Genomic DNA, 55,372 nt, shown 5'->3' with positions numbered 1-55,372 from the left:
CGCGCGGCCGACACCATCGCCGAGTTCGGCGCGGCCAACGGGCTCACCGACGCCTGGGTCCAGCTGATACGCGGCGGCAGCGCGCCGGCGAAGGGCAGCGACGCGCTGGTCTGCGACCAGACCGGGGCCACCGTCCCGAACACCTGCGAGGTCGTCGACAAGGTCCTCTACCGCAGCAGCAAGCTGGTCTCGCTGAACGCGACCTCGTACAACAACGAGCACGCCAAGTTCCTCACCGACGACGGCCTGATGCTCTCCGACCACGACCCGATCACGGTCGGCTTCTCCTGGTCGCGCAACTCCGCGTTCCAGCTGAGCGACCAGTTCGGCGGCCCGCACGGCGACTACTTCAACGACATCGACAGCGTGCCGGCCGCCGCCCGCGCCACCACCATCGCGCTGCGCTCGGGTTCACGGGTCGACCAGATGAGCGTCACTCTGGCCAACGGCACGACCCTGGCCCACGGCGGCACGGGCGGCACCGCGTCCTCGCTGACCCTCGGCAGCACGGAGTACGTCACCACCGCCTACCTCTGCCAGGGCGTGAAGGACGACCACACCCGCATCTTCTACGCCAAGTTCACGACCAACCTCGGCCGCACGCTGGCCGGCGGTACGACGACGTCGGACTGCGTGACCCGCACCGCGCCCTCCGGCTGGCAGATCGCCGGCTTCCACGGACGTACGGGCGACGAGGTCGACAAGATCGGCTTCATCTACACCCAGCGCTGAGCCGACCCCGGCCCGGGCACCTCACCTGTCGGAGAGCAGCCCCGTGACGAGATCGCGGGGCAGACCATGGGTGTCGTGGAGGTATCCGTAGTCCTCCTCGGTGAGGTGCCCCTGGAAGCGCGGCCGGCGGAGCACGCGTCGGCCGCGTTCGAGCAGACTCGTGAACCGCCGTTCCTCGTCGAGGAGTTGATCGCGCACCGGACCGGTTCCTACGGGCTGGTGGAAGTGGTCCAGGGTGTGCCGGACGAGTTCCTCCGGCAGGTCGGTCAGAGTACGGTCCGGGTCGTCACGCGTCAGCGTGGTGAGGAGACGGCGGATCAGGCGGCGCAGGACATAGCCGCGGCCCGTGTTGGACGGGCGTACCCCGTCACCGAGTACGACGAGGCTCGACCGCAGGTGGTCGCAGACCAGGCGGGTCGAGGGCTCGTCGTCCAGGTGCCAGAGGGAGGGCACGATCCGCGTCCAGGGCTCGAACAGGTCCGTCTCGTACACCGAGTTGCGGCCCTGGAGGACGGTGACGAGACGTTCCAGACCCATGCCCGTGTCGATGCCGGGCTGCCGCAGCGGTTCGAGGGTGCCGTCCTGGTGGCGGTGGTAGCGCATGTGAACGTGGTTCCAGATCTCCACCCAGCGCGGGTCCGTGGTGGGGGTGCCCTCGGGTGGGGTGTCGCCGGTCCAGACGAAGATCTCCGAGTCGGGGCCGCAGGGGCCGACCGGACCGTTGGACCACCAGTTGTCGTCGCGGGTGAGTTCCACCGGCAGTCCCGACTCCTCCCAGGTGCGCAGGGATTCGGTGTCCCGGCCCACCTGGTCGTCGCCGCCGAAGACCGTGACGTACAACCGGCTCTGCGGGATGCCGAAGCCGTCGCGCAGCAGCTCATGACCCCAGCGCAGGCTCTGTGAGTGGCCGTAGTCGCCGAGCGACCAGGAGCCGAGCATCTCGAAGACCGTGAGGTGGGTCGGATCGCCCACCTCTTCGAGGTCGGTGGTGCGCAGACAGCGCTGGACGTTGACCAAGCGCCGGCCCTGGGGATGCGGGCGGCCCAGGAGGTACGGCGTAAGGGGGTGCATGCCGGAGGTGGTGAACAGGACCGGGTCCGAGGGCGGCGGCAGGAGTGTGCTGCCGGTGATGAGGTGGTGGCCGCGGTCTCGGTAGAAGTCGGTGAAGGTGCGTACGGTCTCGTCGGTGTTCATGGCGGTGTCCCTTCGGGTCGTGGAAACCGGAGAGGACCGCGCGGTGGAGACGTCTGCGTGGGCGAGAAGAAGCCCCGGCGGTCCGTTCCGGCCGCCGGGGAATCGTGCTGAGGTCAGGCGTGGGCGGCCGGGGAGCTGGTCGCTCGCGCCGCCGCGCCGTGGGTTCGCCTCATGACCTCCATGAACTCGACGCTAACAGTCCTGGCACGGACCGTCCTGTGATTTTCCGGCGGCTCAGCAGCCGGTGGTCCAGATGTGGGAGTCGCCCCGGTCGTTGGCGTTGGCGTCGTAGCCGACCTCCTGGCCGGGCGCCAGGCAGATGGTGACGCCGCCGTTCTGCCAGGCACTGGCGTAGACCTTCACGTGGTCCTTGATGCCGGGGCCGGAGATCCCGTGGTTGGCCCACGAGCTGTCCTCGTCCGCGATGTTGCTCTCCCACCACCCATCGTCTCCCGTCCAACTCACCGACAGTCCTCCGAAGTTGGCGTCGGTGTAGGCGCAGAAACTCCCGGAGGCGCAGGTGGCGGCGGCCTGGGCGGTGCCCGGTACGGCGGCCACGGCGGTGCCGGCGGCGAGGAGGACTCCGGCGGCGGCGATGAATGACTTGCGCATGATGCTGTTCCTTTCGATGGGCATGGTTGTGCCGTGCGGTGGTGCGGGTGATGTGGTCCGAGTGGTGGCGGGGCGGCTCAGCGGCCGTGTCGGACTGCGTAGCGCAGGCCGTGGTCGCGCAGTCGGCGGTGCTCGTCGATCTGATCGGCGTACCGGGCACGCAGCTCGGCCGTGTGCCGCCGCTCCAGCTGGGTGCCGGTGGCCGCGAGGTCCGTGCTGCGGACGCACCGGGCCTCGGCGAGGGCGTAGCGCCGCTGAAGGGCGGTGGCCTGTCGTCGGCCCAGGTCACGGGCCTGGCGCTGCCAGGCGGCGCGCAGTTCGGCGGGGTCCTCGGCCTTGTGCACGGGTGCGACACAGCGCGACCAGCGGGCGAGGGCGGCCCGGTATGCCGGGTCCCGGGTGACGCGCTGGTGTGCGGCGGCCGCGAGGTTGTTGACGGTGACGTCGGTGCGGAACCAGGCCGCCTGGTCGCCGTAGAGGACGCGCTGCGCCTCGGCGAGGCAGCCGTCGCTGTTGGCCCTGACGACGAAGCCCGTGGCCGTACGGGTGGACAGCTCGCGGCGTCCGGTGCCGAACAGGGCGTCGGCCAGCCGCTGTTGCCGCGCGGCCGCGGTCCTGTCGAGCTTCGGCGTCGCGGGCCGACTCCGCCCCGTACCCACCGCGATGCCGAAGCCGTGCTCGGCCGCCCAGACGGGGTCGTCGATACCGTAAGGGAACTGCCGCTGCCCGTCCGCCGGTTGAGGCTCGGCTGAGGTAGGAGTCGGGATCTTACGATCCGTCAGGCACCGCTGCACGAGCTCGGTCTGGGCGCTCTTCAGCAGGTCGTCCTGGGCCTGTGCGGTCCGCGGCACGGACCGTACCGCGGCCCCCGACCCGGCACCGCCCGCGCAGCCGCCCACAAGGCCCGCCACGCACATCGACAGCGCCACCGTGGACACGATCCTGGAAGCCCGCACCGGGGCCACCCCCTGCCTTCAGCCGTCTTCCGACTCCCCCGTCGGCTCGTTCTCCATTAGAGGGGAGGGACAGGCGGTTGTGATCCTCTGAAGTCATAGGGCGGATCTTGCGCGGGCTTCACCCGACGCGGGCCTCAGGCCACCAACGCGGCGTGGGTCCAGTCGGGTTGGGGCGTGGCCCCGGGCTGGGCGGCCCGGGCGAGGGTGCGGCGGTCGGGGTGGGTGCCGGCCGGGATGACGGGCCGTACGTCCACCTCGGCCACCAGCCCCCGCACCGACACCACCCGCCACACCGAGGCGAGCAGCGAGTCGTCGCCGATGAAGGCGGGCGCCGTGCTGGCCGCGCCGCCGGTGAGGCGGTAGTGCAGACGTACGGGCTGGACAGGGACGTCGGCGTCCAGGGCGGCCTGGAAGACGGCGCGCCGGAAGTTGCCCTGGGCGCGGCCGCACCAGGTGCTGCCCTCGGGGAAGACCGCGACCGCGCTGCCGGCGCGCAGCGCGTCCGCGATGGCGGCGACCGTCTGCGGCAGCGCGCGCAGCCGCTCCCGGTCGATGAACAGGGCGCCGCTACCCGCGGTCAGGGTGCCCGCCACCGGCCAGCCCCGGATGTCCGACTTGGCGAGCATCCGGGCCGGCCGGACGGCCGCCATCAGCGCGATGTCCATCCAGGAGATGTGGTTGGCGACCAGCAGCAGACCGCCCTCACGCGGGGCGGCCCCGGTCATCCGGAGCCGCACACCCGCCGCCCGTACGATCCACCAGGCCCACCGCCGCACCAGCCCGGCCGGGATCCGCCCGCCGATCGGGAGGAGAGCAATCCCGGCGAGCAGCACCGTGATGACCGCGACCAGCCGCAGCACGGCGCGGGGTACGGCCGTGAGGGACCCGGTCGGCTCGATGCACGCCCTGGGGTTGCAGGGCGCGCTCGGCATCCAGACGCTCATCAGGCCGGCACGAGCGAGAGGAAGTGCCGCAGATAGCGCGGGTTGACCCGGCGCATCGACAGCAGCACGTACAGGTCGGCGACCCCGAAGTCCGGGTCGTGGGCGGGCTCGGCGCAGACCCAGGCGCCGAGTCGGAGGTAGCCGCGCAGGAGGGCCGGGAGTTCGGCCTTCGCGGCGGGGGCGGCGGCCGGGTCGGGGATCCACGGCAGCAGCGGACGTACCCGGTACTCCTCGGGGGCAAGGTACTTGGCCTGGACCCGGTCCCAGGTCGCGGAGGCGAGGGCGCCGCCGTCGGCCAGCGGGATGGAGCAGCAGCCGGCCAGCCACTCGTGGCCGTTGTCCACCATGTAGCGGGCGATGCCGGCCCAGATGAGGCCGATGACCGCGCCGTCGCGGTGGTCGGGGTGCACGCAGGAGCGGCCGACCTCGACCAGGCCCGGGCGGATCGGGGCGAGCGCGGAGAGGTCGAACTCGCCCTCGGAGTACAGCCGTCCGGCGACCGCGGCGCGCTCCGGGGGCAGCAGCCGGTAGGTCCCGACGACCTGCCCGGTCACCTCCTCGCGCACCAGCAGGTGGTCGCAGTACGCGTCGAAGGGGTCGATGTCGTAGCCCGGCTGGGGGGTGGCCAGCAGGGCGCCCATCTCGCCGGCGAACACGTCGTGCCGCAGCCGCTGCGCGGCACGCACGTCGGCCTCGTCGCGGGCGAGGGAGACGGTGTAGCGGGTGGGGGCGGCGGGCTTCGGGGGGCGGTCGAGGGTGGTTACGCCGGTCATGGCTCTCTCCTGGTCACCGGGGTCGGCGGAACTGCGAGCGGGGCCGGTGTCCGTGTGTCCGGCCGCAACAGTTCTTCCGATGCCGGTTGGCGAGCGCGTGACCTGTGCCAGGAGAGGGGATGTGCGGATGTTGAACGTCACACTCGCGGCCGGTGTACGGCGACTTCGAGGTGGAGATCGAAGCGTACGCCGTCGGGCTGTAAGGGCAGCGTCACGGCATGGAAAGGCTCGGTAATGGCGCATGTGACGGGCTGCCGGGGGCCGGGGCGGGTCTCGCGCGCCTCGACCCGGACGACGTCGTCCTCGCGGACCAGCCGAGTGATCTCGACGGAGTAGCCACCGGTGTTGCGGGTGCCGATGGCCACGAACAGCACCATGGAGGAGGCCCAGTCGACCGCGGGTGGTTCCGGCGGCGGGATGCGGTTGCCCGAGATGTTCCGCCACAGCACGTCCCAGCTCTCCTGGTCCTTCACGGCCTCGGCGAAGAACGTCCGCGCGGTGGAGTTGTGCTGCCGCACCAGGTCGCGGAACGGAATCTCGACGGGACCTCCCATGGCGCCTCCTCCGTGCCCGTACGGCGCTACCGCTTCGCCGCCTTCCGCGTCGCCCGCAGCCACTCCCTGTTCATGCTCGTGATGGACACCAGCGGGATGCCCTTCGGGCAGGCGGTCGCGCACTCGCCGGTGAGGGTGCAGCCGCCGAAACCTTCCTCGTCCATCCGGGCCACCATGTCAAGCACCCGCGTCTCCCGCTCGGGGGCTCCCTGCGGCAGCACGTTCAGGTGGTTGATCTTGGCCGAGGTGAACAGCATCGCCGCCCCGTTGGGGCAGGCCGCCACGCACGCCCCGCAGCCGATGCACTCGGCGTGCTCGAAGGCGAAGTCGGCGTCCGGCTTGGGCACGGGCGTCGCGTGGGCCTCGGGGGCGGCGCCGGTCGGCGCGGTGATGTAGCCGCCGGACTGGATGATCCGGTCGAAGGCCGACCGGTCGACCACCAGATCCTTGATCACCGGGAACGCGGCGGCCCGCCACGGCTCGATGTCGATCGTGTCGCCGTCCTCGAAGGCCCGCATGTGCAGCTGGCAGGTGGTGGTGCGCTCGGGCCCGTGCGCGTCGCCGTTGATGACGAGCGAACACGCGCCGCAGATGCCCTCGCGGCAGTCGTGGTCGAAGGCGACCGGGTCCTCGCCCCTGAGGATGAGCTCCTCGTTGAGGGTGTCGAGCATCTCCAGGAAGGACATGTCGGAGGAGATGCCGTCCACTTCGTACGTGGACATGGCGCCGTCGGCATCGGTGTTCCGCTGCCGCCAGACGCGCAGGGTGAGCTTCATGCGTAGCTCCGCTGGGTGGGGTGGACGTACTCGAAGACCAGGTCTTCCTTGTGCAGGGTGGGCGCCTCGCCGGTACCGGTGAACTCCCAGGCGGCCGCGTAGGTGAACTCCTCGTCCCGGCGGGCCGCTTCGCCGTCCGGCGTCTGGGACTCCTCGCGGAAGTGGCCGCCGCAGGACTCGGCGCGGTGCAGCGCGTCGAGGCACATCAGCTCGGCGAGCTCCAGGTAGTCGACGATCCGGTTCGCCTTCTCCAGGGACTGGTTGAACTCCTCGCCGGTGCCGGGCACCTTGATCCGCCGCCAGAACTCCTCGCGGATCTGCGGGATCCGCTCGAGCGCCTTGCGCAGACCGGAGTCGGTGCGGGCCATTCCGCAGAACTCCCACATGAGTTCGCCGACCTCGCGGTGGAAGGAGTCCGGGGTGCGGTCGCCGTCGACGGAGAGGAGCAGGTTGAGGCGGTCCTCGGTGTCGGCCAACACCTCCTGGACGGCCGGATGCTGGTCGGTCACCGGGTCCTGGTGCGGGTTGCGGGCGAGGTAGTCGTTGATGGTCGCGGGGAGGACGAAGTAGCCGTCGGCCAGCCCCTGCATCAGTGCGGATGCACCGAGTCGGTTCGCGCCGTGGTCGGAGAAGTTGGCCTCGCCGACCGCGAACAGACCGGGAACGGTGGTCTGGAGGTCGTAGTCGACCCAGAGTCCGCCCATCGTGTAGTGCACGGCGGGGTAGATCCGCATCGGGACGGTGTACGGGTCCTCGGCGGTGATCCGCGCGTACATGTCGAAGAGGTTGCCGTACTTCTCCTCGACGGCCTTTCGACCCATACGCTTGATGGCGTCGGCGAAGTCGAGGTACACGCCCTGCCCACCCGGCCCCACACCCCGGCCCTCGTCGCAGACGTTCTTCGCGGCGCGGGAGGCGATGTCGCGCGGGACGAGGTTGCCGAAGGACGGGTAGATGCGCTCGAGGTAGTAGTCGCGCTCGTCCTCGGGATCCTGTCGGCGGGACGGTCGTCGCCCTTGGCCTTCGGCACCCAGATCCGGCCGTCGTTGCGCAGCGACTCGCTCATCAGGGTGAGCTTGGACTGGTAGTCGCCGGTGCGCGGGATGCAGGTCGGATGGATCTGGGTGAAGCAGGGGTTGGCGAAGTACGCCCCGCGCCGGTGGGCCCGCCAGATGGCCGTCGCGTTGGAGTTCATGGCGTTCGTCGACAGGTAGAAGACGTTGCCGTAACCGCCGCTGGCGAGTACGACGGCGTCCGCGAAGTACGTGTCGATCTTCCCGGTGATCAGGTCCCGGGCCACGATCCCGCGCGCCCGCCCGTCGACGACGATCAGGTCGAGCATCTCGGTGCGCGGGTGCATCTCGATGTTCCCGGCGGCGATCTGCCGGCTGAGCGCCTGGTAGGCGCCCAGCAGCAGCTGCTGGCCCGTCTGTCCGCGGGCGTAGAAGGTCCGGGACACCTGCACGCCGCCGAAGGACCGGGTGTCCAGGAGGCCGCCGTACTCCCGTGCGAACGGCACGCCCTGCGCCACGCACTGGTCGATGATCTCGACGGAGATCTGCGCGAGCCGGTGGACGTTCGACTCCCGCGCCCGGAAGTCGCCGCCCTTGACGGTGTCGTAGAAGAGCCGGTGGATCGAGTCGCCGTCGTTGCGGTAGTTCTTGGCCGCGTTGATGCCGCCCTGGGCGGCGATGGAGTGGGCGCGGCGCGGGGAGTCCTGGTAGCAGAACTGGACGACGTGGTAGCCCTGTTCGGCCAGCGTGGCGCCCGCCGAGCCGCCCGCGAGGCCGGTGCCGACGACGATCACGGTGTGCTTGCGGCGGTTTGCGGGGTTGACGAGTTTCGCCTCGAAACGGCGGGTGTCCCAGCGCTCGTTGATCGGGCCGGCCGGGGACTTGGTGTCGGTGACGGGTTCCCCGGTCGTGAATTCCGTGTATTCGGCGGTCATTTCAGCTCACCACTCCGGTCATGACGCCCACGGGTACGGCGATGAAGCCGGCCGTGAGCAGCAGCGCGAGGACGTTGGCCGCGGCCTTCAGGGCCCGGTCGCGGGTGCGGCTGCCGGCACCGAGGGTCTGGGCGGCGCTCCAGAAGCCGTGCCGGACGTGCAGGCCCAGCGCGAGCATCGCGACGATGTAGATGACGTCGCCGTACCAGGTGGAGAAGGTGTCCACGACGTTCTGGTACGGGTGGCCCTCCTGGTAGCCGCCGGAGTGCACGGTGCCGGTGGTCAGGTCGAGAATGTGCCAGACGATGAACAGGCCGAGGATGATGCCGCCCCAGCGCATGGTGCGTGTGGCGTAGCTCGCCCGCGCCTTCTTGTGCACGTACTTGCTGGGCCGCGCCCTGATGTCGCGGCGGCTGAGCTGGTAGGCGGAGGTGGCGTGGGCGACCACGGCGACGACCAGCACGACGCGGACGAGCCAGAGCGTCCACTCGTAGTGCATGAAGGGTTCGCCGACGGTGCGCAGCCAGTGCGCGTAGTGGTTGAACTCGCCCGGTCCGAAGAAGATCTTCAGGTTGCCGATCATGTGGACGACCAGGTACAGCAGCATGATCAGTCCGCTGACCGCCATCACGGTCTTCTTGCCGACGGAGCTGTCCCACACGGTGCGCGCCATGGACGGCCGTCGGTCCGTCCGCGTTGCCAGAGCCATGGGTCAAGACGCTAGGGCCGAACAGCCCCATCGGTCCAAGACATGGTCCGGCTGGATTCAATAGGCGGAAGCTATCGTGACACCATGCAGTTCCAGCAGCTTCAGTACTTCGTCGCCGTCGCCGAGACCCGGCACTTCACCCGGGCCGCCGATCTGGTGCACGTGGCCCAGCCCTCCCTCTCCCAGCAGATCAAGGCGCTGGAGCGGGAGCTGGGGGCGGACCTGTTCCTGCGGGCGCGCGGGAACATCACGCTCACCGACGCGGGCGAGGCGCTGCTGCCGCTGGCCCGGCGGATCCTCGCGGACGCGGACACGGCGCGGCACGAGGTGCAGGAACTGGTGCAGCTGCGCAGCGGCCGGGTACGGCTGGGCGCGACCCCGAGTCTGTGCACGGGCCTGCTGCCGGACGTGCTGCGCGCCTTCCACGACCGCTACCCGGGCATCCGGCTGCTGATCGAGGAGGGCGGCTCGCACGACCTGGTCCGTGAACTCGCCCGTGGGGCCCTGGACCTCGCCCTCGTCGTCCTGCCACTGCCGACCCCCTCTCCCGCGCTGACCACGGTCGAGCTGCTGCGCGAGGACCTGGTGGTGGTGTCCTCCCCGGAGGCCCCGGCGCCGGGCGGCCCCGGGCGGCGGACCGTTCGGATCTCCGACCTGGAGCGCGAACGCCTTGTGATGTTCCGGCACGGCTACGACCTGCGCGAACTGACCGTCGCCGCCTGCCGCGCCGAGGGGTTCGAGCCGACGTTCGCGGTGGAGGGCGGGGAGATGGACGCGGTGCTGGGGTTCGTCCGGGCGGGGCTGGGGGTGGCCGTCGTACCGCGGATGGTGGCGGCACGGACGGGGCGGGGGCTACGGGTGACTCCGCTCGCCCGCCCCGGGCTGCACCGGACGATCGCGCTGGCCCACCGCAGCGACGTGGCTCCGCCGCGGGCGGCGCGGGAGTTGCAGCGGATGCTGCTGGAGCGGTGAGCGGGAGGCCTGGGCGGCATGACCCGCCGGAGAGGCTCTGTCTAGTCGGTACCCGGCGGCACCGGCGTGCTCTGGTGGTAGTACAGCCGCCAGCCGGTCTCCTCGCCCAGTTTGCGCCACAGTGAGCTGCGACGCGCCCGGCCGCCGTCGAAGTCCGTCTCGTACGTCAGATGCACCAGCCCGGGCGCCAGGACGACGCCCGTGATGGCCGACGGCTCGTGGCGCGGGCCGTCCGCCGCGCTGCCCGCGTGCTCCGGCAGCCAGGCGAGCATGTGCTCGTACGTGTAGCGCCGGCCCGAGGAGCCCACCTCGACGAACTCGGGGTCGAGCAGGCGCACGGCGTCGGCGCGGGAGGCGCGCACGGCGGGGTCCATGAGGGCCAGTTCGCCCTCGACGGCCTCCTTCACGTCGTCCGGTTCCTCGGGCACCGGGCCGTCCCGTCGCTCAGCCGGTGGCATCCACCAGCGCCAGTTCGTGCAGCCGCTCCGGTGGGCCCGGGCGGGCGTAGTACCAGCCCTGGGCCGTGTCGCAGCCCAGTATCCGCAACTGCTCGGCCTGGGCGCCGGTTTCCACGCCCTCGACCGTGACCGCGAGGTCCAGGCTGTGGGCGAGGGAAACGATCCCCTCCACGATCTTGAGGTCGACCGGGTCGGCGGGGAACTGCTGCATGCTCTGGGTGAAGGAGCGGTCCAGCTTGAGGATGCTGACCGGGAGGCGGCGCAGGTTCGCCAGGTTCGAATAGCCGGTGCCGAAGTCGTCGAGGGCGATGTCGACGCCCATCTCGGCGAGGCGGCGCAGGGGCTTGAGGAGGTCGTCGTCGGCGCCGATCAACGCCGACTCGGTGACCTCCAGGCAGAGCACTTCCGGTTCGACGCCCGCGCGTTCCAGGATGTCGACCGTGTCCTGGACCAGACCGGGGTGCGTGAGCTGGCAGGGCGAGAGGTTGACGTTGATGCGGAGGGGACCCGCTTCGTCGTACCGTTCTCGCCACTCGCGCGCCTGCCGGACGGACTGTTCGAGGACCCAGCGGCCCAACGGGACGATCAGGCCCGTGTGTTCGGCGAGCGGGATGAAGCGGTCCGGGCCGAGGACGCCGTGCTGCGGATGCAGCCAGCGGACCAGGGCCTCGGCGCCGCGGACGCTGCCGTCGCCGAGGTGGACCAGCGGCTGGTACTCGATGAAGAACTCGCCCCGGTCGAGGGCCGCCGGCAGCGCCGTGGTCAGCCCGTGCCGGGTGATGGCGCGGGCGTCGGCCTCCTCGTCGGCCAGCTCGAAGCGGTTGCCGCCCGCCGACTTGGCCCGGTACATGGTGATGTCCGCGCTGCGCAGCACCTCCGCCGGGCCGCGCTCGCCCGCCGGACCCTCGACGATGCCGATGGAGCCGCGCACCGTGAGCTCACGGCCGTCGACGCTGATCGGCGCGACCAGGGCGTTCATGATGCGGGTGGCGAGCTCGTCGACCTCGCGCTCGGTGTCGGGTCCCGTGGTCAGCGCGACGAACTCGTCGCCGCCGAGCCGGGCCACCATCTCGCCGGGCGCGGTCGTGCACGCCTGCAGCCGGTCGGCGACCTCGACGAGCAGCCGGTCGCCGGCCGAGTGGCCGAGGCTGTCGTTGACGGTCTTGAAGCCGTCCAGGTCCAGGTAGCACAGGCCGAAGCGCTGGCCCTTGCCCGCGGCCAGCGCCTTCTCGAGACGCTCGAAGAAGAAGGTGCGGTTGGGCAGTCCGGTGAGCGCGTCGTGGGTGGCCTCGTAGCGCAGCCGGAGGTTGAGCAGCCGCCGCTCGGTGGTGTCCTCCATGAGGGCGAGCTGGTACTGCGGCTCACCGTCGGCGTCCCGCAGCAGGGAGACCGTCAGATTGGTCCACAGGACCGTTCCGTCAGGGCGGTAGAAAGCTTTCTCGAGGTGGTAGTGCTCGCGCTCGCCGCGGACGAGCTCCTCGTAGAGCGTCCAGGTCTGCGGGGCGTCCTCGGGGTGCGTCCAGTCCTTGACGTTGCGGGTCCCCAGGTTCTGCTCGGAGAGGCCGAACATGCGCAGCAACGCGCCGTTCACCTGGAGGATGTTGCCGTCCAGGTCGGCCATGCCGATCCCTATGGCCGCGCCCTCGAACACCGCGCGGAAGCGGGCCTCACTCGTGTGCAGCGCCTGCGCCACCACGCCCTGAGCCTGAAGGGCGGCCGCGGAGATGGCCTCCTGCTCGGCCAGTGTGCGCTCCCGCAGCGCCTGTGCGAAGCCGGCCGCCATGGCGTGCTGAAGCCGCGAGGAGCGCGCCCGCAGCTCCTCCTGGTCGCCGTCCTCGCCGCAGTAGAGCACCAGATAGGCGTCGACGCAGTCCAGGGTGCGGCTGAGCGCCTCCGGGTCGGTGCAGTGCGCGGCGACCAGCGCGGCGCCCACCGCCCGGCCCTCGTCCGGTTCGAGCGTCCGGGTGTGCAGCGCCTCGCTCAACCGCCGGGCCAGCGGGAGGAGTTGCTCCTCCAGCTCGGGCCGGGTCAGAGACGTCGAGGTCACCGGGAACACCGCCCGGCTCCAGATCGTCGCGAACCGGCGCAGTCTGTCCTCCGGCCCGTCCGGTTCGGCGATCACGCGGTACGCCCCACGCCGGCGAACCCGGAGAAGGCATAAGGATCCTCGTCCTCCGGTGCCGTCTCCGGCCGCCACTGCGGCATCGGCACCAGTCCCGGTTCCACCATGTCGTACCCCTCGAAGAACCGCGCGATCTCCTCGCGCGAGCGCATGATCAGCGGGTTGCGGATGTCCTTGTAAACGTCGACCGTGCCCGCGGCCCGCTCCGGTGGCAGCGGGATTCCCTCGTACGAGGCATGCGTGAGGACGAGCAGGCTGCCGGGCGCGAGCGCGTCGCGCAGCTCCGCCACCGCCTCGTACGGGTCGTCCGCGTCTTCCACGAAGTGCAGTATGGCAACGAGAAGCAGCGCCACTGGCCGGTTCAGGTCGATCAGCCGCTCCACTTCGGCGGCGGCGAGGATCTCCTGGGGCTTGCGGAGGTCGGCGGCCACAACTCCCGCCCCCTCGTTGCCCGTCAGCACCGCCTGGCTGTGCGCGACCGCGACCGGGTCGTGGTCGACGTACACCACACGCGCCTCGGGATCGGCCGCCTGGGCCACCTCGTGGACGTTGCCGAAGGTCGGGATGCCGGAGCCGACGTCCAGGAACTGGGTGATGCCCTCCCCCACGGCGAAGCGCACCGCACGGCGCATGAACGCCCGGTTCGCCTGCATGATCTTGGGGAGTCCCGGCATGAACTCCATCGCCTTGCGGGCCGCCTCGCGGTCGACCTCGAAGTTGTGCGAACCGCCCAGGTAGTAGTCGTAGATGCGCGAGACGCTGGGCACCGAGATGTCGATGCTCCGGGGGGCCCAGGCGGGTCGCTCCATCTGTCTCTCCAAGGCGTAGGCGATCCGGTGTTCGAGCTGAGGCTACTGATCGCCTGCCAACGGGTCGACCTGAAACGGAAATTGACCGTCCGTTCCCGGTCACTGCCTGCGGCACGTGCCGTTCCTCACCTGGTGAAAAACGGCAAAACGGCGCCACGCCGAAAGCGGTCCGCCCCCTCCGTGCGGTGCGGAGGGGGCGGACCTGCGATCGAGCGCGCGTCCGGTGCGATCAACCCTGGGGAGGTGATGCCTACTTCTTCGGCGCGCCGATCGGCTTTCCGTCGGGCGACATGACGTACCAGGTGCCGCCGACACCCTGGCCGTTGGTGTCCCCCGGCTTGGTGTCACCGGAGAAGGTGTACGCCGGCCAGCAGTCGACGGTCATCTGCTTGACGCCGTCGGGCCGGGTGAAGCCCATCAGGCCCTTCTTCTCGATGCCCTCGGTGTCGTTCGCCGCGACCGGCGCGACGGCCGGCCACTTCTCCAGGCAGGAGCCGGTGCAGTTCGAGATCGGGTCGGGCCAGGCCACGTCCTTGATGAAGCGGTAGACCGTCATGCCGTTCTTGTCGACGACGATCTTGCCGAGCTTGGCGTCGTTCTTGACCGACAGGCCCGGCAGGCTCGCGAGGGTGGCCTTCTTGCCGGTGGGAGCCAGCGCGAACCACTTGCCGCCCACGCCCTGGCCGGCGACGTCCCCGGCCTTGGTGTCCTTGGCGTAGCGGTACGCGGGCCAGCCGGCGATGGTCAGCTGCTTGGTGCCGTCGGTGCGGGTGACCTCGCCGAGCAGCGCCTTGTCGATGCCGGCGCCGGCCGTGGCGTCGTCCGCGGGCACCGGCGGCCAGGTCTTGGCGCAGTCGCCGTCACAGTTGGACTTCGGCGGCTCGGCGGTGTCCGCGTCGAAACGATAAAGAGTGAGCCCGGCGCCGTCGGTCAGCACCTTGCCGAGCTCGGCGTTGCTGGTGACGGCGAGCTTGCCGGCGGGAGTGGTCTGGGTGGCGGCGCCCTGCTGGCCGTCGGCTCCGTAGCCGTTGCTGGGGCTGGCGCTCGCACCGGCGCCGACGCTGCCGTAGTCACCGGCCGCGGCGGTGGCGCCCACGTTCTGGCTACCCACTCCCGAGCTGGTGGTTTCCTGGCCGCACGCCGTAGTAAGGGCCAGCACGGCCGCGGCGCCCACCACGAACGAGGCGCTCCGCCAGGAGGTCTTCATCGTCAACAACTCCCCATAATCCCAAGGGTGTTGCAGCGCCCTGCTGCGCCGCCGCACGAGCATGGGTACGCATGAGACCTGCGGTTGTGTTCAACCGCCCCACAAATTTCTTTCCGGAACCTGTGACACCGGCGCACAAAGTCGCACATCCGTGCGCCCCTACGCGCCCACGAGGGCACGCCGGTCAAACCTCGGCACCGACCCAATCCCCCGTTCGGACCAATCCCGGCGCGCTCCGGCGTACGGGGGCGCGGCAGGGCTCATGATCTCCGTCGTGCATGGACCCGAACCAACCCAAACCACCCGTGCGGCAAGGGTGTTGGCGTTGACGACGCTCACCTGGCTGCTGGTCGGAGCGCCGTCCGGCGTGGCCAGGGCGGACGCCTGCGCGTACGCCTCGACCGGCCCGGACGGCATACAGGCGGTGGCGGTCGCCGGCGGCCCCGCCTGGCCGACACCTCCGGCATGCCCGAAACCAACGCCCACGCCGACACCCACCCCCACACCGCCCCCGCCTTGCCCGAGCCCGACGCCGACGCCCACTCCGCCACCGCCGAAGCCGAAGCCCACCCCGACCCCCACGCCGAAACCGACACCTAAGCCCACCCCCAAACCCGACCCGCCACCGCCTCCCCCACCCTCACCGCGACCCGCGGCCCCGCAGCCGCGCCCGACTCCCCCACCGACCCCGACACTCCCGCCGCCCGCCACCCCGAAGCCGTCGGCCAAGCCCACCCCGACCCCGCGCCCGACCGTGACCCCCGTCAGCTATCCGCGCTACCGGGCTCCCGCCCCCGGCAGCCCCACCCACAACGCCACCTCGCCCCTCACCTTCGTCCTGCTCATCACCGCGCCCGCCGCGATCGCCGTCGTCGCGCTCCGTCCGCGCTGACCCTCTGGAGGCATCTCTTGCCGGAATGGCTTGTTCTCACCCTCGCGATGCTGGCCGCCTGCGCGGTGGTGGTGATCATCACCGTGGTACGGCACCGCTCCGCCCCGGACGACGAGGACACCAGCGAGACCCCGGACGTCATCGAGTACATGACGATGTGGATCGGTGTCGTGTACGCCATCGTCCTCGGCCTGGCCATCGCCGGTGTGTGGGAGGGCCGCAGCGCCGCCCAGGACCACGTCCAGGCGGAGGCGGCCGCGCTGCACGAGATCTCCGAGCGGGTACGGGTCTATCCGCCCGACGCCCGTGACCGCATTCGGGACGATGTCAACGCCTATGTCGGACAAGTCGTCAACACGGAGTGGAAGGTCATGGCCGACCACGGCAGGCTCACCGTGCGCGGCGACGAGCTCTTCGACCGCATCCGCCGGGACGTCACCGACTACGAGCCCAAGACGGACTTCGAGGCGCAGGCCTACCAGCCGCTCGTCGACCAGGTGACCGCGGCGAACCAGGCCCGCGCCGCCCGGGCCGACTCGATGGGCGCGACCATGCCGGGCGTGGTGTGGTTCGGACTGCTGGGCGGGGGCGTGGTCACCATCGGCATGATCTTCGCGCTGCAGATCCGGCGCACCCTGCGCGAACTGGCCCTCGCCGGGCTCTTCTCCGCGCTGATCGCCTTCCTGCTCTTCCTCATCTGGGACTTCGACGCACCTTATTCACGCGGCATCACGGCCTCCGCGGAACCCTTCCTGAACCTCTTCCCGCACATCGGGGCCTGACAGGCCCTCATCTGACGGGCCACCGGGAGACGGGCGCCACTCCGCCGCCGTCCCCTGGGTGGCCCACACTCTTGCCCCATTCGCCCGACTGCGATCGCGCAGGCGCACACATGTTCCTAGCGTTTCGGTCATCGAGGTGCATTTATGGCGCAAGCGGAAAAGGTCCGCAGCTGCTCCTCGGGGACCCGGAGGATTCACCATGCGCGCGATACGCGTCGCTTCGGCCGCACTGCTGGGGGCCTGCGCCCTCACCTTTTCCGCGCCGGCCGCCGTGGCCGGCAACATCACGCCGTTCGGCTTCAGCGTCCTGCCCTCGACCATCGCGGCGGGCGGCCAGGTCACGCTTCAGCTCAACCGGGACGGCGGCTGCAAGGGGCCGGCGACGGTCACCTCCGGGGTGTTCGACACGGTCACCATTCCCACGGGACAGTCGTCGAGGACGGCGATGGTCGACTGGGACGCCAAGCCGGGCGCGGTGTACCAGGTGACGTTCACGTGTGACGGCGTGAGCGGGTCCACGGATCTGACGATCGCCGGGGGCCGCCCGGTGGGCCCCACGCCGGTGCCGATCAATCCGGTCGTTCCGGTCAACCCCAACCGGGGTGTGCACGCCGGTGAGGGCGGCAGCATCGCCGGGTTCGACCTCAAGGAGATCGGACTCGGGGCGGCGCTCATCGCGGGCTCGGTCGGTGCGGCGTACCACTTCTCGCGCCGCCGTACCGGCGAGGGCGGTGCCTGACGGAGCAAAGGCCTTGGCCCCGGGAACCTGACGAGGTTCCCGGGGCCAAGGCCTTTTGACGTGCGATCCGCTCTCCGAAGGGGTGAAGGCCGGATCAGGTGGGTCAGATGCGCTTCTCTGACCGCCGGCGCATCCAGAACAGTCCGCCGCCGACCACGGCCGCGGCCACGAGACCGCCACCGATGGCCATGTCGGTCGGCGTGGCCCCGCTGGTGCTGCTGCCGCCGAGACCGCCGCGGACGCCGCCGATGACGGTGAATGCGGCCGGGTTCGTCACGGAGCCGTTCTGGCACATGACGGTGATGCTGTGCGAGCCCTGACGCGCGTTCCGGTGAACCGTCGCGGTGCCGGTGGCCAGGTTGTTGACGCCCGAGGTGAGCGTGGTCGTCGGGAACGCGTCCGAGCTCGCGGTGGCGGTGCCGGTGCAGTTGTTGACCGTGATGGTCAGCTGTCCGCCGCGGGCGATGACGCTGGGCAGGGCGACGACGTTGCTCGGGGTCAGGTTCATGCCGTCCGCGACGGCCGCCGGGGCGGCGGCTGCGAGGACGGCGACCGCGGCGGCTGAGGCCGCCAGGGCACGAGTGGTACGCATGTGATCCTCCGCGGAAGACGCCCCGGGGCCCGTCCCCGGCATGTCGGCGAGAAAGCGCCTCCCAGAAAGACCCTCAGTTGCCGTGCACGCGCCCGCATTTCGGCGATGGTCCGTCCTGGTGAGAGGACACGCCGAAGGACGACCGCACAATCGGATATCGCCGCAGGTCACGGACCGTCAGAAAATTCCTGTGAGCGGCAACTCGGATGGCGCACCAAAGGAGTCGGGGCCACCCGTTCGCTGCTGTCCCGTCGCCGGTTTCGCGCTGCGCATTTAGCGTTCACGTATGCGCGAATGACGTGGCGACGGCCATGTCGAGAGGGGAAAGCGAATGTCTGCGTTCGAGCTGGCCGAAGAGGAGGAGCCGCAGCCGAAGAAGCGTGCTCCTTGGGGCGTGATAGCGCTTGTTCTGCTGACCGGCCTCGCGCTCATTCGGAACGGTTCGGGGGAATTCGACGTGGGTCCGCCGCAGCCCGCCTCGGCGGCCGCGGCGGACGGCCGGGTCCCGAGCACCTTCGCGAAGGCCCAGGCGCTGCCGTTCTCGCAGCCCGACCGGGTGCGGATCCCGGCGATCCGGGTGGACGCGCCGGTGCTGCCGGTGGGCCTGGACGCAGACGGCTGGGTCGGGGCGCCGCCGCCGGAGGACCCGAACCTGGCCGGCTGGTTCACCGGCGCGGTCTCGCCCGGCGAGAAGGGCACCGCGGTCGTGGTGGGCCATGTGGACAACATGAGGGGCCCCGCCGTGTTCTACGGACTCGGGGCCCTCAAGAAGGGAAATCGCGTCGACATCGCCCGCAAGGACGGAAAGACGGCCGTGTTCGAGATCTACGGCATCGAGGTCTTCGCCAAGAACGACTTCCCCGGCGACCGTGTCTACGGCTCGAAAGGCACCCCGGAATTGCGGGTCATCACGTGCGGGGGCGGTTTCTCCAAGCAGCATGGTTACGACGGGAATGTCGTCGTGTTCGCCCGCCTGGTCGAGGTCCGCTGAGCGTCTGGGCGGTCCCCGACCGGGCGGGCGGAATCGGTTACGTGTAACGCCGTCTCGGCACGGTCATGTGATAGCCGGAGTCCAGCAGCTGCGGCAGATAGTCCTTCAGCGCCCGGACACTCTGGGAGCGGTCGCCCCCGGCGTCGTGCGAGAGCACCACGACGCCGGGGGCGGCGCCGTCCTCGACCCGGTCGACGATGGTCCGCGTCCCCGGGGTGGTCCAGTCGAGGGTGTCGACCGTCCAGGCGAGGGGCTCCATGCCCAGTTCGGCGCCGAGTTGGAAGGCGGCGCGGTTCCAGGCGCCGTAGGGAGCCCGGAACCAGGACGGCCGCTCCCCGTAGGCGTCCTCGATGACGTCGCTGGTGCGCTCCATCTCGGAGCGGATCCTGGAGCGGGTCAGGCGGGTCAGCAGCGGGTGGGACCAGGTGTGGTTGCCGACGACATGCCCCTCGTCGGCCATCCGGCCCAGCAGGTCCCGGTTCCAGTCGGCCTGCTCCCCGCACACGAAGAACGTGGCCTTGACGTCGTACTCCGCAAGGGTGTCCAGGATGTGCGGGGTGTAGCGGGGATCGGGGCCGTCGTCGAAGGTCAGCACCATGGTGCGACCGCGGCCGGACATCCGCAGGAAGGGCTCGTGCCGTACGACGAGCCGGCCGGGTGCGGAGTGCGGCGGGCCGTATCCGGTCAGGGGCTGGAGCCGATAGGCGGAGGGCTTGAGCGCGGGACGCGCCTGAGGTCCGGCGGCGGGCACGGCACGGGGCACGGCGCCCTCGTCACCCCCGACCGACGCGAACACCGCGGCGCTACCGGCCGCACCCAAAACACCGGCGCCGGCGGTCAACACCCGGCGCCGCGTGAACAACTGATCCTTCTTCATGACTCATCAGTCGCCCGAGGAGAGCCCGACGCACCCCAGCAACACCGGAGCGGCGGCAGGAAAACACCCACACGGCCCAGCCGAACCGGGGGCCGGACGGGCATCTGTTCGCTTTCGCCGGGCCGAGGTTCCGAAGCTCAGCGGCTCGCCAGTGCACGACGGGATGGTCCGTAAGCGGGTCCCGGAGACCGGCGAGGACCGGGGCGCTGCGGCCCGTCAGCGGCGGCGGACCAGTGGGAAGGGAAGAGTTTCCCGGATCGTCCGGCCGGTGAGGAACATGACCAGGCGGTCCACGCCGATGCCCAGGCCTCCGGTGGGTGGCATCGCGTATTCGAGGGCGTCCAGGAAGTCCTCGTCCAGTTCCATCGCCTCGGGGTCGCCGCCGGCGGCGAGGAGGGACTGGGCGGTGAGGCGGCGGCGTTGTTCGACGGGATCGGTCAGCTCCGAGTAGGCGGTGCCCAGCTCGGTGCCGAAGGCGACCAGGTCCCAGCGTTCGGCGAGGCGTGGGTCCGTGCGGTGCTGGCGGGTGAGCGGGGAGACGTCGGTCGGGAAGTCCTTGTAGAAGGTGGGGAGTTGGGTCCTCTCCTCGACCAGGCGTTCGTACATTTCGAGGACCACGTCGCCTCGGCCGTCGTCCGCCGTGTAGGGGACGCCCGCTCGGTCGCACAGGCGGCGGAGGCCTTGCAAGGGCGTGTCCGCGTCGACCTCCTCCCCCAGCGCCTCCGAGATGGCGCCGTAGACCGTCTTCACCGGCCACGCACCCGAGATGTCGTACTCCTTGCCGTCCTTGCGTGCGACGGATGTGCCGAAGGCGGCGGTGGCCGCGCCCTGGATGAGTTCGCGGGTGAGGTCGAGCATGACGTCGTAGTCGGCGAAGGCCTGGTACGCCTCCAGCATCGTGAACTCGGGGTTGTGCTTGTAGGAGACGCCCTCATTGCGGAAGGTGCGGCCCATCTCGAAGACCTTCTCCAGGCCGCCGACACAGAGTCGCTTGAGGTACAGCTCGGGGGCGATGCGCAGGTAGAGGTCGAGGTCGTAGGCGTTGATGTGGGTGGTGAAGGGGCGGGCGTTGGCGCCGCCGTGGATCTGCTGGAGCATCGGGGTCTCGACCTCGAGGTAGCCGCGCTCCAACAAGCCCTGGCGCAGGGCCTGTACGGCGGTGGAGCGGGCGCGGATCACCTCGCGGGCGTCGGGGCTGGAGACCAGGTCGAGGTAGCGCATCCGGACCTTGGCCTCGGGGTCGGCGAGGCCACGGCGCTTGTCGGGCAGCGGGCGCAGGCACTTGCCGATCAGCTGCCAGGAGGTGACGAAGACGGTCGGTTCGCCCTGGTCGCTCGTGCCCGAACGGCCCGTGGCGGTGATGTGGTCGCCGATGTCGACGTCGGCGGTGAAGCAGTCGAGGGCGGGGCCGGAGTCCGCGCGGGTGAGGGCGAGTTGGCGGTCGCCGGACCAGTCGCGCAGGACCGCGAAGACGATGCCGCCGAAGTCGCGGACCAGCATCACCCGGCCCGCGACGGTGACTTCGGCGCCCTGTGGGACCTCGGCGAGGGCGTGGGTGCGGGCGGGGATGCCGACCGGGTACGGGTCGGTGCCGTCGGCGCGCAGCCGGTCGAGCTTGTGGTGCCGGATGCGGACCTGTTCGGGCAGGCCGGAGAGGGGATCGCCGGGCCCGGCCTCGTCCCCTCCCTCGAGGCCGAGCGCCGACAGCGACGGCAGGCCCTCGGTGGTCGCGGGCCTGGACGCGCCCTTCGGGTGCCCCTTTCCCCAGAGTTTGCGCAGCGACGGTACGGAAACGAAACCTTCGGCGATCCCGGAGGCCAGGCCGATCCGGGCGAGGGCGCCGGTGTCGCCGTAGCAGATGAAGCGGGGGTACCACTCGGGCTGGTACTTGGCGTTGGAGCGGTACAGGGCCTCCAGTTGCCACCAGCGGGAGAAGAAGAGCAGCAGGCGGCGCCAGAGGCGGAGCACCGGCCCTGCGCCGATGCGGGCGCCCTCCTCGAAGACCGAGCGGAAGACGGCGAAGTTCAGCGAGATCCTGCGCACTCCCAACTTCGGGGCGGCGGCACAGAGTTCGGCGACCATGAACTCCATGACGCCGTTGGGGGCGCTGCGGTCACGGCGCATCAGGTCGAGGGAGACGCCGTCGCGACCCCAGGGGACGAAGGAGAGGAGCGCGAGGAGGCGGCCGTCCTCGCTCAGCGCTTCCACGAGGAGACAGTCGCCGTCGGCCGGGTCGCCGAGGCGGTCCAGGGCCATGGAGAAGCCGCGTTCGGTCTCGGTGTCGCGCCAGGCGTCGGCCTTGTCGACGACCTCCTCCATCTCCTCGTCGGTGAGGGTGTCGTGGCGGCGGATGCGGGTGGTGGCGCCGGTACGGCGGACGCGGTGCACGGCCTGCCGGGTGACCCGCATGTCTCGGCCGTCGAGGTCGAAGTCGCCGACGTTCAGGATCGCCTCGTCGCCGAGCTGAAGGGCGCCGAGGCCGGCCCGGGCGAAGGCCTTGGCGCCGTCCTCGGAGGCGCCCATCGCGGCCGGCGCCCAGGCGTGCCGGCGGGCCACGTCCTGCCAGGCGGCGATGGCGTGCGGCCAGGCCTCCCGGTCACCGACGGGGTCGCCGCTGGCGAGGCAGACGCCGGCCTCCACGCGGTAGGTGACGGCGGCCTTGCCACTGGGCGAGAAGACGACGGCCTTGTCGCGGCGGGTGGCGAAGTAGCCGAGGGAGTCCTGGTCGCCGTATGCCCTGAGGAGGGCGCGGATGCGGGACTCCTCGTCGCCGTGCAGGGCGGCTTCCATGCGCTGTGAACGGAACATCGTGGCGGCCGCGTTGAGCAGGGCGAGGGCGCCGAAGAGGCCGAGGAGGAAGAAGAGGGCGCGGGGCGGGCGGCCGTCGAAGGACTGGCCGGAGACCAGGCCGCCCAGGACCCGGTTGGCGGCCCAGCCGAGGCGCTGGCCGTGCGGCAGCGTGCCGGGGAACAGCTCGACCAGGCCCCAGCCGGCCAGGATGCCGAGGGCGAGGCCGACGAAGAGGACCAGGAGGGCGCGGCGGACGGCGCCGCGGCGGGAGGCGGCGTAGAACTCCCCGCGGGCGACGATCAGCAGGCCTAGCGCAAGGCCGCAGACGACGAGGGAAGGGAGGGAGGCCGCGTAGAGGCCGAGGGCCACGCCCAGGGCGTCGGTGAGGACCAGCAGGCCGAGGTAGACGACAACCAGCCACCAGGCGATCTTCTTGCGGGCGGCGGTGGCGGCGGCCAGCAGGAAGAGGAAGACGGCGTAGGCGAGGTTGGCGCTGACCGGGACGATGAGCAGGTCCAGGAAGCGGACGACCGGGCGGAGCAGTCGGCGCAGCGGCGGGATGAAGGCCAGCAGGACGCAGAGGATACCGAGGGCGCCGAAGAAGGCGGCGAACACCTCCGGCACCCTGTTCAGACGGCCGCCGCCGGGCGGCCGTGTCGGACCCGCCGTGTCCCCGGGCGGGGCAGCGGCCGCGGTGGCACTCATGTTCCGACTGTAGGAAGCCCTCGGCCGCCGCGCCCGTCGAGCGGCCCCGCCCGGCGTCGGGACCTGCGGTTTCCGATAGCCTCACAGCCGTGACGGAACAGCACTCGCACCAGTTCGAGCGGGGTACGGACGGTCCCAAGGTCATCGTGGTCGGAGTGGACGGCTCCGACACCTCGATGCGCGCCGCTGCATATGCCGCTGGCCTGGCCCGACGGCAGCACGCGCTGCTCGCCGTGGTCTACGTCCAGCCGGTGATGGCGGCGGGCGCGGCCATGGGGGCACCGGTGGCGGAGACCACGGACGAGATCGCCGAGGACCTCAAGACGTACATCCGCGACGCGACCGAGCGACTGAAGGGCATATTCGAGGTGCGCTGGGAGTTCCACACCTTCCGCGGCGACCCCTACAGCGGTCTGGTGAAGGCGGCGGACGAACTCAAGGCGGACGCGGTGGTGGTGGGCGCCTCGGAGCAGGCCGGCCACCGGATCGTGGGCTCGGTGGCGGTACGGCTGGTGAAGGCGGGGCGCTGGCCGGTCACGGTCGTGCCGTAGAGCCGCCCCGCAGCGCCTCCTCGCGCAGACGGGCGAGGACCTTCAGGCCGCCCTCCTCGTCCATCCTTCGTGTCGTGACGCGGTCGGGGTAGCACCTGCGGAACATGGACGTGAAGTGGGTGCCGTAGTGGATGTGCTCGGCGGGGTCGGTCGCGGCCAGGGGGCGGGCCACGGCGTTGAAGGCCGGTTCGTGGAAGTAGGCGAGGGTGTAGCGCTCGCGGGCGGCCAGGCGGACCTTGTGCGGGGTGGAGAGCAGGGCGCCGCCGGTCATGAACTGCATGATGTCGCCGGGGAAGACCGTGAAGACGGACGGGACCGGGGCGACGTAGGTCCAGGGTTCTTCGTCTTCGTAGCGGCCGGCCATGGACTCGCCGGGGAGCCAGTTGCGGCCGCGTTCCTCGCCGGGGACGGGCGGGCGGATGTAGAGGCCGCCGACGTCGTCCTGGGCGGCGATGACGAGCAGGCCGTAGTCGGTGTGGGCGCCGATGCCTCGTTCGGAGGTGGCGTCGGCGGGCGGGAAGCGCAGGACGCGCATGTGGTGCCAACCGTCGGCGGTGAGACGGGTGAAGTGGTCGGGGTCGGTCAACCCGAGGCCCAACGCGGCGAGTTGGAGCAGTCGATGGCCCAACTCGCCGACGGTGGTCATGTAGTCCGTCATCGCGTCGGCGTAGTCGGCCGACGGCCAGGGCGTGGGGCCGTGGCAGGGCCAGTGGTCGATGACGCGGGGGTCGTCGGCGGGTATGTCGGGGCAGACGGTGAAGATCTCCGAGCCGTCCTTCTCCCCCGCGGTCTCCTCCTCCCCGGAAGCCACGTAGCCGCTGTAGGTGAGGTCGGAGACATGCGCGGCCTTCTCCCTCAACGGCCTGGCGCAGAAGGCGCGGGAGGCCGCCAACGCCCGTTCCGTGGCCGCCTGTTGGGCGGGAGTGGCGTGGATCTGGAAGATGCCGTCCGACTGCCAGGCCGAGACGAGTGCCTCGCCGAGGGGGCGGTCGGTGCGGGTGACGGCGGACGGTAACCGGAAGGTCCGCAGGGGTGTCAGGGTTGGTTTGTCACTGTTCATTCGAGGTACTCCCCGAGCGATGTGAGTGGTTGCACGTCAAACTACCCGCCACCGCCCGTTCCTGAACAGCGATTCAGTTCATGTGGCAGCGCCACCTATGCGTGACGCCTTCCGACACCGGGCCCCCGGGCAGGTGAGGGGATTCTCCGCCGCGAACCCACCGAGCACATCGGAGGGGGTACCGGGGGTCGCCGGCGGGGAGTCAGAGGCCGCGAAGGAAGTCCAGCAGGAGCGCGTTGAACTCCTCGGGCCTCTCCAGGTTCGGGTAGTGCGAGGTGCCCTCCACGGTCACCGAGCGCCCGTTCCGGGCGGTGCGGGCGTAGCGTTCCGCGTCGGCGATCAGGTCGGGCGAGTCGAGCGAGCCGTTGATCGTGAGCACCGGGACGTCGATCTTCGGTACGCGGGCCCAGGTGTCGGTCATCGGCACGTGCCAGTCGCGCTCGCCCGGCGTGTGCTTGGCGATGGTGTGCAGGGCCATCTCGCGCAACCGGTCGAGGAGGGCGGGGTCGACGTCGCCGGCCGAGCGGAACGGGCCGGCGACGCCCCGCAGGAACACCTCGAGCCAGCCCTCGACGTCTCCGGAGTGGAGAGTGCGGAGGGAGTCCGCCACGACCTGCTGGGTCGCCTCGTAGGTGTACTTGAAGTCGCTGGCCGAGGCACCGCTGAGGACGATCCCCCGGACCAGTTCCGGATACTCGATCGCCGTGTCGCCGGCGACGGCCCCGCCCATCGACACTCCGGCCAGGACCGCCGGGCCCGCGTCGAGGTGCTGGAGCAGGCCCGCGAGGTCGTCGGCCCAGCGGAAGGGCTCGCTCGCGTTGGCGGACCAGCCGTGGCCGCGGATGTCGGCCGCGATCACGCGGTACCCGGCCTCGACGAGCGCGGGCGTCTGGTCGTCGAATACGCGGTGGTCGACGTAGCCGGAGTGGAGGAGGACGACGAGGTCACCCGCGCCGCTGTCGCGGTAGGCGAGTTCGCCGTCGGTGGACGCGTAGAAGCTCAGTTCGGAAGCAACCTTCATGACAACCAAGGTGTCATCTCTGCGGAGCTTTGACAACCCGGTTGTCATGATGAGCCGGTGCATGATGTCCGGGTGAACGACAACGACGCCCCGCTCTCCCCCGACGAACTGGGCCACCGCGTCTCCGAGGTGTTCGACCTGATCGGTGCGCTCTACCGCCGCGGCCTGCGCAAGATCGAGCAGGGCGAACAGGTCGAGGGGGTCTCCGTCGGCGTTCGCTCGGTGCTGGTCCTGCTGCGCCGGTACGGGTCCATGACGGTGCCCCAGATGGGCCGGATCATGGCGCTGACCCGGCAGTTCGTACAGCGGATGGTCAACGACGCGGTGGCCGAGGGCTGGGTCGAGGCCACGCCCAACCCGGCCCACCAGCGGTCCTCGCTGATCCGGATCACGAAGTCCGGCGAGGCGATGATCGACACGATCCTGGAGCGCGAGCACGCCCTGAACCGGGAGGTCGGCGGCGATCTCACCGACGCCGAACTCCAGGCGTGCGTAAGGGTGTTGAAGCAGATGCTGAAGACCTTCGACCACGTGGACGTGGACGTGGACTGAGGGCCGGCCGCGCCCGGGGTCTACTCCCCCATCACCAGCCCGTCCTTCGCCGCACCCCGGCTGAGCACGACGTCCCGGATGCGGTCGCGTACGCCCTGCACGTCGGCGCCCTGCTTGAGCGCCTGGTTGAGGTCGACCACCCGGCCCGCGTCGATGTCGAAGAGCTGCGGGATGAACTCGGCCCTTGTCACCTCCCAGCGCCCGCCCTGCCTGGCCGGCGGCGCGAAGGTGAAGCGGCCGATGGTGGACTGGTTGCCGCGCGGGTCCTGGACGCCCTCGTGGTTGTACATCTCGCCGGCGATCTGGTCGCCCATGCCGTAGACGACCCAGGTGCCGTTGACCTTCTCGTACGCCTGCGGGATGTGGGCGTGGGTACCGAGGACGAGGTCGATGTCGGGGCGGCCACCGGTGCGCGAGGCGGTGAGCACGCGGGCGAGGGCGAGCTGCATCTCGTCGGGCGCGTCCTGCCACTCGGTGCCCCAGTGCAGGGAGACCACGACCACGTCGGCACCGGCCTGCCGGGCGGCCCGGGCATCGGCGATGACCCGGTTCTGGTCGATGAGGTTGACGGCCCAGGGCTCGCCCGCCGGGAGCGGGAAGCCGTTCGTGTCGTAGGTGTACGCGAGATGGGCCACCTTCGCCGGGCCCGCACGCAGGATCGTCACGGTGCGCGACTCGGCCTCGGTGCGGGCCGAACCGGCGTGCCGTACGCCCGCACGGTCGAGGGCGTCGAGGGTGCGGCGGATACCCTCGGGGCCGTCGTCGAGGGTGTGGTTGGAGGCGGTGGAGCAGCCGTCGTAGCCGGTGGCGGCGAGACCCTGGGCCACCTCGGGCGGGGACTTGAAGGTGGGGTAGCCGGAGTAGTCGCCGTTCGCCCCGTAGACGGTCTCCATGTGACACAGCGCCAGATCGGCGCGGGAGACGACGGGCTTGACGCCGGCGAGCATCGGCCGGAAGTCGTAGCCGGTGCCGCCCGCGTCGAACCGCGCGCGGTCGATGATCGAGCTGTGCGGGAGTACGTCACCGGAGGCGACGAGCGTGAACCCGCGGGCGGGCGCCGGGGCCGGAGCGCCGGTCACCTTGTCGTGGTGCTGCGCCTGGCAGGCGGCGCCCCCGGCGAGGAGGGCCGTCAGGGCCAGGGCAACCTGCTGTCTGCGTGCAATCATCAGCTCACCCCACTGTGGTCATATTTACTGACAAACGGTACGAACAGGGGTGGGTCAATCCGCGGCTCCGGCGCGCCGATTAGCCCGTCCGGTGCGCACGAAGGGGACGCCCCGGGCGGTCACCGCGAGTGTCCGGACCGTTCGTCGAACCGTTCGTCGACGCGATCGACCGTCCGCCGCAGATCCCCGTACGGGCCCTGTCCCAAAAGAGCCCCCTGCGATGCCATACGCCCATGACGGCCGGAACCACCCTCACGAACCAGGCGACCGCCGAGCACGAGCTCGCCGCACTTCAGCGGGAGCACGGCCGGCCCCTCTTCGCGCTCCTCCTCCGGCTCTGTGACGGCGACCGGCAACGCGCCGAGGACCTCGTGCAGGAGACCCTCGTCCGCGCCTGGCAGCATCCCGAGGCGCTGCGCGCCGACGACTTCGAGTCCGTACGGCCGTGGCTCATGACCGTGGGGCGGCGGCTCGCCATCGACGCGCGCCGGGCCCGGCAGGCGCGGCCGGCCGAGGTCGGGGACGCGATCCTGGAGAACGCGCGGGTCATCGCCGACCACGCCGAACGGGCCGCCGCCGCCCTCGATGTGCGCGAGGCTGTGAAGACACTCACTCCGGAGCACCGTGAAGTCCTGGTGCTCGTGTACTTCCAGGGGGCGAGTGTTGCGGAGGCCGCGGAGGCCCTCGGCATCCCTCCCGGTACCGTGAAGTCCCGCGCGTTCTACGCGCTGCGCGCCCTGCGCCGGGTGCTTCCCGGATATGCGGCCGACCTGCGGTGAAACCAACGGATCAGTCAAACCTCCGTAAAGCGCCTTGCTGAGGACCCCGGTTGAGTAATCGGCTGTCCTCATCCGTGTTCCGGACTGGGGGCTCGGGGCCTCCAGAACGGGGCCCGGAGTCGGGCGACGCGCACGCACCGGAGGAAGGCAGGAAGGGATGCTGCACAGAGGTCAAGAGAGCACGGACGGCACCGGCGGCGGTGAACTGGTCGTCCCGATGGCCTGGTTGTACGCCGAGTACATCGCCGACGAGCTGCTGCGGACGGGCGATCTCATGCCGCCGACGTCCATGGAGTTCCGCGCCGGGCGCGATGCCCTCGCGCTGACCGTCTTCCTCTCGGACACGGACGGCGAGCTCTCCGGCATCCGGGTGGTCTCGCAGTTGGAGACCTGGCTGTCCCTCACCGCTTACGACCAGCCTTGGCAGGACTGGGTGCGCGAGCGGATGGCGGACCTCGCGGCCGAGGCGGTCCAATCCGGCGCCCCCGCGCCCGACTTGGATCTGGCCGCGGCGGCCTGGCGCTGGCTGGAGGAGACCGAGCTGCTCGCGCCCGACCTGAACGCGGTGCCGGGCGGCGGAGCCGGGATCGGCGAGGACGAGGGTCCGAAGGTGTGGACGAAGGCGTGGCAGCTCGGTCTGCCGCTCGGGCATCTCGCGATCCACCTTTTTTAGATTCGTTTCGATCCGGACCAATCCGTGGGCCGAGCCGCTACGAATCCCTTGGTTACGATTCTGTGTGTGCCTTGAGTGATTCAGCGGTCGGGTGCGTACCGGTGGGAGCAAGGAGTAACCCAACCCGCACCCAACGGCACGAGGATTCGGCATGAGGTCCCAGGAGAGGCATCGCGACGTCGCCGCGTACGCGCTCGGCGTGCTGGACGAGGCGGACGCCTTCCGCTTCGAGGACCACCTGATGGAGTGCGCACGCTGTTCCGCGCACGTGACCGAGTTCGGTCCCGTCACCCGGCAACTGATGCTCTATCACCGGGCGACGCCGCGGTTCGTGCATCCCATGGCGAAGCCCGGGCCGCAGTTGCTGGAGCGGCTGATGGCCGCGGTGGCGGCGCGGCACCGGGTCGGCCGGCGCAAGGTTCTGTTCGGCCTGGCCGCGTCGGTGGCGGTCGCCGTGGCGGGGCCCGGGATCGCGATGATGGCGGGCGGCGGCGGTGACGGCGGCGGGAACGCCGTACGGCTCACCGCGACGGACGCCACCTCGGGCGTGTGGGCCCGGGTGACGACCCAGGACGAGGACTCCGGCAGCCAGGTGGAGTTGGAGGTCAAGGACGGCGCAGGCCCGCGCTCCTGCCGCCTGGTCGCGGTCGGCCGCGACGGCTCCGAACAGATCCTCACCAGCTGGACCGTGCCGAGTCACGACGCACACGCGATCACCATGCAGGGCAGCTCGGCGATGCACATGAGCGAGATCGCCCGGTACGAGGTGCGGACGGCCAACGGGGAGCACCTGGTGACGCTGCAGGCGCACTAGAGGCACCGTCACTTCAGCAGCCGGGACATCCTTCTGTCCGCCAACGGCTTGCCGCCCGTCTGGCACGTCGGGCAGTACTGGAGCGACGAGTCGCTGAAGGAGACCTCGCGGATGGTGTCGCCGCAGACCGGGCAGGGCTCGCCGGTGCGGCCGTGGACGCGCAGGCCGCTCTTCTTCTCGGCCTTGAGGCGGCCGGCCGCGACTCCGCGGGAGCGTTCCACCGCCTCCGTCAGGGTCGTGCGCAGCGCCTCGTAGAGGCGGGTCGTCTCCTCCGGGGTGAGGGACGCGGCGAGTTTGAACGGGGACATCTTCGCGGCGTGCAGGATCTCGTCGCTGTACGCGTTGCCGACGCCGGCGATGAGGCTCTGGTCGCGCAGGGCGCCCTTGATCTGACGTCTCTCGGAGGCGATGAGGGCGGCGAACGCCTGCTCGTCGAAGTCGTCCGCGAGAGGGTCGGGGCCGAGGCGGGCCAGGCCCGGGACGTCCTGGGGATCGTGGACGACGTACACCGCGAGGCGTTTCTGCGTACCGGCCTCCGTGAGGTCGAAGCCCTGGCCGGTCTCCAGCGCGACGCGCAGGGCGAGGGGGCCCTTGCCGGGGCGGGGCGGGCCGTCGGGGAGTCTGTCCTTCCAGTGCAGCCAGCCGGCGCGGGCCAGGTGGGTCACGAAGTGCGGGCCGCCCTCGGTGGCGAGGTCGAGGAACTTGCCGTACCGGCGCACGGCGGTGACCTCGCGGCCCTCGACGGCGGACAGCGGAGGGTCGTACGTCTTCAGCACGCTGATCGTGACGGGCAGCACCCGCACGATCTCGTGGCCGACCAGGTTCTCGGTCAGGAAGTCCTTGAGCGCTTCCACCTCGGGCAGTTCCGGCATACGTCCAGAGTGCCATCCGGCACCGACAGCGCCTCGTGGGTTCAGTCGTGCCCCGGCACCATGAACTCGCACCACACGCACTTGCCGCCGCCCCGCGCCTCCACGCCCCAGACGTCGGTGAGCAGGTCGACCAGCATCAGGCCGCGGCCTGAGACGCCCTGCTCGCCCGCCTCACGGCGGCGGGGCAGGGCGCTGGAGGAGTCCTCGACCTCGACGCGCAGCCGGCGTTCGCTGCCGGTGAGGACTCTGAGGGTGACGATCGCGGCGCCCTCGGTGTGCATCAGGGCGTTGGTGATCAGCTCGTCGGCGACGAGTTCGACCTCGTCGGCGCGGTCCTTGGCGCCCCAGGCGCGGACCGCGGCCCGGATCATGTGCCGGGCCTGGGTGAGGGCCTCGGGGTCGCCCGGTGCCACGTGCTGCTGAAGCCGGCCGCCGGACTTCGGGGTGTCGAGGCCGCGGCGGCGCAGCAGGAGCAGGGCCACGTCGTCGTCCCCGCCGCGCTCCTCGGCGACGTCGATGAGGCAGTCCGCGAGGTCGCGTACGTCGTCGGGGCCGGTGGCGACGAGGGCGGTGAGGGTCCGCATGCCGTCGTCGAGGTCGGCGCCGGGCTGTTCGACCAGACCGTCGGTGCACAGGAGCAGGGTGTGGCCGGGGTCGAGTTCGATGGTGCCGACCGGGTATTCGAGGCTGCCGAACTCCGCGGACAGGCCGAGCGGCAGCCCGCCCTCGACGGAGACGCGTCGGCTGCTGCCGTCGACGGCACGGATCAGCGGGTCGATATGCCCTGCCCGGACCACCTGGACCACGCCGGTGGACAGGTCTGCCTCGGCGTACAGGCAGGTCGCGAAGCGGTCGGTGTCGAGTTCGTGGAGGAAGACGGAGGCCCGGGCCATCACGGTGGCGGGGGTGTGGCCCTCGGCGGCGTACGCGCGCAGCACGATGCGCAGCTGCCCCATGACGGCGGCCGCGTGGGTGTCGTGGCCCTGCACGTCGCCGATGACGGCGCCGACCCGGCCGCCGGGCAGCGGGATCAGGTCGTACCAGTCGCCGCCGATGTCCCGGCCGAGGGAGCCCGCGGCGGTGCCGGCGCGGTAGCGGACGGCGACATCGGCGCCGCGCACGCTGGGGATGGTGCGCGGCAGCATGGCCTGCTGGAGCCCGGTGGCGAGGTCCTTCTCCTGCTCGTAGAACATGGCGCGCTGGATGCTCTGCGCGATGCTGCTGCCGAGGGCGACCAGGACGTTGCGGTCCTCCGGCGAGAAGCCCTGGCGGTCGCTGTAGAGCAGGCCCATGGCGCCGATCGGGCGGGCCTGGACGATCAGCGGGAGGTAGGCGGCCGAGGTGATGTTGAGGTCGGTGATGTGCGGCCACAGCACGGGGAAGCCCTCGGCGAACTCCTCCGGCGACTCGATGAAGCGCGGGCTGAGGGTGCGGACGACCTCGCTCATCGGGTAGGGCTCGTCGATCCGGGTGACCAGGGTGCCGGGGACGAAGCTGCCCTCGGGACCCTCGGCGATCAGCCGGATCCGGCCGGCCTCGACCAGGCCCATGACCAGGCTGGTCGCGCCGAGGTGGGTGAGGCCGTGGGTGTCCTTGAGGACGTCGATGACGTCCTGGACGGTCCGGGCGTGCGCGAGGGCGGCCGTGGTGAGCTGGACGACGTTGGTCTGCTCGCGCCGAGCCGCGTCCTGGGCGGCCTGCTCGTGCCGGGCCGCGCTCTCGTCGAGCTCCTGGGTGGCGTCCCGGACGATGCCGATGATCCTGCGCGGGCGGCCGGTCTCGTCGCGCCGGATGTAGCCCTGGGTGTGGGTCCAGCGCAGGCTGCCGTCGCGGCGGCGGATGCGGAAGTAGGCGCCGTAGTTCTCGCTGCCGTCCTTCATGGCCTGGGCGACCAGGGCGTCGAGCCGGTAGGCCTCGGCGCGCGGGACCCGGATCGCGAGGGTCTCGGGGTGGTCGTCGTACTCCTCGGGGCGCAGGTCGAAGACCTCGTGGGCCTGGGCGTCCATGTGGAACAGGCCGGTGTCCAGGTCCCAGTCGAAGCTGCCCATCTGGTTGAGCGCCAGGATCGGGTCCGGGTGGGCGGGCCAGTCTTCCGGGAGTGACAGGGCGCTCGCTCCCCGATCAGCCATGGGGCCACCTTGCCAGGGTTTGCCCGATTCTTCGACCGGGACGACAGGATGGTTCACCGTGGTTCCGGTACGCGGTCAGCCGTCGAACACGTCGGTGGGGCTGTCGAAGATGCTGCCCGTGTCGTCGGGGATCAGCCCGCCGCCGTCGGGGACGTCGGGGGTGTCCGGCACGGTCTGCGGGCCGATCTCGTCCGACGGTGACTGCGGCTGCCCGGGGACCGTGGTCCTGGGACTCGGGGTAACGGACGTGGGCGGGCCGGTCGGGGGCGTCGCGGTCACCGTCGCCGTCGGGCAGTCGGTGGGTTCGACGGTCGGCTCCTCCGTCTGTACGTCGTCGGTGGCGCCCGGTGTGACGGTCACGGTCGGCGTGACGCAATCGGTGGGCGACCCGGACGGGGAGGAGCTCTCCTCGTCGCTCGGAGAGGCGCTGCTCCGACCGGGCGACGCGCTCGCACTGGACGAGCTCGGCGCAAGGCTGGTGGAGGGGGTCACCGGGAGTGGCGGCGGCACGACGTGGTCGTGGTGCACGTCATGGCCGATGGGCCGCTCGATCCAGGTGTTGTTCACGATGTCGATGATCGTGATGTTGGTGATCACCTGGGGTGCCGGGGTCACCACGATCACCTGGGTGGGCCGGTAGCCGGTCCAGGGGCGGCCGTTGGTGCCGTGGCCGCCCTGTTGCGCCACGGCCGGTTTCAGCGGGTTGCCGCAGGCGCAGCGGACCCGGGGCACACCGCGGTTGTCGACGAGGACGGCGGTGCCGGCCTGGAGGACGGACTGGAAGCCGGTCGCCCGTCCGCCGCGGAAGCCGTGGTTGGTGACGCGGGTGTCGGCGCGCAGCGCGACCGGGGCGAGACCGCGCAGATACGACGGGATCGAGGCCGTGGAGACGCCCTCGACCTGCGCGAAGGCGCGGGCCCTGGCCTGGTCGGAGGTCAGCTGGTCGATCTGGCGGTTCACGTCGCAGCTGCCGACGCGTTCGGTACCGCCGTAGAGGCCCGGGGTACTGCCCGAGATCGACCGGATGCCCTGGGACGGCCCGGTCGGTTGCCGCGTCCGGGTGACCGGGGGTGGAGTGGCCGTCGAGGTGGCCGTGGACCTGGTGAAGGGGTCCGGGCCCTGTGCCGCGACCGGCTGGAGGAAGACCTCTCCGCCCGACTTCGTGTCCTTGCCGCCGTCGCCGCCGCAGCCGGCGACGAGGAGCGCCGCCGAGAGCGCACAGGCGGTGGCGAGGGTTTTGGTGACTGTCCGCACCTCGTCCTCCTGCCTCACTTCAGGCAATGCGTCACCATTGTCTGCTTCACTCACTTGGGTTACGCAAGCCGAGCAGGGTTACACGCAGAGTGACATAGAGTTCCGGCGCGACAATGGAGCGAGGAGCGCACGGCCGTGGACTGGTTCATCGCACCCGGGTACTGGACGAGCCGGCTGGTCTTCCAGCGGGCTCTGGCCGGCGTGTACCTCGTGGCGTTCCTGACGGCGGTGCTCCAGTTCCGAGCACTGATGGGCGAGCGCGGGATGCTGCCCGTCCCCCGCTTCGTCGAGCGGGTGCCTTTCAGGCGGGCCCCGAGCCTCTTCCAACTCCACTACTCCGACCGCTTCTTCGCGGCCTGCTGCTGGACGGGCTGCGCGGTCTCGGCGGCGCTGCTCGCCGGGCTGGACTCCCGACTCCCGCTCTGGGCCGGGATGTCGCTGTGGCTGGCCCCCTGGGTGCTGTACCTGTCGATCGTCAACGTCGGCCAGACCTGGTACGCGTTCGGCTGGGAGTCCCTGCTCCTGGAGGTCGGTTTCCTCGCCGTGTTCCTGGGCAACGACGAGGTGGCGCCGCCGGTCGTCGTGCTGTTCCTGCTGCGCTGGATCCTCTTCCGCGTCGAGTTCGGCGCGGGTCTGATCAAGATGCGGGGCGACGCGTGCTGGCGGAAGTTGACATGCCTTGAGTACCACCACGAGACGCAGCCGATGCCGGGCCCGCTGAGCTGGTTCTTCCACCACCTTCCCCGGCCGCTGCACCGGGCGGAGGTGGCCGCCAACCACGTCACCCAACTCGTCGTCCCCGTCCTCCTGTTCACCCCGCAGCCGGTGGCGACGGCCGCCGCGTCCCTGATGATCGTCACCCAGCTGTGGCTGGTCCTGTCGGGCAACTTCTCCTGGCTGAACTGGATCACCATCGTGCTGGCGGTCTCGGCGCTGGCCCTCCCGACGGACGCGCGGTCCGTCCCCGACACCCCTCTCTGGTACGAGGTCGTGGTCCTGGCGGTCGCCGCGCTCCTCCTCGGCCTCAGTTACCACCCGGTCCGCAACATGCTCTCCCGTCGCCAGGTCATGAACCGTTCCTTCGACCCGCTCCATCTGGTCAACACCTACGGGGCGTTCGGCAGCGTCAGCCGGATCCGCTACGAGGTGGTGATCGAGGGCACCGCCGACACGGTGGCGCACGAGGACTCGGAGTGGCGCGAGTACGAGTTCAAGGGCAAGCCGGGCGACCCGGGGCGCTGGCCGCGCCAGTTCGCCCCGTACCACCTCCGCCTGGACTGGCTGATGTGGTTCGCGGCCCTCTCCCCCTCCTACGCGGGCCCCTGGTTCGGCGCCCTGGTGGAACGCCTCCTGGAGAACGACCGCGACACCCTGCGACTCCTCCGCCGCTCCCCGTTCCCACCCGACACCCCGCCCCACTTCATCCGCGCACGCCTCTTCCGCTACCGGTACACGAGCTGGCGCGAGCTCCGGGAGACGGGGGCGTGCTGGGAGCGGACGTATGTGCGGGAGTATCTGCCGCCCACACGGTTGGCGGGAGTGGCTCAGAGGTCGTAGACGCGGGTGGCGGTGGTCTCGAAGAGCCGCGCGTGCTCGGCCGGGCTGAGACCGCCCGTCAACTCCCTTGTCGTGGCGAGCACTTCGGCGTACGCGGCCCGCTCCGTGCACACCGGCCAGTCCGAGCCGAACATCAGGCGGTCGGGGCCGAAGGTCTCCAAGGCCGTCTCCGTGTAGGGGCGGAGGTCGTCCGGCGTCCAGGAAGCGGCGTCGGCCTCCGTGACCAGGCCGGAGAGTTTGGCGACCGTGTTGGGGAGGGCGGCGAGGGTGCGGAGGTCGGAGGACCAGGGGGCGAGGGCGCCGGAGGCGATGGGGGGTTTGCCCAAGTGGTCCAGGACGAAGGTCAGTTGGGGCAGGGACGCGGCCGCCTTCGCGCAGGACGGGAGTTGGTGGGGCAGGACGACCAGGTCGTAGACCAGGCCTGCTGCGGCGACCGCCGTGAGGCCCCGGTGGACGTCCGGGCGGAGCAGCCAGTCCGGGTCGGGTTCGCCCTGGACCTGGTGGCGGATGCCCTTGAGGTGGGTGCCGCCGGGGAGTTCGCGCAGGCGGGAGAGTTCGTCGGCGATGTCCGGGCGGGTGAGGTCGGTCCAGCCGACCACGCCGGCGATCAGGTCATGGGTGGCGGCGAGGGACAGGAACTCCGGGGTCTCCTCCGGGACCGTGATCGTCTGGACCAGGACCGTGCGGTCGACTCCGGAGGCGCGGGCCTCCGGTTCGAGGTCGGCGACGGTGAAGTCGCGGCGGAGCGGGCTGTGTTCGGGGATCCAGTCCTGGTCCCGGACCGAGAGGTCCCAGACGTGGTGGTGGGCGTCCACGAGGGTCATGGCAGCTCCCAGACCACGGGCAGGCCCGCGTCCGCGCCCTCGCCGGAGTAGTCGTGCACCACGTCGAGGAGTTCGGCCATGCGGGTCTGCCAGGCGATGTTGACCGGGAGTCTCTCCAACTCCGCGAGCAGGCGCGCGTAGTCCTCGCACTCCAGGACGTGGAAGAGGTCGGTGCCGCTGCGCCAGATGGTCCAGGAGGAGGCGCCGGCCGCCCGGATCGCGTCCGTGAGCTCCTTGGGGACCTCGCGGTGGGCGGCCTCGTACTCGGCGACGCGGTCCGCGCGGACCTTGGTGTGCAGGGCGACTCTCATGACGGCTCCTCGGCGGCGAGGAGTCCGGTGTCCCGCAGTTCCTGCCAGAAGGCCGCGGGCACCGGGGTCTCGAACTGGTCGGCACAGTCCCGGACTTCGGCCGCCGTGCGGGCGCCCACCAGGACGCTCGCCACCGCCGGGTGGGCCGCGCAGAACGCCAGGGCGGCGGCCCGCAGGGTGATGCCGTGCCGCTCGGCGACCGCCTTCATCGCCAACGCGCGGTCCAGCAACTCCCTTGAAGCCGCAGCATAGTTGTAGGTCGCCCCCGGCTTCGGGTCCGCCAGCAGGCCGGAGTTGAAGGCGCCGCCGATCACCACCGACACGCCCCGCGCGACGGCGGCGGGCAGCAGTTCGGTCAGGGCGCTCTGGTCGAGCAGGGTGTACCGCCCGGCGCACAGCACCACGTCGACGTCGGTGTCGCGGACGAAGCGGGTGAGCATCTCCGCCTGGTTCATCCCCGCGCCGATCGCGCCGACGACACCCTCCGAGCGTAGTTTCTCCAGCGCCGGATAACCCTCGTGGAAGGCCTGTTCGGCATGGTGGTCGGGGTCGTGGAGGTAGACGACGTCCACCCGGTCGAGGCCGAGCCGTTCCAGGCCGGCGTCCAAGGTGCGTCGTACACCGTCGGCGCTGAAGTCCCAGACGCGGTGCTGCGTGGCGGGGACCGCGAAGCCGTTCGCCAGGTCGTCGCCTCCGCCGGTCCAGGGCTCCAGACGGCGGCCGACCTTCGTGGAGACCGTGAACTCCGAGCGTGGAAAGGCTCGAAGGGCTTCGCCGAGACGCCGTTCGGAGAGCCCGAGGCCGTAGTGCGGAGCCGTGTCGAAGTAGCGGATGCCGCGGTCCCAGGCGGCGGTGACCGCCTCGTGGGCCTGTTCGTCGCTCACTTCGGTGTAGAGGTTGCCGATCACCGCCGCGCCGAAAGCCAGGCCGCTGACCTGGACGCCGCTTCCGCCGAGCGTGCTCACTGGCCCACCGGCCTGAGGCGCAGCCCCTGCATGCCCCCGTCGACGGCGAGGGAGGTGCCGGTGGTGGCGCCGGACAACGGGCTCGCCAAGTAGGCGACGGCGCCAGCGACTTCGGCCGCGCTGACCAGACGACCGGAGGGCTGGCGGGCCTCCAGGGCAGCGCGTTCGGCGGCGGGGTCGGGGGCCTTGTCGAGCAGGCGGCCGATCCACGGGGTGTCCGCCGTACCGGGGTTGACGCAGTTGACGCGGATGCCCTCGCGGACGTGGTCGGCGGCCATGGCGAGGGTCAGCGAGTACACCGCACCCTTCGTCGCGCTGTACAGGGCGCGTTGCGGAAGGCCTGCCGTGGCGGCGATGGAGCAGGTGTTGACGATGGCCGCGAACCGCGACTCGCGCAGGTGCGGAAGGGCGGCGCGGGCCGTGCGAACCATGCCGAAGAGGTTGACGTCGAAGACACGCTGCCACTCGGCGTCGTCGTTGTCCTCGACGGTCCCCTGGGCGCCGATGCCCGCGTTGTTGACCAGTACGTCGAGGCCGCCGAGCTCGGCGACCGCGGCCGCCACCGCCTCCCGTACGGACGCGTCGTCCGTGACGTCGGCGCGGAAGCCGAGCAGCGGCTTCTCGACCGAGGACGGGTCGAGGTCGAGGACGGCGACCTGGGCGCCGCGGGCGGCGAGGAGTTCGGCCGTGGCCCGTCCGATGCCGGAGGCTCCGCCGGTCACCAGGGCCTTCAGCCCCTGGAAGTCGGTCATGCCGCCCGTCCCTTCTTCTCGTCGAGGTCGGCGGCCCAGAAGGTGCCGCCGGGAAAGGTGTACCGCTCGATGGACTCCGGTCGCATGGCGGCCGAGAAGCCCGGCGCGGTGGGTGCCGTGTAGTGACCCTCGCGGATCACCACGGGATCCAGGAAGTGGTCGTGCAGATGGTCGACGTACTCGATGACGCGGTCCTCGGTGGTGCCGGAGACCGCCACGTAGTCGAACATCGAGAGGTGCTGGACGAGTTCGCACAGGCCGACGCCGCCGGCGTGCGGGCAGACCGGGACGCCGAACTTGGCGGCGAGCAGGATGATCGCGAGGTTCTCGTTGACGCCGCCGACGCGGGCCGCGTCGATCTGGACGACGTCGAGGGCGCCGGCCTGGAGGAGCTGCTTGAAGACGATGCGGTTCTGGACGTGCTCGCCGGTGGCGACCTTGACCGGGGCGACGGCCTCGCGGATCGCGGCGTGGCCGAGGACGTCGTCGGGGCTGGTGGGCTCCTCGATCCAGTACGGGTCGAACTCGGCGAGGGCCTTGGTCCAGCGGACGGCCTCGGCGACGTCCCAGCGCTGGTTGGCGTCGATCGCCATGCGGATGTCCGGGCCGATGACCGAGCGGGCGACGCGGCAGCGGCGGATGTCGTCGTCGAGGTCGGCGCCGACCTTGAGCTTGATCTGCCGGAAGCCGTCGGAGACGGCCTGGGCGGCGAGCCGGGTGAGCTTCTCGTCGCTGTAGCCGAGCCAGCCGGCGGAGGTGGTGTAGCCGGGGTAGCCGCGCTCCAGCAGGCGTTCGGTGCGCTCGGCCGCCCCCTCCCTGCCTCGGCGCAGAATGTCCAGCGCCTCTTCGGGGGTGAGGGCGTCCGTGAGGTACCGGAAGTCGATCTGGGCGACCAGCCACTCGGGGTCGGCCTCGGCGAGCAGCCGCCACAGGGGCTTGTCGGCGCGCTTGGCGGCGAGGTCCCACACGGCGTTGATCACCGCCCCGATCGCCATGTGCATCACGCCCTTCTCGGGCCCGAGCCAGCGCAGTTGGCTGTCGCCGATGAGGTCCTGGTAGAGCGCCCCCGGGTTCGCGCACACCTCGTCCACGTCCCGTCCCACCACATGGTGGCGCAGCGCGTGGATCGCGGCGACCTGGACCTCGTTGCCCCGCCCGATGGTGAAGGTGAAGCCGTGTCCCTCCGGGCCGTCCGCGCCCTCTTCGCCGTCCGTGCGCAGCACCACGTACGCGGCCGAGTAGTCGGGGTCCGGATTCATCGCGTCGGAGCCGTCGAGCTCGCGCGAGGTGGGGAAACGGATGTCGTAGGTGTCGACCGCGGTGATGCGGGCGGGGGTCGGGGACACGGAGGGCCTTTCGGTCGGGGGCAGGTCAGGCAGGGGCAAGGGGGTGTCTCGTGGGTCGGACCGGGACCGCGGGCCCTGGCACGCGCATCTGCGGCGTTGTCGTCGGTTGCCGACGCTCCGCGTCGACGCCCTCCTCCGCCTTGCAGCTGCACGCACCAGACCCCGCTCACGGGTGTCTGCCGAGCACCGCACATCGAAGTCGGCCCAACCCACGAGACACCCCCTAGTCCTGGGCGCGGCCTGTCGTCACACGGGCGATCATGAGGGCGACCAGGATGATTCCGCCGTAGATGGCGTCGATCCAGAACGACGGCACCTGGGCCATGGTGAGCATGGTCTTGACCACGCCGAGCAGCAGCACGCCGGTGAGGGCCCCGAACATGGTGCCCCGGCCGCCGTCGAGGCTGATGCCTCCGATGACGGCGGCGGCGAACACGGTGAAGATCATGTTCTGGCCCTGGTTGGCGCCGATCGCGCCGACGTAGCCGGTGTACATGAGGCCGCCGATCGAGGCGAGCACACCGGCGACGACGTAGACGCCGAGCCGTACCCGGTCGACGCGGATGCCGGCGGCGCGGGCCGCTTCCAGGTTGCCGCCGATCGCGTACAACGAGCGGCCCACGCGGTGGTACTTGAGGACCAGCCCGGCGACGGCGAACGCGGCGGCGGCGACCCAGACCGACAGCGGGATGCGCAGGAAGGTGGAGGTGGCGAGGGAGAAGAAGGAGTCCGGCATGCCGAAGAGGGTCTTGCCCTTGGTGGCGCCGACGAGAAGCCCGCGCAGGATGATCAGCATGGCCAGCGTGACGATGAACGCGTTGAGCTTCACCTTCACCACGAGGATGCCGTTGAAGGCACCGATGACCGCGCCGACGAGCGGGATGGCCAACAGGGCGAGCCCGGCGGGGAGTTCGGTGCCCCAGCCGGCCTGGGCGGCGGGCAGCACCAGGAGCGCCGCGACGGCCGGGGCGATGCCGACCACCGACTCCAGTGACAGGTCGAACTTGCCGGTGATGAGCACCAGTGACTCGGCGAGCACCACCATGGCGAGCGCGGCGGACGAGGCCAGGATGGAGATGAGCGTGTCCTGGGTGAAGAAGGAGTCGTTGAGCAGCGCACCCAGCAGAAGCAACAACAACAGGGCCGGTACGAGGGCCAGTTCGCGGGCCCTGCGCACCAGCACGGCCCGCGCCGACCGGGCGTCCGGCATGCTCACCGGCTTCACCGGCGGAGCCTTGGTGTCAGCCATGGTCCACTCCTTCGATGGAGGCGATCAGCTCGTGGTCGCGCCAGCCCGCCGGGTGCTCGGCGACGACGCGGCCGTGGAAGAGGACGAGGACGCGGTCGCAGCGCCTGAGGTCGTCGAGTTCGTCGGAGACGACCAGTACGGCGGTGCCGTCCTCGCGGGCGGTGTCCACGCGGGAGAGCAGGGACTCCTTGGACTTCACGTCGACGCCCGCGGTGGGGTTGATGAGGACGAGCAGGCGGGGGTCGGAGGCGAGGGCTCGGGCCATGACGACCTTCTGCGCGTTGCCGCCGGACAGGTCGGAGACCGGCTGCTCGGGGCCTTCGGTGTGGATGTCGAGGCGGTAGATCAGCTCGGTGGCGAAGCCGCGTCTGCGGTCGGTGCCGATGAAGCCGAAGCGGCCGAGCCGGTCGAGGACGCTCATGGTGGCGTTGTCGCCGATGGTCATGCCGGCGACCAGGCCCTGCTCGTGCCGGTCGCGCGGGACGCAGCCGACGCCGGCCTTGAGGGCGGCCTGCACATCGCCGAACGGCAGCCGCTCGCCGCCCAGTCGAGCGGTTCCGCCGGTCGGCGTGTGCAGCCCGGCGAAGGACTCGGCGAGCTCGATCTTGCCGCTGCCGCTGATGCCGGCGAGCCCGACGACCTCACCCTTGCGGACGGTGAGGTCGACGTCGTAGTAGGCGTCCGAGGTGAGGCCGCGCGCTTCGAGGAGCACCGGGGCGCCGTCGTCGACGAGCTTGCCCTGTACGGCCTGTTCGGCGATGGTCTCGATGGACTCCCCCGCCATGGCCTCCACCAGGGCCGCGCGCGGGAGTTCGGCCACGGGCGCCGTGACGATCCAGCGGGCGTCGCGCAGCACCGTCACGGTCTGGCAGACCTCGTACACCTCCTGGAGGTGGTGCGAGATGAACAGGAAGGTGACGCCGGAGTCCTGGAGTGCGCGCATACGGCTGAACAGCCGCTCGATCTCGCGGTTGTCGAGCTGGGCGGTCGGCTCGTCGAGGACGATGAAGCGGGCGCCGAAGCTCAACGCCCTCGCGATCTCCACCATTTGGCGGTCCTCGACCTTGAGGTCGGCGGTGCGCGCGTCCGGGTCGACGCGCACGTCCCAGGTGTCGAGGAGCTGAGCCGCCTCGCTCCTGAGCCGACGCCAGCTGATGAACCCGCGTTGCAGGGGCTGGCGGTTGATGAAGAGGTTCTCGGCGACCGTCAACTCGGGGACGACCGTGGGGTGTTGGTAGACGCAGGCCACCTTGCGGCGCCAGGCGTCGCGGTCGGCGAGCGGGGGCGCGGGCTCGCCGTCGAAGCGGACCGTGCCCTCGTCGGGCGCCTCCAGGCCGGTGAGGGTCCGCACCAGCGTCGACTTGCCGGCGCCGTTGCGGCCGACGAGGGCGTGGGACTCGCCCGCGAGCACGGTGAGCCGGCCGTCCGCGAGGGCGGTGGTGGGACCGTACCGCTTGACGACGTCCCGCGCCTCGACGAGCGGCACCACCGTGCCATGCTTGGCCAACTGGGTTTCCTGGACGCTCATTTGACCGTGTTGCCCCAGAGCTTGGGGTCGTCGACGTTGTCCTTGGTCACCAGCGGGGCGGGCAGCTGGTCCTCCAGGATGCCGCTGGACAGCTTGACGATCGTGGAGTCGTGGTCCGTCGGGCCGGGCTTGAAGGTCTTCCCCTCCATCGCCGCCTTGATGTAGTACATGCCGTACTTGGCGTAGGCGTCGGCGGGCTGGGAGACGGTCGCGTCGATCTGCCCCTTGCGGATCGCGTCGTACTCCTGCGGGATGCCGTCGTTGGAGACGATGACGATGTGGCCCTTCTGGCCCGCCGTCTTCAGCAGGTTCTTCGATTTGAGGGTCTGGAGGGTGGGGGCGAGGTAGACGCCGCCGGCCTGCATGTAGATGCCCTTGATGTCGGGGTTGGCGTTGAGCAGGGTGCCCAGCTGGGCGGCGGCCGTGTCGGACTCCCACTTGGCGGGGATCTCCAGGACCTTGAGCTTGGGGTACTTCTTCTTCACACAGTCCCGGAAGGCCTCCGAGCGGTCGCGGCCGTTGACCGAGGCGAGGTCGCCCATGATCTGCACGACCTTGCCGCTGGTGACGTGCGCGCCGAGGTAGTCGCAGGCCTTCGTGCCGTACGCCACGTTGTCGGCGCGTACGACCATCGCGACCTTGCCCTTGTCGGGCGCCACGTCGACGGCGACGACCGGGACACCCTTGCGGTCCGCCTGGTCCAGGCCGGCCTCGATGGCGGCGCTGTCCAGCGGGGCGACGACCAGGCCCTTCACGCCCTGGTTGAGCTGGTTGTTGATGTCGGTGATCTGCTGCGAGGGGTCGCTGTTGGAGTTGACCGTCTTCAGTGCGTCGACCCCCTCCGACTTGGCCATCTTCGGCACGTAGTCGTTGTACGACTGCCAGAACGGCGAGGTCAGCAGGGGCAGGATCACCCCGACCTTGCCGGTGCCGCCGCCTCCCGCGCTGCCGGAGCCGGTGTCCTTGGTGCTGCCGCACGCGGCCAGCGCGAGCGAGGCGCTCGCGGCCACGGCCACCGCGCCGATCATTCGAAACCTGTTCCGCTTCCCCACTGTCCTGCCGGGCATCTGGCGGCTCCTCGTTGAGCGTGTTCGAGCAGATGCCCGCATACTTATCAGACCACTCCGTCGGAACAACACCCTCCAGGCGCATATTTTCCCGGATTCCGGCCGTAGTGGTCCGACCACCTTGCCGGTTAGACTGCGGCGCACCCCGGTGAGTGGAGGAATGGCGTGGACGAGACAGCCCCGCAGAAGGGCACCGTGACGCAGCGCGCCATCGAGCAGATCAAGGCGATGATCGCGGGGGGCCGGCTGGAGCCGGGCCAGCGGCTGCCCACCGAGCGTGACCTCGCGGTCCAGCTGGGCATCTCCCGCAGTTCGATGCGGGAGGCGATCCGGGCGCTCACGGTGCTGGGCGTGCTGGAGGCGCGGCACGGTTCCGGGATCTACGTCACCCAGCTGGAGGCCGGCGATCTGCTGGAGACCTTCGGCGTGGTCGCCGACCTTTCGCGGGGCCCGCGTCTGGTGGAGCTCCTGGAGGTCCGGCGCATCCTGGAGTCGACGGCGACGGCCCTGGCGGCGGCCCGCATCACGCCGGACCAGCTGGCCGAGGTCGAGAAGCACCTCACGGCGATGAACGCCACCGACGACCCGGAGGAGATCCTCGCCCACGACCTCGCCTTCCACCGCGAGATCGCGACGGCCGCGGGCAACGAGACCATGGCCGCGATCCTGGACGGCCTGTCGTCACGGACCTTCCGTGCCCGGGTCTGGCGCGGCTACCAGGAGGAGGGCGCCTTCGCCCGCACCCGACGCGAGCACGCGGCGATCCACCGTGCGCTGGTGGCCCACGATCCGGAGGCGGCGCGGGCGGCGGCGGCCGCGCACGTGGGCGAGGTGGAGGAGTGGTTGCGGGCGCAACTCGGCGGGTGAGCCCGGGAGTTGCCTGGCTCGGCTCGACCGGCCGCCTCAGGACCAGGCTGTCTCTCCGAGCCGGTCGACAAAGCGCCCGGACCCGGCGCCCGGCTTCTCCGTCGCAAGGCCGACGATCGCGTCCGTGCCCTCGGTGACGGTCTGCGGACCGCTGTGGCCGTTGAGGTCCGTGGCCGTGTAGCCGGGATCCGCCGCGTTGACGCGGATGTCCGGGAGACCCTTGGCGTACTGGGTGGTCAGCATGGTGAGCGCCGCCTTCGAGGCGGTGTAGAGCGGCGCGACGACCTGGGACTCGGCCCGTGACGGGTCGTGGGTGTACGCCAGCGAGCCCATTCCGCTGCTGACGTTCACGATGGCCGGGTCCGGGGACCGGCGCAGCAGCGGCAGGAACGCGGTGGTCGTGCGGACCACGCCCGCGAGGTTGACGTCGAGGACGGCGAGGGCTTCGGCGCCGGTCAGGTCACTGGGATCGCCGGCCGGCCCGTGGATGCCCGCGTTGTTGATCAGGACGTCGATACGGCCCTCGTGCTCGGCGACGTTCGCGGCAGCGGCGGCGACGGACGCGTCGTCCGTGACGTCGATGGGGACGAAGCGCGCGCCCAGTGCGGCAGCGGCCTCCACTCCGTGTTCGGGCTCGCGGGCGCCGACCAGCACGGTGTGGCCGAGTCCGACGAGCCGGCGGGCGGTCTCGCGGCCGAGCCCCTTGTTCGCTCCGGTGATGAAGGTGATGGTCATGCGGTCCATGCTCGATCGCCCGTGACACCCGGGCCAGGGACGGCTCGACGGTAGGAAAAGCAGTACCACCCGCCCGCGCCGCCGGTGCAGGACGATGGACACCATGACGACCACACCCGGGGCCGAGCTGGGCGCGATGATCCGCACCTGGCGGGACCGGCTCCCTCCGTCGGCCGCCGCGCTGCCGGTCGGCCGGACCCGCCGCGCGGCCGGTCTGCGCCGCGAGGAGCTCGCCGAACTCGCGGGCGTGTCGGTCGACTACGTCGTACGCCTCGAACAGGGCCGGGCCACGACACCCTCCGCGCAGGTCGTGGCCTCCTTGGCCCGCGCCCTCCAGCTGTCCGGCGCCGAGCGCGACCACCTCTACCGGCTGGCCCGTCTCGCCCCGCCGGCGGACGGCACGATCTCCGGGCACATCACCCCCGGCGTCCAACGCGTCCTCAGCCGGCTCGCGGACGTCGCGGTCGCCGTGTTCGCGGCCGACTGGCAGCTGATCCGGTGGAACCGCGGCTGGTCCGCACTCCTGGGCGACCCCGGATCGTCACCACCCCACCTGCGCAACTTCGCCCGCGACAGGTTCCCGCTGGACGAGGGCCCACCCCGGCTGGCCCTGTGGCCGGTGACCGAGCTCGACCCGGACACCACCGACGCCGCCGTCGTCTCCGACCTGCGCCGGGCCACCGGCCGCTTCCCGCACGACACCCGCCTGGCCGAACTCGTCCGCCAACTGGGCGCGGGCAACCGGCGGTTCGCCGACCTGTGGGCGAGCGGCACCGTGTCCGCCCACCGCGAGGACCACAAGACGATCGAGCACCCCTCGGTGGGACCGGTCACGGTGGACTGCGACGTCCTGACCGACGGCGACTCCGAACTCAAGATCGTCGTCATGAGTGCCACGCCCGGCAGCGCGGACGAGACGAAACTCCGCCTCGCCGCGCTCGCCGGCACACCATGACGTCGGGTACGCGCTACGCCCGCCGCAGCCGCAGCGTCACCAACTCGAAGGGCCTCAGTCGTACGGCGATGCGGTTGCCGTCGCGCTCCGGCGCGGCCGACTCGGTCCATGGGCGCTCCAGCAGGTCGGTGACCGTGGCATCGGCCACCTCGAACCCCGCGGTGAGCACCGCCTTGACCCGCGCGCCGTGCGCTTCGTGGAAGCGGACCACTACGTCCCCGCTGCCGTCGTCCGCGAGCTTCAACGCCGTTACCACGACGGCTTCCTGATCGACTGTCACCAGCGGAGTGACCTCGTCGGCGCCGGTGATCCGTCGTTCGGGGAGGTTGATCCGCCATCCCTCCCGCACCGCGTCCCCGATCCCCGCGCCCGCCACCAGGGCATGCCGGAAGCGGTGAACGCCCTGGTCGGTCTCGGGGTCCGGGAAACGCGGGGCGCGCAGCAGCGACACCCGCACGGTCGTCGTCGTACCGCGATCGCCGTCCGTGCGCACCGCGCGTGTCACGTCGTGCCCGTACGTCGAGTCGTTGACGACCGCGACACCCCAGCCGGGTTCCTCGACGTGGACGAAGCGGTGGTTGCAGGCCTCGAACTTGGCCGCCTCCCAGGAGGTGTTGGTGTGCGTGGGCCGGTGGAAGTGCCCGAACTGGGTCTCGGACGCGTACCGTTCGGCGTGCACGTCGAGCGGGAAGGCGAGCTTGAGGAACTTCTCCGTCTCGTGCCAGTCCACCTCCGTGTCGAACACCAGCCGCCGCTCCTCCGGCGGCAGCGACAGCACCTGCGTGACCCGTGACGCGCCGAAGGAACGGACGATCCGCACCGAGGCTCCGTCCTCGCCGGCGGTCACCTCGTCGGCGTCCGTCAGGTCGGTGACGGTGTTGCGGTAGAACTGGTCGACGTCCCAGGCGTCCCACATGTTCGGGAAGTCCGGGTGCAGTTGGAACAGGTTGGCGCCGCGCCCCGGGGCGATCGTCTCGCGGTCGGCCGCGATGTCGTAGGCGGACACGACGAGGCCGTGCTCGTCGATCTCCACCCTCAGCAGGCTGTTGTGCAGCACGAACCCGCCGCCCGCGCGCGGCACCAGGGCCGTCTCGCCCTCGACGACCGAGGTGCCCGCACCGCCCGCCGCCACCCCACCCCGTGCGTGTGGCGCCGAGTTGAAGACGAGGGGCGTGGATCCCTGGCCCGCGAGGGCGTGTTGGGCCGCGTCGATGATGGCGTTCAGCTCTGCGGCGAGGCGCTCGTAGGTCGCGCGCGCCTCTCGGTGCACCCATGCGATGGACGAACCCGGCAGGATGTCGTGGAACTGATGGAGCAGCACCGTCTTCCAGATGCGGTCCAACTCCTCGTACGGATAAGGGAATCCGGTGCGTACGGCGGCCGTCGCCGCCCACAGCTCGGCCTCGCGCAGGAGGTGTTCGCTGCGGCGGTTGCCCTGCTTGGTCTTCGCCTGGCTGGTGAGGGTGGCGCGGTGGAGTTCGAGGTAGAGCTCGCCGACCCAGACGGGCGGTTCGGGGTATTCGGCCTGGGCCTTCTCGAAGAACTCCTTCGGGGTCTCCCAGGCGACGGTGGCCGAGCCCTCCAGGTCCCGCAGCCGGGCCGCCTTGGCGACCATCTCGCGGGTCGTGCCGCCGCCTCCGTCGCCCCAGCCGGTGGGGGCGAGGGAGTGCCGGGCCACGCCCTTGTCCTTGAAGTTGTTCGCCGCGTGGGCGATCTCGCTCCCTTTCATGGAGCAGTTGTAGGTGTCGACGGGCGGGAAGTGCGTGAAGATCCGGGTGCCGTCGATGCCCTCCCAACGGAAGGTGTGGTGCGGGAACTTGTTCGTCTGGGACCAGGAGATCTTCTGGGTCAGCAGCCACTTGGAGCCCGCCGCCCGGATGATCTGCGGGAGCCCGGCGGCGAAGCCGAAGGTGTCCGGGAGCCAGGCCTCGTCGTTCTCGATGCCGAACTCGTCGATGAAGAACCGCTTCCCGTACACGAACTGACGGGCCATCGCCTCCGAGCCCGGCATGTTCGTGTCCGACTCCACCCACATCCCGCCGGCCGGCACGAACCGCCCGTCCGCCACCGCCTTCTTCACCCGCGTCCACACCTCGGGCCGGTATTCCTTCACCCACGCCCACTGCTGGGCCTGGGACATGGCGAACACGAACTCCGGCTCGTCTTCGAGGAGTGCGGTCATGTTGGAGGTCGTACGCGCCACCTTGCGGACCGTCTCGCGCAACGGCCACAGCCACGCCGAGTCGATGTGCGCATGGCCGACGGCGCTGATGCGGTGCGCGGAGGGGACGGCGGGCGCGGACAGGACGCCCGCGAGGTGTGAACGGGCCGCGTCCGCGGTGCCGTTGACGTTCTGGAGGTCGACCGCGTCCAGCGCGCGCTCCACCGCGCGCAGGACGTCCCACCTCCGCGCCGACTCCACGGGCAGCTCGGCCATCAGCTCGCCGAGCACCTCCAGGTCGATCACCAGCTGCCAGACGGACTCGTCGAAGACGGCGAGGTCCATGCGGGTGAGCGTGTACTGCGGGTCGTCGCCGGCGGTCTCCTTGTCGCCCAACTGCGTCGGCAGGAAGGGGTGGTAGTCGAGGATGACCGGATTGGAGGCGGCCTCGACGTGCAGACGCACCTCCTCGCCGCCTTCGACGGGCGCGCCGATCCGTACCCACTGGTTGCGCGGGTTGAGGCCCTTCACCGGGGTGCCGTCGGGCCGGTAGACCAGGCCCTCGCACTGGAAGCCGGGCATGTTCTCGTCGAAGCCGAGGTCGAGGATCGCCTCGACGGTCTTCCCGGCCCACGCCTCGGGAACCGTCCCGGTCACCCGGAACCAGCTGGTCCCCCAAGGAGCACCCCATCGCGCACCGACCGCGATCGGCTCGGGCTCGGCCGCCAGCCCCTCCTCGACCGGCACCGGCTCACCGGGCGCATGCCACACCGCCACCTCCAGCGGCACGGACTCCGGGTACACGGCGGGACGGATGCGCTCGTCGAGAACGCGCTTGAGACGGCCTTCGACCAGGCTGCGGTCGTCATGCATGCGGGGTGCTCCAAGGCTGGGGGCGGGCGGTTGCCAACGGGCGATTACCAGGTGTGGGTCACGGTGACGGGATCCGACGAGTCGTACAGCTCCCCCACGGAACGCAGTTCGAACCGCGCCGCCTGCTCCCCCTGTTCGGGCTGGAGACCGGCGACGAAATACGCCTGCTGGCAGGTGCCGCCGAGGAAGCGGCGGGTGCCGTCGGGGAGGAGGCGGTGCAGTTCGTAGTGGCGGACGGGGCCGGGGGCCGCGCTCCAGGCGAAACGGAGGTCGCCGCCGGTGGCGGCGGTGATGCGGGGGTCCGTGGGTGGTGCTGGGGTCTCGGGAGACAGTGCTATGTCACATACCACCAGCCCACCGAGCCGCCACCGCACCGGCCCATCCGTCGCCGTAAGCCGAACCCCCAGCCCATGCACACTCCCGGACACCCCCGTGAGCGGCACGGTCACCGTCTCCCACTGGTTGCCCGAGTTCACGGGCAGATAGGTGTACGACGGTGTCGCACCCGGTGCACTCGGTTCGGCGGTGGCCACGGCCAGCTCGACGTTCACGCTCCCCTCATCCGTCCGGTGGGTGAGCTCGACGACCGTGTTCGCACCGATCGGCAGCTGTGTCGCGTACAGCTCCACGACGGCCGGTTGATCGAGTTCACCGTCGACCAGCACACTGCTGCCGCCCCGCCACGCGTCCGCGAAGTCGAAGGAGACAGCCGGCCGCTCCCCGTCCGTGCGGACCGCCCACTGCCGGGAGGGCAGCCGGTCCTGGAGACCGAGGTGGTTCCACGGCGCGTCCGAGGTGACCGCCCCGTCCTCGTACCATCGCAGCCCGTGCCCCGTGTTGAACACGCTCCCGAACGGCAGCGAGCCGACCGTCGACCGATCCGCCACGGACACGGCGGGCGCCCGCCAGGGATCACTCGCATCCGGCGCCGAGGGATCCAGCGACCGCCCGGTCCAGAACCGGTCGTCGGCGGCATGGAAGTCGCCCGGAGTCCGCGTGGAGGGCAGGTGATTGCGCGTCCACTCCGGCCGGTAGAAGCCGATCGACGCGACATGGGCCCTGCCGCTGCCGCTCGGCACGATCGCGTCCCAACTCACGCTCGTGTTCGATCCGTTGGACTCGACGTCGACGCCCGCCCACAACTCGTAGCGGCTGCGCCCCAGTTGATCAGCCTTCGTGCCGGACGAGGCGAGCGTGCTCGCGCTCCACCGGAAGTCGACGAACATGTCGTCGGCCGCCTGGAAGAACGCCTGGTTCTGGTTGTTGAGCGCCCCCTGCCAGCTCACGCTCCCGTTCACGGTCATCGCGTCGTACCAGGTCACCCGCTGTCCCCGCGCGACGGCCAGCGACTTCAACTCCTTGACGAAGCCCAGCATGTCGGCGCCCAGCGCGGCGTTCCCGCCCCCGGTCTCGGCGTTCACGAACCACCCGTCGAACCCGTACGCGGCCGCCACCGCGACCAGTTGAGCGGCGAGCGGGTAGTGCCCGGCGGAGTCCTTCTGCACCAGGTCCCGCGTCCACTGCAACTGCCCGCCGTAAGCGGTGGGCGGCAGGAAGATGTTCCCGAGGACCGGCACCCCGTGCCGATGGGCGGCGTCGACGATGGGCGCGTTCGGAGCGAGGATCAGCCCCTCCCCCGACGAACCGCCCCAGAACACCAGCTCGTCCACGTACGACCAGTGCGTGGGCGCGTAGTAGTCGGCGGTCGTCGAACCCTGCGACGGATTGCCGGAGGTCGGCCCGAAGGAGACCAGCGACTGGATGCGGGCCTGTCCGGAACGGGCGGTGGTGTTGACCGGGGTCGGCGTGAAGCGGGGGGCGAGCGGCACGGCCGCGGCGTTGAAGGCGAGGTCCGCGTCTCCCGCCGCTGTCCAGGACTTCAGACTGCGCCAGGTGATACCGGTGCCGGGGGTGCCGGACGGCAGCGAGTCCGGGTACCAGTACGAGGCGTACGGCGGAGTGGCGGTGGCGTCGGCCTTCGGAGCCGCCGCGAAGGCGGGCAGCGGCGGCAGAAAGGCCGCTGCCGCGCCGGCGAGCAGGACGGTGCGTCTGGTGGGGTTCACGAGCTGGTGCCTCCTTGTGGGGTGGGGAGTACCTGATCGGGAGTGACGACTTCGGTGATGCCGCGGGCGGCGAGGTGGCCCTTGTCGTCGGCGCGCGTGTCCAGAACGGTCGTGGGCCGGGCTCCGTCGGCGACCAGCCGGAAGTAGGCGTCGAAGACCGGGCCGCCGGGCGCGCAGCGGGACCGCGCCGCCGGATCGTCCGGCACGATCAGCGCGGTGGTGCGGGGTGCGGGCGGGCCGTACGTGCGCGCCGCCGCCTCCGCCAGCGTCCGGGCCGTGTCCTTCGGGCGCCGGTCGTTGGTCAACAGGCCCAGCCCGTACTCGAGTTCGGGGAAGTCGGCCAGCTCCCGCGACACGTCGTGCGAGCACCACCACGTCACGCCCCACAGGTCCGGGCAGTCCAGGGCGTTCGCGACGGTCGCCGCTGTGAAGGCGGCGGCGTGCTCGGGCGGAATGAGGGGCGCGGGCGCGCCGACCTCCTGGAGCCAGACGGGCCGGTGTGGGTCGTCGGACCAGGCCTTGCTCAGTTCGACGAGATAGGCGGCGTGGTGTTCGGTCGGGACGGAGGTACGGCCGTGCCGCTGGGCGGTGCCGTTGAAGACCCAGGAGTGTACGGCGGTGACCGTGCCGTGGCGGGCCGCCTGGGCCGGGGTGAACGGCATGTCGTCCTGGTACCAGGTCGCGTCGTACTCGGCGTGCAGGTGCAGTCTGCCGGGGGAGCCCTCCTCGCAGGCGGCCAGCATGCGCTCCAGCCACGCGTCGATCTGCGCCTCGGTCGCCCGGTCGGGGTCGGGATGCGGGCCCGCCGAGAACTGGTTGACCTCGTTGCCGAGGGTCATGCCGAGGAAGTTGGGCCGGTCGGCCAGGGCGGCGGCGAGCGTGCGCAGGTAGGTCGCCTGGCCCTCGATCACCTCCGGGTCGGTGAAGAGGTTCCGTCGGTGCCAGGTCCGGGTCCAGGCCGGCAGGTAGTCGAAGCTGCTCAAGTGCCCTTGCAGACCGTCGACGTTGACGTCGAGACCGCGCTCGGCGGCCGCGTCGACCAGCGCCACGAGCTGCTCGACGGCCCGCGGCCGGATCAGTGTCCGGTTGGGCTGGAAGTAAGGCCACAGCGGGAAGACCCGGATGTGGTCGAGGCCGAGCGCGGTGATCGAGTCGAGGTCGGCGCGTACGGAGTCGAGGTCGAAGTCGAGCCAGTGGTGGAACCACCCTTCGCTGGGGGTGTAGTTGACGCCGAAGCGCACGGCAGAAGGCATGCGGTGTCCTTGGACTCGTAGACGTCGGTCAGCCTTTGACCGCTCCCTCGCCCACCCCGCGGAAGAAGTACCGCTGAAGACAGGCGAAGAGCGCGATCAGCGGTGCCACGGCGATGACCGTGCCCGCGGCGACGAGGCGTTCGTCGTTGGCGAAGGTGCCGTGCAGATAGTTGAGGCCGATGGTCAGGGTGAACTTGGACGGGTCGCTCAGCACGATCAGCGGCCAGAGGAAGTCGTCCCAGGCGCCCATGAAGGCGAAGATCGCGACGACGGCGACGGTCCCCCGCACCGAGGGCAGTGCGATGCGCAGGAACCGCTGCCAGACGTTGGCACCGTCGACGTAGGCCGCCTCCTCGATCTCGTAGGGCAGGTTGAGGAAGGCGTTGCGCATCAGGAGCACGTTCATGGCGCCGATGCACCCGGGCAGGACGACCCCGATGAGGGTGTTGTTGAGGCCGAGCTCCCGCATGGTCGTGAACTGGGCGATGATGATGCCCTCCACGGGCACGAGCATCGCCAGGATGAAGACCAGGGTGGCCACGCGGCGGCCGCGGTAGCGCAGCCGGGCCAGGGCGTAGCCGGCGAGGGCCGAACCGACGCAGTTGGTGACGACGTTGCCGGTGGCGACCTTCAGGGAGTTGAAGGCGTAGTCCCAGACCGGGATGGTGTCGGCGACCCGTTCGTAGTTGTGCAGGGTGGGATGGCTGGGCAGGAACTTGGGCGGCGAGCTGAAGATGTCCTCGGTCGGGCCCTTGAGCGAAGTCGACAGCTGCCAGAGGAAGGGGCCGACGGTCAGGGCGAGTACGGCGAGCAACAGGGCGTACCGCAGGACCAGTTCCCGTACCCGGACCGCCGTCATGACTCGCCCCTCCGGTCGGTCCGCAGCACCAGCAGCATCAGCGCGACGGTGACGACGAAGACGACCACGGAGATCGCGGACGCGTAGCCGACCCGTCCGGTCAGCCCCGTGCCGGTGCGCTGGACGAGCATCACGAGCGTGGTGTCCTCGCCCGCGGGGCCGCCGCTCGGGCCGGCCATCAGGTACACCTCGGAGAACACCTTGAAGGCGGCCACCGACGACAGCGCGCCCACCAGTGCCATGGTCGAGCGGACGGCGGGCACCGTGACGGTGACGAACCGGCGCACCGCGCCCGCCCCGTCGACCGCCGCGGCCTCGTGCAGCTCACGCGGCACGTTCGCCAGCGCCGCCAGGTAAATGATCATGTAGTAGCCGAGGCCCTTCCAGACCGTCACGGCCATGGCGCTCAGCAGGAGCAGCCACTGGTCGCTGAGGAAGCCGACCCGGCCGACGCCGACCGTCTCCAACAGGGAGTTGATCAGGCCGCGTTCGTCCAGCAGCCACACCCAGATCAGCCCGACCACGACGATCGAGGCGACGACCGGGGTGTAGAAGGCGGCCCGGAAGAAGGTGATGCCGGGGATGTTCTTCTGCACCAGCAGCGCAAGCAGCAGCGGCAGGATCACCAGGGCCGGGACGACCCCGAGGACGTACAGCGTGCTGTTGCGCAGCCCGATCCAGAACATGTCGTCGTGCAGCAGCTCGCGGAAGTTGGCGAGCCCCACGAACTCGCCCGGGATCAGGGTCCGGCGGTCGGTGAAGGCGTTCACCAGCGTGGAGCCGAACGGGTACAGGATGAACACGCCGGTGATCAGCAGCCCTGGAGCGGCGAACAGCCAGGGACTGGTGGGCAGTTGGCGCCGGACGCGCTGCACGCGTCCGGCGCTCGCGGTGCGCCGCACCCCGGTGACGGTGGACGACGAGGCCATCTCCGTACCTAACCCTGCTGCCGGAGCAGCGTGTCGCACTGCTTGACAGCGTTGTCGAGAGCCGCCTTGGGGCTCTCCTTGCCCTGCAACGCCTTCGCCACCTCGTTGCGCAGTGCGGTCTTCATCTGCTCGCTGAACAGCACGGGCGTGTAATTGACCGCGCTCTTCAGGGACTTGGCGGCGGCGATCCGCACCCGCGTGACGTCGGTGCCGTCCTCCTTGGTGAAGTACGGGTCGTCCAGTGATCCGGCGGTGCTCGGGAAGATGGCGACCTTCTTCGCGAAGGACATCTGGTGCTCGGCGTCGGTGACGAAGTGCGCGAAGGCGACCGAGGCCGGGGTGTGCTTGGTCTTGGAGTTGACCATCACGCCCATCACGTACATGTTGACGTGACCGGTGCTGGTGATCTGGTCGGTGATGCCGATATTCTTGTACAGGTTCGGCGCCTGCTTCTTGAAGTTGTCCAGGTCGAGGGCGCTGCCGGGGTTCATGGCGACGGCCTCGGTCAGGAACTTCTTGCCGGAGGACTCGGGCGTGGCGGTGAGCGCCTGCGGGTCGAGGGCCTTGGCGTCGTACAACTCCTTGTACTTCGTGAGGAGTTCGACGCCCTTCGCGTCGTTGAAGGCGAAGGCGGTGCCCTCCTTGTTCATGAGCTCGACGCCGTAGCGGCCGAAGTCCTCGACGGTGGGGACGTTGGCGAGGGTGGCGACCTTGCCGTCGCTCTTCTTCGCCAGCTGGAGTGCGTCGGCGAAGAGGTCGTCGTACGTCTTCGGCGGCTGGTCGGGGTCGAGGCCGGCCTTCTCGAACAGGGACTTGTTGTAGAAGAGCGGCCCGGTGTTGAGGTACCAGGGGAAGGCGTAGGTGCCGGTCATGCCCGGTATCCGGTGGCTGGCCCAGGCCCCGGCCAGGTACTCCTTCCTGTACTTGGCCGCCGCCTTGTCGAGGTCGAGCGCGAGGCCGGCCTTGGCCAGCGGGGCGACGAGGTCCGGGGATACGTTGACGACGTCGGGGAGGGTGCCGCCGGCCGCGTCGGCGCTGATCTTGTCGGCGTAGCCCTCGGCGGGCTGGTCGAT

51 protein-coding genes and 1 pseudogene (2 of these 52 running past the window's edge) are annotated in these 55,372 nt (G+C 70.7%); 15 read left to right on the top strand and 37 right to left on the bottom strand.

Translation table 11 applies throughout. The annotated features are described in order from the left end of the window. On the top strand, positions 1-732 hold the 3' portion of the coding sequence (locus ACQEWB_RS44485) for a jacalin-like lectin (RefSeq protein ID WP_432841680.1). The gene continues 609 nt to the left of window position 1, outside the view; 732 of the gene's 1,341 nt are visible here — the last part of the coding sequence; its start codon lies off the left edge, out of view; the stop codon is at positions 730-732. 21 nt (positions 733-753) lie between these two features. Here the strand turns inward: ACQEWB_RS44485 and ACQEWB_RS44480 are convergent, their stop codons facing one another. From ACQEWB_RS44480 to ACQEWB_RS44440, 9 genes and pseudogenes are all read right to left on the bottom strand, one after another. Beyond that, positions 754-1,926 (bottom strand): alanine--tRNA ligase-related protein, encoded by a 1,173-nt coding sequence (locus tag ACQEWB_RS44480; RefSeq protein ID WP_432841678.1) that lies wholly within the window; start codon positions 1,924-1,926, stop codon positions 754-756. Between the two features lie 234 nt (positions 1,927-2,160). Further along, the gene (locus tag ACQEWB_RS44475) at positions 2,161-2,538 is read right to left on the bottom strand and encodes a peptidase inhibitor family I36 protein (RefSeq protein ID WP_432841676.1); all 378 of its coding nucleotides are present in this window, start codon (positions 2,536-2,538) and stop codon (positions 2,161-2,163) included. A gap of 77 nt (positions 2,539-2,615) precedes the next feature. Next, entirely contained in the window at positions 2,616-3,494 is an 879-nt protein-coding gene (locus ACQEWB_RS44470; RefSeq protein WP_432841674.1) for a hypothetical protein, read from the bottom strand. A 134-nt stretch (positions 3,495-3,628) separates the two neighbouring features. After that, positions 3,629-4,438 carry a lysophospholipid acyltransferase family protein gene (locus ACQEWB_RS44465; RefSeq protein WP_432841672.1) on the bottom strand — a complete coding sequence of 270 codons (810 nt, stop codon included), beginning with the start codon at positions 4,436-4,438 and terminating at the stop codon, positions 3,629-3,631. Beyond that, the gene (locus ACQEWB_RS44460; protein WP_432841670.1) at positions 4,438-5,211 is read right to left on the bottom strand and encodes a GNAT family N-acetyltransferase; all 774 of its coding nucleotides are present in this window, start codon (positions 5,209-5,211) and stop codon (positions 4,438-4,440) included. Before ACQEWB_RS44460 ends, ACQEWB_RS44465 begins: the two co-directional genes overlap by 1 nt. 137 nt (positions 5,212-5,348) lie before the next feature. Further along, the gene (locus ACQEWB_RS44455) at positions 5,349-5,765 is read right to left on the bottom strand and encodes a protease complex subunit PrcB family protein (RefSeq protein WP_432841668.1); all 417 of its coding nucleotides are present in this window, start codon (positions 5,763-5,765) and stop codon (positions 5,349-5,351) included. A 26-nt stretch (positions 5,766-5,791) separates the two neighbouring features. After that, positions 5,792-6,541: a succinate dehydrogenase/fumarate reductase iron-sulfur subunit gene (locus tag ACQEWB_RS44450; RefSeq protein ID WP_432841666.1), complete on the bottom strand. Its 750-nt coding sequence runs from the start codon at positions 6,539-6,541 to the stop codon at positions 5,792-5,794. After that, positions 6,538-8,489 (bottom strand): annotated as a pseudogene (locus ACQEWB_RS44445) (fumarate reductase/succinate dehydrogenase flavoprotein subunit). Before ACQEWB_RS44445 ends, ACQEWB_RS44450 begins: the two are co-directional and overlap by 4 nt. 1 nt (position 8,490) lies before the next feature. Further along, complete coding sequence (locus ACQEWB_RS44440; protein WP_432844339.1) at positions 8,491-9,162, bottom strand: succinate dehydrogenase; 672 nt, start codon at positions 9,160-9,162, stop codon at positions 8,491-8,493. Between the two features lie 120 nt (positions 9,163-9,282). Here ACQEWB_RS44440 and ACQEWB_RS44435 point away from each other — a divergent pair, with 120 nt between their 5' ends. Next, positions 9,283-10,170: a LysR family transcriptional regulator gene (locus ACQEWB_RS44435; RefSeq protein ID WP_432841664.1), complete on the top strand. Its 888-nt coding sequence runs from the start codon at positions 9,283-9,285 to the stop codon at positions 10,168-10,170. A 41-nt stretch (positions 10,171-10,211) separates the two neighbouring features. On the opposite strand, the gene ACQEWB_RS44430 is transcribed toward ACQEWB_RS44435, so the two are convergent. From ACQEWB_RS44430 to ACQEWB_RS44415, 4 genes are all read right to left on the bottom strand, one after another. After that, positions 10,212-10,628 (bottom strand): DUF4440 domain-containing protein, encoded by a 417-nt coding sequence (locus ACQEWB_RS44430; protein WP_432841662.1) that lies wholly within the window; start codon positions 10,626-10,628, stop codon positions 10,212-10,214. Continuing rightward, entirely contained in the window at positions 10,615-12,750 is a 2,136-nt protein-coding gene (locus tag ACQEWB_RS44425; RefSeq protein ID WP_432841660.1) for a putative bifunctional diguanylate cyclase/phosphodiesterase, read from the bottom strand. Before ACQEWB_RS44425 ends, ACQEWB_RS44430 begins: the two co-directional genes overlap by 14 nt. Then, complete coding sequence (locus ACQEWB_RS44420; RefSeq protein ID WP_432841658.1) at positions 12,747-13,559, bottom strand: SAM-dependent methyltransferase; 813 nt, start codon at positions 13,557-13,559, stop codon at positions 12,747-12,749. Before ACQEWB_RS44420 ends, ACQEWB_RS44425 begins: the two co-directional genes overlap by 4 nt. Before the next feature lie 250 nt (positions 13,560-13,809). Continuing rightward, on the bottom strand, positions 13,810-14,766 hold the full coding sequence (locus tag ACQEWB_RS44415) for an SCO0930 family lipoprotein (protein WP_432841656.1): 957 nt from the start codon (positions 14,764-14,766) through the stop codon (positions 13,810-13,812). 465 nt (positions 14,767-15,231) lie between these two features. Between ACQEWB_RS44415 and ACQEWB_RS44410 the strand changes: the two genes are divergently transcribed. From ACQEWB_RS44410 to ACQEWB_RS44395, 4 genes are all read left to right on the top strand, one after another. Continuing rightward, complete coding sequence (locus ACQEWB_RS44410) at positions 15,232-15,366, top strand: hypothetical protein (protein ID WP_432841654.1); 135 nt, start codon at positions 15,232-15,234, stop codon at positions 15,364-15,366. Between the two features lie 154 nt (positions 15,367-15,520). Further along, positions 15,521-15,658 (top strand): hypothetical protein, encoded by a 138-nt coding sequence (locus tag ACQEWB_RS44405; protein ID WP_432841652.1) that lies wholly within the window; start codon positions 15,521-15,523, stop codon positions 15,656-15,658. A gap of 17 nt (positions 15,659-15,675) precedes the next feature. Then, positions 15,676-16,440, top strand: a complete 765-nt coding sequence (locus ACQEWB_RS44400) for a DUF4239 domain-containing protein (protein ID WP_432841650.1) — start codon at positions 15,676-15,678, stop codon at positions 16,438-16,440. Between the two features lie 199 nt (positions 16,441-16,639). Continuing rightward, complete coding sequence (locus ACQEWB_RS44395) at positions 16,640-17,179, top strand: hypothetical protein (RefSeq protein ID WP_432841648.1); 540 nt, start codon at positions 16,640-16,642, stop codon at positions 17,177-17,179. 103 nt (positions 17,180-17,282) lie between these two features. Here the strand turns inward: ACQEWB_RS44395 and ACQEWB_RS44390 are convergent, their stop codons facing one another. Further along, positions 17,283-17,771, bottom strand: coding sequence for a hypothetical protein (locus ACQEWB_RS44390; RefSeq protein WP_432841646.1), 489 nt, complete (start codon positions 17,769-17,771; stop codon positions 17,283-17,285). Positions 17,772-18,102: 331 nt separating this feature from the next. Here ACQEWB_RS44390 and ACQEWB_RS44385 point away from each other — a divergent pair, with 331 nt between their 5' ends. Beyond that, the gene (locus tag ACQEWB_RS44385) at positions 18,103-18,762 is read left to right on the top strand and encodes a class F sortase (RefSeq protein WP_432841644.1); all 660 of its coding nucleotides are present in this window, start codon (positions 18,103-18,105) and stop codon (positions 18,760-18,762) included. Between the two features lie 37 nt (positions 18,763-18,799). Here the strand turns inward: ACQEWB_RS44385 and ACQEWB_RS44380 are convergent, their stop codons facing one another. Further along, positions 18,800-19,639 (bottom strand): polysaccharide deacetylase family protein, encoded by an 840-nt coding sequence (locus tag ACQEWB_RS44380; protein WP_432841642.1) that lies wholly within the window; start codon positions 19,637-19,639, stop codon positions 18,800-18,802. A 216-nt stretch (positions 19,640-19,855) separates the two neighbouring features. Further along, complete coding sequence (lysX, locus tag ACQEWB_RS44375) at positions 19,856-23,134, bottom strand: bifunctional lysylphosphatidylglycerol synthetase/lysine--tRNA ligase LysX (RefSeq protein WP_432841640.1); 3,279 nt, start codon at positions 23,132-23,134, stop codon at positions 19,856-19,858. An 89-nt stretch (positions 23,135-23,223) separates the two neighbouring features. On the opposite strand from lysX, the gene ACQEWB_RS44370 reads away from it, so the two are divergent. Further along, positions 23,224-23,685 (top strand): universal stress protein, encoded by a 462-nt coding sequence (locus ACQEWB_RS44370; protein WP_432841638.1) that lies wholly within the window; start codon positions 23,224-23,226, stop codon positions 23,683-23,685. On the opposite strand, the gene ACQEWB_RS44365 is transcribed toward ACQEWB_RS44370, so the two are convergent. After that, complete coding sequence (locus tag ACQEWB_RS44365; RefSeq protein WP_432841636.1) at positions 23,669-24,745, bottom strand: 2-oxoglutarate and iron-dependent oxygenase domain-containing protein; 1,077 nt, start codon at positions 24,743-24,745, stop codon at positions 23,669-23,671. The genes ACQEWB_RS44370 and ACQEWB_RS44365 overlap by 17 nt on opposite strands. Positions 24,746-24,947: 202 nt before the next feature. Beyond that, positions 24,948-25,766, bottom strand: a complete 819-nt coding sequence (locus tag ACQEWB_RS44360; protein ID WP_432841634.1) for an alpha/beta fold hydrolase — start codon at positions 25,764-25,766, stop codon at positions 24,948-24,950. A gap of 72 nt (positions 25,767-25,838) precedes the next feature. Here ACQEWB_RS44360 and ACQEWB_RS44355 point away from each other — a divergent pair, with 72 nt between their 5' ends. Next, the gene (locus ACQEWB_RS44355) at positions 25,839-26,318 is read left to right on the top strand and encodes a MarR family winged helix-turn-helix transcriptional regulator (protein WP_432841632.1); all 480 of its coding nucleotides are present in this window, start codon (positions 25,839-25,841) and stop codon (positions 26,316-26,318) included. 20 nt (positions 26,319-26,338) lie between these two features. Here ACQEWB_RS44355 and ACQEWB_RS44350 read toward each other — a convergent pair whose 3' ends face one another. Then, a complete protein-coding gene (locus tag ACQEWB_RS44350) occupies positions 26,339-27,484 on the bottom strand; it encodes a CapA family protein (protein ID WP_432841630.1) in 1,146 nt (381 codons plus the stop codon). 233 nt (positions 27,485-27,717) lie between these two features. Between ACQEWB_RS44350 and ACQEWB_RS44345 the strand changes: the two genes are divergently transcribed. The 3 genes from ACQEWB_RS44345 to ACQEWB_RS44335 all read left to right on the top strand — a co-directional run bounded on the left by ACQEWB_RS44345 (position 27,718) and on the right by ACQEWB_RS44335 (position 29,750). Further along, positions 27,718-28,263 carry a sigma-70 family RNA polymerase sigma factor gene (locus tag ACQEWB_RS44345; protein WP_432841628.1) on the top strand — a complete coding sequence of 182 codons (546 nt, stop codon included), beginning with the start codon at positions 27,718-27,720 and terminating at the stop codon, positions 28,261-28,263. Between the two features lie 157 nt (positions 28,264-28,420). Beyond that, complete coding sequence (locus ACQEWB_RS44340; RefSeq protein ID WP_432841626.1) at positions 28,421-28,936, top strand: hypothetical protein; 516 nt, start codon at positions 28,421-28,423, stop codon at positions 28,934-28,936. A gap of 151 nt (positions 28,937-29,087) precedes the next feature. Beyond that, positions 29,088-29,750, top strand: a complete 663-nt coding sequence (locus ACQEWB_RS44335) for a zf-HC2 domain-containing protein (RefSeq protein ID WP_432841624.1) — start codon at positions 29,088-29,090, stop codon at positions 29,748-29,750. Between the two features lie 8 nt (positions 29,751-29,758). Here ACQEWB_RS44335 and ACQEWB_RS44330 read toward each other — a convergent pair whose 3' ends face one another. The 3 genes from ACQEWB_RS44330 to ACQEWB_RS44320 form a co-directional block, all read right to left on the bottom strand. Continuing rightward, on the bottom strand, positions 29,759-30,622 hold the full coding sequence (locus tag ACQEWB_RS44330) for an Fpg/Nei family DNA glycosylase (RefSeq protein ID WP_432841622.1): 864 nt from the start codon (positions 30,620-30,622) through the stop codon (positions 29,759-29,761). Positions 30,623-30,663: 41 nt separating this feature from the next. Continuing rightward, complete coding sequence (locus tag ACQEWB_RS44325) at positions 30,664-32,751, bottom strand: SpoIIE family protein phosphatase (protein WP_432841620.1); 2,088 nt, start codon at positions 32,749-32,751, stop codon at positions 30,664-30,666. A 75-nt stretch (positions 32,752-32,826) separates the two neighbouring features. Next, on the bottom strand, positions 32,827-34,005 hold the full coding sequence (locus tag ACQEWB_RS44320; RefSeq protein WP_432841618.1) for a DUF6777 domain-containing protein: 1,179 nt from the start codon (positions 34,003-34,005) through the stop codon (positions 32,827-32,829). A gap of 135 nt (positions 34,006-34,140) precedes the next feature. Here ACQEWB_RS44320 and ACQEWB_RS44315 point away from each other — a divergent pair, with 135 nt between their 5' ends. Next, a complete protein-coding gene (locus ACQEWB_RS44315) occupies positions 34,141-35,562 on the top strand; it encodes a lipase maturation factor family protein (RefSeq protein ID WP_432841616.1) in 1,422 nt (473 codons plus the stop codon). Here the strand turns inward: ACQEWB_RS44315 and ACQEWB_RS44310 are convergent. The 8 genes from ACQEWB_RS44310 to ACQEWB_RS44275 all read right to left on the bottom strand — a co-directional run bounded on the left by ACQEWB_RS44310 (position 35,550) and on the right by ACQEWB_RS44275 (position 43,604). Further along, positions 35,550-36,386: an amidohydrolase family protein gene (locus ACQEWB_RS44310; RefSeq protein ID WP_432841614.1), complete on the bottom strand. Its 837-nt coding sequence runs from the start codon at positions 36,384-36,386 to the stop codon at positions 35,550-35,552. The two genes, ACQEWB_RS44315 and ACQEWB_RS44310, sit on opposite strands and share 13 nt — an antisense overlap. Further along, positions 36,383-36,697 carry an L-rhamnose mutarotase gene (locus ACQEWB_RS44305; RefSeq protein WP_432841612.1) on the bottom strand — a complete coding sequence of 105 codons (315 nt, stop codon included), beginning with the start codon at positions 36,695-36,697 and terminating at the stop codon, positions 36,383-36,385. Before ACQEWB_RS44305 ends, ACQEWB_RS44310 begins: the two co-directional genes overlap by 4 nt. Next, positions 36,694-37,662 carry an aldo/keto reductase gene (locus ACQEWB_RS44300; protein ID WP_432841610.1) on the bottom strand — a complete coding sequence of 323 codons (969 nt, stop codon included), beginning with the start codon at positions 37,660-37,662 and terminating at the stop codon, positions 36,694-36,696. Before ACQEWB_RS44300 ends, ACQEWB_RS44305 begins: the two co-directional genes overlap by 4 nt. Further along, positions 37,659-38,414: an SDR family NAD(P)-dependent oxidoreductase gene (locus ACQEWB_RS44295; RefSeq protein WP_432841608.1), complete on the bottom strand. Its 756-nt coding sequence runs from the start codon at positions 38,412-38,414 to the stop codon at positions 37,659-37,661. Before ACQEWB_RS44295 ends, ACQEWB_RS44300 begins: the two co-directional genes overlap by 4 nt. After that, positions 38,411-39,760, bottom strand: coding sequence for an L-fuconate dehydratase (locus ACQEWB_RS44290; RefSeq protein ID WP_432841606.1), 1,350 nt, complete (start codon positions 39,758-39,760; stop codon positions 38,411-38,413). The genes ACQEWB_RS44295 and ACQEWB_RS44290 overlap by 4 nt, the downstream gene beginning before the upstream one ends. 223 nt (positions 39,761-39,983) lie before the next feature. Beyond that, complete coding sequence (locus ACQEWB_RS44285) at positions 39,984-41,009, bottom strand: ABC transporter permease (RefSeq protein WP_432841604.1); 1,026 nt, start codon at positions 41,007-41,009, stop codon at positions 39,984-39,986. Continuing rightward, positions 41,002-42,537, bottom strand: a complete 1,536-nt coding sequence (locus tag ACQEWB_RS44280) for a sugar ABC transporter ATP-binding protein (RefSeq protein ID WP_432841602.1) — start codon at positions 42,535-42,537, stop codon at positions 41,002-41,004. Before ACQEWB_RS44280 ends, ACQEWB_RS44285 begins: the two co-directional genes overlap by 8 nt. After that, entirely contained in the window at positions 42,534-43,604 is a 1,071-nt protein-coding gene (locus tag ACQEWB_RS44275; protein ID WP_432841600.1) for a sugar ABC transporter substrate-binding protein, read from the bottom strand. Before ACQEWB_RS44275 ends, ACQEWB_RS44280 begins: the two co-directional genes overlap by 4 nt. 165 nt (positions 43,605-43,769) lie before the next feature. Here ACQEWB_RS44275 and ACQEWB_RS44270 point away from each other — a divergent pair, with 165 nt between their 5' ends. After that, positions 43,770-44,471, top strand: coding sequence for a FadR/GntR family transcriptional regulator (locus ACQEWB_RS44270; RefSeq protein ID WP_432841598.1), 702 nt, complete (start codon positions 43,770-43,772; stop codon positions 44,469-44,471). Positions 44,472-44,507: 36 nt separating this feature from the next. Here the strand turns inward: ACQEWB_RS44270 and ACQEWB_RS44265 are convergent, their stop codons facing one another. Next, complete coding sequence (locus tag ACQEWB_RS44265) at positions 44,508-45,206, bottom strand: SDR family NAD(P)-dependent oxidoreductase (protein WP_432841596.1); 699 nt, start codon at positions 45,204-45,206, stop codon at positions 44,508-44,510. Between the two features lie 94 nt (positions 45,207-45,300). Here ACQEWB_RS44265 and ACQEWB_RS44260 point away from each other — a divergent pair, with 94 nt between their 5' ends. Continuing rightward, the gene (locus tag ACQEWB_RS44260; protein ID WP_432841594.1) at positions 45,301-46,161 is read left to right on the top strand and encodes a helix-turn-helix transcriptional regulator; all 861 of its coding nucleotides are present in this window, start codon (positions 45,301-45,303) and stop codon (positions 46,159-46,161) included. A 13-nt stretch (positions 46,162-46,174) separates the two neighbouring features. Here the strand turns inward: ACQEWB_RS44260 and ACQEWB_RS44255 are convergent, their stop codons facing one another. The 6 genes in view from ACQEWB_RS44255 to ACQEWB_RS44230 are tightly spaced (at most 44 nt apart) and all read right to left on the bottom strand, a layout consistent with a single transcriptional unit that may run on beyond the window. After that, the gene (locus ACQEWB_RS44255; RefSeq protein ID WP_432841592.1) at positions 46,175-49,195 is read right to left on the bottom strand and encodes an alpha-mannosidase; all 3,021 of its coding nucleotides are present in this window, start codon (positions 49,193-49,195) and stop codon (positions 46,175-46,177) included. Between the two features lie 44 nt (positions 49,196-49,239). Further along, positions 49,240-51,258, bottom strand: coding sequence for an endo-beta-N-acetylglucosaminidase (locus ACQEWB_RS44250; protein WP_432841590.1), 2,019 nt, complete (start codon positions 51,256-51,258; stop codon positions 49,240-49,242). Then, complete coding sequence (locus ACQEWB_RS44245; protein WP_432841588.1) at positions 51,255-52,511, bottom strand: glycoside hydrolase 5 family protein; 1,257 nt, start codon at positions 52,509-52,511, stop codon at positions 51,255-51,257. The genes ACQEWB_RS44250 and ACQEWB_RS44245 overlap by 4 nt, the downstream gene beginning before the upstream one ends. A 28-nt stretch (positions 52,512-52,539) precedes the next feature. Further along, positions 52,540-53,370, bottom strand: coding sequence for a carbohydrate ABC transporter permease (locus tag ACQEWB_RS44240; RefSeq protein ID WP_432841586.1), 831 nt, complete (start codon positions 53,368-53,370; stop codon positions 52,540-52,542). After that, on the bottom strand, positions 53,367-54,299 hold the full coding sequence (locus ACQEWB_RS44235; RefSeq protein ID WP_432841584.1) for a carbohydrate ABC transporter permease: 933 nt from the start codon (positions 54,297-54,299) through the stop codon (positions 53,367-53,369). The genes ACQEWB_RS44240 and ACQEWB_RS44235 overlap by 4 nt, the downstream gene beginning before the upstream one ends. Before the next feature lie 8 nt (positions 54,300-54,307). Then, a protein-coding gene (locus tag ACQEWB_RS44230) for an ABC transporter substrate-binding protein (protein WP_432841582.1) crosses the window boundary here: on the bottom strand, positions 54,308-55,372 show its 3' portion. 225 nt of this gene lie beyond the right edge of the window; only the last 1,065 of its 1,290 coding nucleotides appear in the window; its start codon lies off the right edge, out of view; it ends in the stop codon at positions 54,308-54,310.

Origin of the sequence: Streptomyces sp. CA-249302, assembly GCF_050936785.1 — a bacterium.
Taxonomy (GTDB): domain Bacteria; phylum Actinomycetota; class Actinomycetes; order Streptomycetales; family Streptomycetaceae; genus Streptomyces.
This window is presented reverse-complemented; position numbering and strand designations above follow the sequence as displayed.

Coding starts and splice junctions, on each gene's coding strand:
- ACQEWB_RS44430 (WP_432841662.1), bottom strand. CDS start 10,628: ATGCCACCGGCTGAGCGACGGGACGGCCCGGTGCCCGAGGAACCGGAC.
- ACQEWB_RS44350 (WP_432841630.1), bottom strand. CDS start 27,484: ATGATTGCACGCAGACAGCAGGTTGCCCTGGCCCTGACGGCCCTCCTC.
- ACQEWB_RS44465 (WP_432841672.1), bottom strand. CDS start 4,438: ATGAGCGTCTGGATGCCGAGCGCGCCCTGCAACCCCAGGGCGTGCATC.
- ACQEWB_RS44325 (WP_432841620.1), bottom strand. CDS start 32,751: ATGGCTGATCGGGGAGCGAGCGCCCTGTCACTCCCGGAAGACTGGCCC.
- ACQEWB_RS44420 (WP_432841658.1), bottom strand. CDS start 13,559: ATGGAGCGACCCGCCTGGGCCCCCCGGAGCATCGACATCTCGGTGCCC.
- lysX (WP_432841640.1), bottom strand. CDS start 23,134: ATGAGTGCCACCGCGGCCGCTGCCCCGCCCGGGGACACGGCGGGTCCG.
- ACQEWB_RS44385 (WP_432841644.1), top strand. CDS start 18,103: ATGTCTGCGTTCGAGCTGGCCGAAGAGGAGGAGCCGCAGCCGAAGAAG.
- ACQEWB_RS44475 (WP_432841676.1), bottom strand. CDS start 2,538: ATGCGCAAGTCATTCATCGCCGCCGCCGGAGTCCTCCTCGCCGCCGGC.
- ACQEWB_RS44265 (WP_432841596.1), bottom strand. CDS start 45,206: ATGACCATCACCTTCATCACCGGAGCGAACAAGGGGCTCGGCCGCGAG.
- ACQEWB_RS44245 (WP_432841588.1), bottom strand. CDS start 52,511: ATGCCTTCTGCCGTGCGCTTCGGCGTCAACTACACCCCCAGCGAAGGG.
- ACQEWB_RS44440 (WP_432844339.1), bottom strand. CDS start 9,162: ATGGCGCGCACCGTGTGGGACAGCTCCGTCGGCAAGAAGACCGTGATG.
- ACQEWB_RS44330 (WP_432841622.1), bottom strand. CDS start 30,622: ATGCCGGAACTGCCCGAGGTGGAAGCGCTCAAGGACTTCCTGACCGAG.
- ACQEWB_RS44280 (WP_432841602.1), bottom strand. CDS start 42,537: ATGAGCGTCCAGGAAACCCAGTTGGCCAAGCATGGCACGGTGGTGCCG.
- ACQEWB_RS44310 (WP_432841614.1), bottom strand. CDS start 36,386: ATGACCCTCGTGGACGCCCACCACCACGTCTGGGACCTCTCGGTCCGG.
- ACQEWB_RS44410 (WP_432841654.1), top strand. CDS start 15,232: ATGCCCGAAACCAACGCCCACGCCGACACCCACCCCCACACCGCCCCC.
- ACQEWB_RS44305 (WP_432841612.1), bottom strand. CDS start 36,697: ATGAGAGTCGCCCTGCACACCAAGGTCCGCGCGGACCGCGTCGCCGAG.
- ACQEWB_RS44360 (WP_432841634.1), bottom strand. CDS start 25,766: ATGAAGGTTGCTTCCGAACTGAGCTTCTACGCGTCCACCGACGGCGAA.
- ACQEWB_RS44240 (WP_432841586.1), bottom strand. CDS start 53,370: ATGACGGCGGTCCGGGTACGGGAACTGGTCCTGCGGTACGCCCTGTTG.
- ACQEWB_RS44435 (WP_432841664.1), top strand. CDS start 9,283: ATGCAGTTCCAGCAGCTTCAGTACTTCGTCGCCGTCGCCGAGACCCGG.
- ACQEWB_RS44255 (WP_432841592.1), bottom strand. CDS start 49,195: ATGCATGACGACCGCAGCCTGGTCGAAGGCCGTCTCAAGCGCGTTCTC.
- ACQEWB_RS44390 (WP_432841646.1), bottom strand. CDS start 17,771: ATGCGTACCACTCGTGCCCTGGCGGCCTCAGCCGCCGCGGTCGCCGTC.
- ACQEWB_RS44415 (WP_432841656.1), bottom strand. CDS start 14,766: ATGAAGACCTCCTGGCGGAGCGCCTCGTTCGTGGTGGGCGCCGCGGCC.
- ACQEWB_RS44260 (WP_432841594.1), top strand. CDS start 45,301: ATGGACACCATGACGACCACACCCGGGGCCGAGCTGGGCGCGATGATC.
- ACQEWB_RS44365 (WP_432841636.1), bottom strand. CDS start 24,745: ATGAACAGTGACAAACCAACCCTGACACCCCTGCGGACCTTCCGGTTA.
- ACQEWB_RS44345 (WP_432841628.1), top strand. CDS start 27,718: ATGACGGCCGGAACCACCCTCACGAACCAGGCGACCGCCGAGCACGAG.
- ACQEWB_RS44340 (WP_432841626.1), top strand. CDS start 28,421: ATGCTGCACAGAGGTCAAGAGAGCACGGACGGCACCGGCGGCGGTGAA.
- ACQEWB_RS44395 (WP_432841648.1), top strand. CDS start 16,640: ATGCGCGCGATACGCGTCGCTTCGGCCGCACTGCTGGGGGCCTGCGCC.
- ACQEWB_RS44455 (WP_432841668.1), bottom strand. CDS start 5,765: ATGGGAGGTCCCGTCGAGATTCCGTTCCGCGACCTGGTGCGGCAGCAC.
- ACQEWB_RS44275 (WP_432841600.1), bottom strand. CDS start 43,604: ATGCCCGGCAGGACAGTGGGGAAGCGGAACAGGTTTCGAATGATCGGC.
- ACQEWB_RS44295 (WP_432841608.1), bottom strand. CDS start 38,414: ATGACCGACTTCCAGGGGCTGAAGGCCCTGGTGACCGGCGGAGCCTCC.
- ACQEWB_RS44285 (WP_432841604.1), bottom strand. CDS start 41,009: ATGGCTGACACCAAGGCTCCGCCGGTGAAGCCGGTGAGCATGCCGGAC.
- ACQEWB_RS44480 (WP_432841678.1), bottom strand. CDS start 1,926: ATGAACACCGACGAGACCGTACGCACCTTCACCGACTTCTACCGAGAC.
- ACQEWB_RS44460 (WP_432841670.1), bottom strand. CDS start 5,211: ATGACCGGCGTAACCACCCTCGACCGCCCCCCGAAGCCCGCCGCCCCC.
- ACQEWB_RS44450 (WP_432841666.1), bottom strand. CDS start 6,541: ATGAAGCTCACCCTGCGCGTCTGGCGGCAGCGGAACACCGATGCCGAC.
- ACQEWB_RS44335 (WP_432841624.1), top strand. CDS start 29,088: ATGAGGTCCCAGGAGAGGCATCGCGACGTCGCCGCGTACGCGCTCGGC.
- ACQEWB_RS44380 (WP_432841642.1), bottom strand. CDS start 19,639: ATGAAGAAGGATCAGTTGTTCACGCGGCGCCGGGTGTTGACCGCCGGC.
- ACQEWB_RS44235 (WP_432841584.1), bottom strand. CDS start 54,299: ATGGCCTCGTCGTCCACCGTCACCGGGGTGCGGCGCACCGCGAGCGCC.